Below are 55,084 nucleotides of genomic sequence, written 5' to 3'. Positions count from 1 at the left end.
GGGGCAGTCCCTGTAGCCGTCGCCGCAGCCCTGGTCGTCCCGGTACTGACGGGTGTCGAGCATGTGGAAGGTGGCCATGCGCCCCCAGCGGATCCGCCGGTAGAGCTGCATGTCGATGCCGCTGGGAATGGAGCTGCGGCGCAGCGGCATGTTCTCGTAGTACGCGCGGAAGGCGGCCTCGCGGCGCTGCAGGAAGTTCGGCTGCGGCACCTCGGGCTTCTCCGGCACCTCGTCGGCCCAGTTGTTGTCGACCTCGTGGTCGTCCCACACCACCAGCCACGGCGCGGCGGCGTGCGCGGCCTGCAGGTCGGGGTCGGCCTTGTACTGCGCGTGGCGCTGCCGGTAGTTGGCGAGGGTCTCGGTCTCGGGACCCTCATGGTCGCGGACGTTGCCGCCGGGGATGGTGTAGGTGTTCTTGGTGTACTCGTACTGGTAGTCGCCCAGGTGCAGGACCAGGTCCGGGTGCTCCTCGGCCAGGCGGCGGTAGCTGGTGAAGAACCCGTGCTCGTACTGCGCGCAGGAGACGAACGCCATGGACAGCGCTCCGCCGTACGCCAGGGGGTGCGGGGCGGTGAGGGCGCGGCCGACGGGCGAGACGTACGGGCCCACCCTGAAGCGGTACCAGTACTCCCTGCCGGAGGGCAGGTGGTCGACCTCGACGTGGACGCTGTGGCCCCATTCGGGGGCGGCCGTCGCGACACCGGCGCGGACGACGCGGCGGCAGCGCTCGTCGGCGTAGACCTGCCACAGGACGAGGAAGGGCCGCTGCGGCATGCCGCCCATGCCGTCCTCGGCGAGCGGCTGCTGGGCCAGGCGGGTCCAGATGACGAACCCGTCGTGGTCGGGGTCGCCCGAGGCGACGCCCAGCGTGAACGGGTCGGTCTTGAGGCCGCGCGAGGCGAGGGTCGCGGCGCTCTCCGCGGCGGGGTCGGCGGCGGGGCCCGGGTCGGCGGAGGCGGTGGCGGGGAGCGCGGCGGTGGCGCCTGCGGCTAACCCGGTGACGAGGAAGGAGCGGCGGTTGAGCTTGGACACGGGTGCTCCCAAGGCGATCAAGGGTGGGACGCCCGTAGCCTTGCCGAAGATCATGACTCACCGGTTAACACCATCTGTCACACAAATGGCGATTTTTACCAGCAGACTCGCTATTCACGGAAATTTCCTCCGCGCGCCGCCTGAACCCGCCCTGCAGCGGAAGAACGCCCAGATCCCCTGTCTCAGCCCCCACCGGGCGCGACTCCCGACAGGCGCGGCCAGGCGGGATCGGGTTCGGGCACGAAAAAAGCGGCACCCCCTCAGGGATGCCGCTTTCTTGCGAAGAAGACCTACCAGCCGCGCTCGGCCAGGCGGTGGGGCTGCGGGATCTCGTCGACGTTGATGCCGACCATCGCCTCGCCCAGACCGCGCGACACCTTCGCGACCACGTCGGGGTCGTCGTGGAAGGTGGTGGCCTTCACGATGGCCGCCGCCCGCTTGGCCGGGTCGCCCGACTTGAAGATGCCGGAGCCCACGAACACGCCCTCGGCGCCGAGCTGCATCATCATGGCCGCGTCCGCGGGGGTCGCGATGCCACCGGCGGTGAACAGCACCACGGGCAGCTTGCCGGTCTTGGCGACCTCGACGACCAGCTCGTACGGCGCCTGCAGCTCCTTGGCCGCGACGTACAGCTCGTCCTCGGGCAGCGAGGTGAGGCGCTTGAGCTCGCCCCTGATGGTCCGCATGTGGGTGACGGCGTTGGAGACGTCGCCCGTGCCCGCCTCGCCCTTGGAACGGATCATGGCGGCGCCCTCGGTGATGCGGCGCAGCGCCTCGCCGAGGTTCGTGGCGCCGCACACGAACGGCACGGTGAACTGGAACTTGTCGATGTGGTTGGCGTAGTCGGCCGGGGTCAGGACCTCCGACTCGTCGATGTAGTCGACGCCCAGCGACTGCAGGACCTGCGCCTCGACGAAGTGCCCGATACGGGCCTTGGCCATGACCGGGATGGAGACGGCGTTGATGATGCCGTCGATCATGTCGGGGTCGCTCATCCTGGAGACGCCGCCCTGCGCGCGGATGTCGGCGGGCACGCGCTCCAGGGCCATGACGGCGACCGCCCCGGCGTCCTCGGCGATCTTCGCCTGCTCGGGGGTGACGACGTCCATGATGACGCCGCCCTTGAGCATCTCGGCCATGCCGCGCTTGACGCGCGCGGTTCCGGTGACGGGGCTGGTAGACACGGTCTTCCTCACAACGGCAGGTCGGTAAGTTCTCAAGCCCATCGTAGGTCCTTAACACCCCACGCCCGGACACACCACCATGTCAGGGTCGCAGGCTGATTTTGTACGTTAAGGAATGACGGGCTTACGGCTGGCGAGCGCGACCCACACCTGACCAGGCGCGAAGTTCATCGGCTCGCCGCTCTCAGTGCTGAACGTCGTGCCTTCCTCCTCGGATTCCCTCGACCACTTGGCCTTGTAGGCCTTGCCGTCCCGCAGCACGATGGCCGAGCCCTTGCCGACGGAGTGGACCAGTGGGGTGTAGCTCTGGTTCTTGTCGTGGAACTGCGAGCGCTCGGTCTTGGTGTACTGGACGACGATCGTGGGCGCGCCGAGCTGGCCGCCCTCGGCCGCCATGTCCTTCTTGCCGTCCTGCCAGATCAGCCACTGCTTCTTGGCCTCCGACCAGGCGAAGGTGAAGCGGGCGGCGGGCCACTTGACCGTCCACGACTTCTTCGGCACGCCGCCGTCCGCGGGGGCGTCGCCGAAGGTGAAGCCTATGTCCTTCGCCTCGGACGCCTTGGGCGCCTTGGACAGCAGTTGCTTGGTGTTGGCGAACAGGTTGTAGGGGGCGAAGCGTCCCGGCTGGCGGAAGAACGCGCCGGGATTGCGCGTGTCGCCGACGTCGAACAGCGACGCCTCCGCCATGAACGGCAGCATCTTGGACTGCACGCCCGAGTAGGCGAAGGCGGGCTTGCCGAACTGCGGGGTGATGTGCAGGTCGGAGATGCGCGCGCTGCGGACGGGGCCGACCTTGGCGGGCACCTTCGAGGAGAAGACGGCCATGAGACGGGTCAGTCCCGCCTCGACCTGCTCGATGTAGACGATGTCCGCGCTCTTCAGCCCGAGCTGCGGCTTTCCTGCGGCGGTGTTCTCGATCTTCACGGCGAGGACGGGCTTGAGCTCCTCGTACGGCAGGCCGGTGAACGGATGCCCCTTCGCCTCAGGCGTCGGGGAGGCGCTCACCGGGGCCGCCTGCGGCTCCTTCGACGGCGACGCGGCGCCGCCTCCGCTCGAGCAGGCCGCGACTGGAGCGAGCACCGCCAGCGCCACCGCCATCATTCGGGGTACCCGCACCAGCTCAACTCCTCCGCTCGGCCACGAAAACGGAAGGAAGCTTACCGGGCTCCCCCAAATGGGGTCATTCGGTTGCCATGGTCTCCGGCGGATTGTCATCAATCTCAAAGAATTCAGGAAAGTCGGTGCGCCCTGCCAGACGGAGTGAGCGGGCGAGCCAGCGGCGCTGGGCCGTACGGGTGACGCCGACCGCGTTGTTGAAGAAGCGGCGGGCGTAGACGACCTTGGCGACGGCGGCGTCGAGCTCCTCCAGCAGTGCCCGGCCGCCATGCGACTCGCTGAGCCGCTCCCTGAACCTGTCCTGGTCGATGGCGGCGCGCAGCGCCCTGGACAGGTCGCTCTCCGCGTGCTCGCGCTCGTCGGGACCCGCCGTGCGGGCCTCGTGGGCGGCGGCGGCGAGGACCAGAGAGGTGGCGGGGTCGAGCAGGCGGGACCCGGCCAGTTCGAGGACGACGGCGGCCCGCCGCACCAGAGCGACGTCGAGGGCCTCCCTGGCCAGCTCCAGCCTGATGTGCAACCGGTCGAGACGGCCGGCCCGCCAGGAGACGTAGACGGCCGCGAGCACCATGACGATGCCCACGACCAGGACGACGATGGTGGTGCTCATGCGACCGTGTCTTCCTCGACCTGCCCCGCCGCGGCCGTGACGGTCTCGTAGACGCGCACGACGTCGCGGGCGACCGTGGACCAGTCGTACTTGCGCACCGCGAGCAGCGCCTCGTCGGCGAGCTTGGCCCTGCGCGCGGGGTCGGACAGGAGGGCGCGGGCCTCGCGGGCCAGCGCGGCGGCGTCGCCGTTGGGGAACAGCGCGCCCGCCTGTCCGTCGCCGAGCACCCTGCGGAAGGCGGGGATGTCGCTGGCCAGCACGGTGGCTCCGGCGGACATGGCCTCGGCCAGCACGATGCCGAAGCTCTCGCCGCCGGTGTTGGGCGCGACGAAGACGTCGACGGAGTGGTAGGCGCGGATCTTGTCCTGCTCGCTGACCATGCCGAGCAGGGTGACGCGATCGCGGATGGACTTGGGGATCTTCACCTCGCCGGGGCCGGCGACCAGCAGCTTGGCGTCGGGCACCTGCTCCAGCGCCTCGAGCAGGACGGGCAGGCCCTTGCGCGGCTCGTCCATCCTGCCGAGGAAGCCGAGCGTGCGCCCGTCGGGGCCCCAGCCGGGAAGCGGCTCCGCCTCGGTGTAGCGGCTGACGGTCACGCCGTTGGGGATCAGCACGCTGTCGCCGCCGAACTGCTCGACCAGGCTCTTGCGCGCCGCGTCGGAGACGGCGATGCGGCCGCTGAGCTTCTCCAGCGCGCTGCGCAGCATCGGCTCGGCGATCGCGATGGCGCGCGAGCGGTTGAAGGAGGCGTGGAAGGTGGCCACGATCGGGCCCTTCGCGGCCCAGCAGGCCAGCACGCCCAGGCTCGGCACCAGCGGCTCGTGGATGTGGAGCACGTCGAAGCCGCCCTCGCGGATCCACCGCCGCACCCTGGCCGCCGACAGGAAGCCGAACGACATCCGCGCCACCGAGCCGTTGTACGGCACGGGCACCGCCCTGCCCGTGCCCGTCACGTACGGCGGCAGATCGGCGTCCTCCTCGGCGGGCGCGATCACCGACACCTGGTGCCCCTGCGCCATGAGCGCCTGCGCCAGGTCGTCGATGTGCTGCTTGACGCCGCCCGGCACGTCCCACGAGTAGGGACAGACGATGCCGACGTTCACGTCAGGTCCTCCAGCCAGAGGCGCTGCAGCATGTGCCAGTCCTCGGGGTGCTCGGCGATGCCCTTCTCGAACACCGTCACCAGGTTCTGCGCCGCCGCGGCCGTGCGCTCCTGGAGGGTGCCCTCGGCGGGCACCTTGATCTCCTCGTGGATGCGCAGGCCCCAGTCGGCGCCCTCGAACCACATGGTGGCCGGCAGCAGCGCGGCGCCCGTCTTGACGGCCAGCAGCGCGGGCCCGACGGGCACCTTGGTGGTGGCGCCGAAGAACTCCACCTCGACGCCGTTCTTGGTCAGGTCGCGCTCGGCCGGCAGGCAGACGATGCCGCCCTTGCGCACGCGCTGGGCCAGGGTGCCGAAGTTGTGGCCGTCGCCGCCGGTGAGCGGCAGGACCTCCATGCCCAGACCCTCGCGGAAGGCGACGTAGCGGCGGAACAGCGACTCGGGCTTGAGCCGCTCGGCCACGGTGGTGAAGCGGTGTCCGCAACCGATCAGCCAGGCGCCCGACTGGTCCCAGTTGCCCATGTGCGGCAGCGCGAGGACGACGCCGCGGCCCGCGGCGACGGTGTCGAAGATGTGCTCGGCGCCCGTGACGTGGGTGCGCCGCACGATCTCCTGGCCGTCCATCTTCGGCAGCCTGAAGATCTCGTGGAAGTAGCGCAGGTAGGAACGCATGCCCGCGCGGCTGAGCGCGCGCAGCTCGGCGCTGTCCTCGGCCAGCCCCGTCACCCTGGCCAGGTTGTGCTCCAGACGGCGCACGCTCTTGCCTCTCCTGCGCCACGCCCTGTCGGCCACGAGGGTGAAGGCGGCCGCGGTCAGCCGCTCAGGCAGGTGCGGCAGCAGCGTCCACCCCGCCGCGAACCCCGCGGCCACGGCGCGTTCCTGAAGGGAGGTCATCGCGCTCCAATCTGGCGATGGACGTGAACGACCCGCTGCACGACGGTGATCGCGCTGGCCGCGGCCAGCAGCCACAGGCCGAGGGGCAGGATGTACGGCACGCCGAGTCCTGAGAAGCCCGCGGCCACGAGACCCACGACCAGCCGTTCGGGCCGCTCGGCCAGCCCGACGTCGCAGGTGAGGCCGAGCCCCTCGGCCCTGGCCTTGACGTAGGACACCAGGGCCCCCGCCACCAGGCAGAACAGCGCGACCGCCGCCATCAGCAGGTCTCGTCCGATGAGGAAGTGGATGATCAGGCCGGAGAAGATGGCCGCGTCGGCCACCCTGTCGAGCGTGGAGTCGAGGAAGGCGCCCCACGTGCTGCCGCCGTTCCCGCCCATCCTGGCCACGACGCCGTCGAGCAGGTCGAAGAGCACGAAGACGGTGATCGCCACCGATCCCCACCACAGCTGGCCGAGGGGGAAGAACACCAGGGCGCACACGACGGTGCCGGCCGTGCCGATCGCTGTGACGGCGTTCGGGCCTATCCCGCGGCGGACGAGTGCCCTGCCCAGCGGGGTGAGTATCCGGGTCATGGCCGGGCGCAGGAGTTTGAGCATCGCGCTTTGATCGTAGGCCATCGGGGCCGCCACCACTTCTTTGCCTCGCCCCCCTTGTGATATTCGCCACACGGGTATTTGGTGAACTAACCGCGTCCTTGCGGTGACTCCGCTGGGCGTGGCGCTGAACCGAACGACGAATTGGGCGGCGCGCGCCGTACCCCTGCGAGCTCCGTCCCAACGGAAGCGGAGGCGATGTGGCTGAGAAGCACCACGGCGCGGCCATAGGAGCCGCGGGCAGGGCACCAGCGGCCGACAGGGCGGACGCGATACGCAACGTCGTACTGGTCGGCCATTCGGGAGCGGGCAAGACCACCCTGGTCGAGCAGTTGCTCGCGACCACGGGCGCCATCCAGCGCGTGGGACGCGTGGAGGACGGCACCACGGTCAGCGACTTCGACGAGGTGGAGGTGCGCCAGCAGCGCTCGGTGAACCTGTCGGTCGCGCCCATGGTCCACAACGGAATCAAGATCAACCTTCTGGACACCCCCGGCTACGCCGACTTCGTCGGCGATCTGCGGGCGGGCCTGCGCGCCGCCGACGCCGCGCTGTTCGTGGTCTCGGCGACGGACGGCATCGACGGGCTGACCCAGATGCTGTGGGAGGAGTGCACACAGGTCGGCATGCCCCGGGCCGTCGTGATCACCAAGATCGACCACCAGCGGGCGGATTTCGACCAGGTTCTGGCCGGGTGCCAGGAGATCTTCGGAGACGGAGTCGCGCCGCTTTACCTTCCGGTCGTGACCAACGGTCATGTGGCCGGGCTGATCGGGCTGCTGTCGCAGAAGTTCTACAACTACGCGACAGGAGACCGTACGGAGAAGGATCCGGGCGCGGAGTACGAGTCGCGGATCGCGGAGTACCGCGGCAGCCTGATCGAGGGAATCATCCAGGAGAGCGAAGACGAGTCCCTCATGGACAGGTACCTGTCCGGCGAGGCGATCGACGTCAAGGTGCTCATCGACGACCTGGAGAAGGCGGTCGCGCGCGGCAACTTCTACCCCGTGCTCGCCAGCGGCATGGGCGTGGGCGCGCAGGAGTTGCTGGAGCTCATCACCCAGGGTTTCCCCTCGCCGCTCGAGCACCCGCTGCCCGAGATCACCACCCCCGACGGCAAGCCGGTGCGGGTCAAGGCGTGCGATCCCGACGGGCCGCTGGTGGCCGAGGTGGTCAAGACGACCAGCGACCCCTACGTGGGCCGGATCAGCCTCGTCCGCGTGTTCGCGGGCACGCTGCGCCCCGACATGACCGTGCACGTCTCGGGACACGGCCTGTCCGACCGCGGACACGAGGACCATGACGTCGACGAGCGCATCGGCACGCTGACCAGTCCGCTGGGCAAGCAGCAGCGCAGCATCGCCAAGGGCATGGCGGGCGACATCGTCGCGGTGGCCAAGCTGTCGAGGGCCGAGACCGGCGACACGCTGTCGGATCCCGAACAGCCGCTGCTCATGACCGCGTGGAGCATGCCCGACCCGCTGCTTCCCGTCGCGATCAGGGCCAAGTCGAAGGCCGACGAGGACAAGCTGTCGCAGGGCCTGGCCCGCCTGGTGGCGGAGGATCCGACGCTGCGCCTGGAGAACAACGCCGAGACGCGGCAGCTGGTGCTGTGGTGCATGGGCGAGGCGCACACCGACGTCCTGCTCGACCGGCTGGCCAAGCGCCACGGCGTCGAGGTCGAACGGGTCAACCTGAGGGTGCCGCTGCGCGAGACCTTCGGCGGCAGGTGCCAGGCGATGGGCCGCAACGTCAAGCAGACCGGCGGGCACGGCCAGTACGCCATCTGCCACCTCGAGATCGAGCCCCTGCCCTCCGGCGGGGGTTTCGAGTTCGTTGACAAGATCGTCGGCGGCGTGGTCCCCCGGCAGTTCATCCCGTCGGTGGAGAAGGGCGTGCGCACCCAGATGGAGCGGGGCGTGCTGGCCGGATACCCGATGGTGGACGTGCGGGTCACGCTCTATGACGGCAAGGCCCACTCCGTCGACTCCTCCGACATGGCCTTCCAGATCGCCGGCTCGCTGGCGCTGAAGGAGGCCGCGGCGAAGGTGGCCACCCTGCTGCTCGAACCGGTCGACGAGATCGCGGTGCTGGTCGCCGACGAGCACGTCGGCTCGGTCATGTCCGATCTGTCCTCGCGCAGGGGCCGCGTGCTCGGAACCGAGCCCGTGGGCACGGGACGGACGCTGGTGAAGGCGGAGGTGCCGCAACTGGAGATCACCCGCTACGCGATCGACCTGCGGTCCATGTCGCACGGGACGGGGACGTTCCAGCGCACGTTCCTGCGTTACGAACCTCTCCCGTCACACCTGACGGACAAGGTGACAGCCGAGGACTGACACCCCTCGTTGGGGGGAGGGTAACGTCCTCCCCCCGAGTCACACTACGATCACAAATCCATTTCGTTTTTTGGCCGAAGCACCCCAGTGGCGATGTCACACTGAGGGACTATGCGTACAGGACGACCTCTTCTTGCCGCCGCCGCTGTCGCGATCGCCGCCACTGCCGCCGCCTACACCTTCGGGGGCCCGGGCGCAGAGGCCGCGGCTCCTGAGACGAAGGCCAAGACCGCCGCCAAGCCGGCCGAGAAGTGCGTCGCCGACGCCAGATACCCCAAGCGCCAGCTGCGCGGCGTCTGGATCGCCACGGTCAAGAACATCGACTGGCCCTCGGCGACCGGCCTCACCGCCGCCAAGCAGCGGGCCGAGTACGTCAAGATCCTCGACAACGCCGTCAGGCGCAACCTCAACGCGGTCTTCGTGCAGGTGCGACCGGCCTCCGACGCGCTGTACAAGTCGCCGTACGAGCCGTGGTCGCAGTACCTCACCGGCACTCCTGGCAAGGACCCCGGCTGGGACCCGCTGCCGTTCCTGACCGCCGAGGCGCACAAGCGCGGCCTCGAGTTCCACGCGTGGTTCAACCCGTACAGGGCCGCCTACGACGCCAACGTGGGCAGGCTGCCCGCGGGCCACCCGGCCAGGCAGCATCCCGACTGGCTGGTGAAGTACGGCGACCAGGTCTACTACAACCCCGGCCTGCCCCAGGTGCGCGACCACGTGGTGAAGGTCGTCACCGACGTCGTCAAGCGCTACGACGTCGACGGCGTCCACTTCGACGACTACTTCTACCCCTACCCGGGCGGCGGGGGCACGTTCAACGACACCGCCGCGTTCAGGAAGTACGGCGACGGCGCCAAGCTCGCCGACTGGCGCCGCGACAACGTCAACAAGCTCGTCGCGCAGGTGCACAAGGCCGTCCACGACACCAAGAAGGACGTGAAGTTCGGCATCAGCCCCTTCGGCATCTGGCGCAACAAGGCGCAGGACCCGACGGGCTCGGCGACCACCGGGATGTCGGCCTACGACGCGATCTACGCCGACGCCAGGGCGTGGATCAAGGCGGGGACCGTCGACTACCTGATCCCGCAGCTCTACTGGCCGCGCGGCTTCAAGGCTGCCGACTACAAGGTGCTGGCACCGTGGTGGGCCAACGAGGTCAAGGGCACGGACGTGCGCCTGTACATCGGGCAGGGCCTCTACCGGGTCGGCGCGAGAGACGTGCCCACCTGGACGAAGCCCGGCGAGATCCCCGCGCACCTGACGCTGAACCGCAGGTTCGAGGAGATCGACGGTGACGTCTACTTCAGTGCCAAGCAGCTCGACACCAACCCGCTGAAGGTCATGGACCGCCTGGTCAAGGAGCACTACTCGCGTCCCGCGCTGCTCCCGCTGCCGCAGGGCGGCGACGCGCTCGCCAAGCCGTCGGGGCTGAAGTCCTCGGGCTCGGCGCTGACGTGGACGCCGGTGCCCGGCGCCCGCTCCTACGCCGTCTACAAGGTGCCCGCCTCCGGCAGGAGCTGCCAGGCGGCCGACGCCCGCAACCTGATCGCGGTCGTCAGCGGCTCCTCCTACACCGCCCAGGCGCCCGGCAGGTACCTGGTCACGTCACTGGACGCGCTCACGCGGGAGAGCAAGCCCGCCGAGGCGACCGTCTCCGCCACCTGATCCGAGCACGTACGGCACGCCGGGCCACGCGCCTCCGGGGTCACCGCATGCCGTCCCTCCGAGGGACGCTCCCCTGGCGCGCGTGGCGGGCCGCCGCGACGGCGCCCGCGAAGCGCGGAGCTGTGATACGGCTGGGCGTATGCCTGCCGTACCACGACGCCTGTCATGGGCCGTCGACACGCTCGACGTCGCGCCGGGCGACCGCCTGCTGGAGATCGGCTGCGGCCCCGGCGTGGCCGTGTCCCTGGTCTGCGACCGGCTGACCACGGGCACGATCACCGCTGTGGACCGCTCGGCCACCGCGGTCGCCAGGGCCCGCGCCCGCAACGCCGCACACGTGGCGTCGGGCAGGGCGACCGTCGTCCAGGCCTCGCTGGAGGAGATCCGTTTCGACGGCGAGCGGTTCGACAAGGTCTTCGCGGTCAACGTGAACCTCTTCTGGACCCGCGACCCCGCCGCCGAGCTGGCCCTCATCGCCGGCCTGCTGGCCCCCGGCGGCACGCTCTGGCTGTTCTACGAGCCGCCAGGCGCGGACCGCGCCGCCGGCCTGGCAGGCGACCTCACCCGTGTCCTGTCCTCGCACGGCTTCGCGCCCACGGCCATGCGAGGGGGCGGCACCCTGGTGTGCGTGCGCGCGAGCATAGGCTGAGATGCGTGAACGTCGAGAGTGTCGCATGGGACGACCCCGCCGCCGTGCGGCTGCGCGAGGCGATGTCCAAGGAGATGGGCGAGCGCTACGCGGACATGGGGGACTTCGACTTCCCCGAGGACTTCTCCGTCTCGCCGGAGAGCGTCGTCTACACCGGAGTGGCGATCACCGCCGGGGGCGTCCCCGTCGGACATGTGGCGCTGCGCAGGCTCGGCGCGGACCTGGAGATCAAACGTATGTTCGTCGCCCCGGAGCACCGCGGCAACGGGGTGGCCACTGCCCTGCTGGAGGCGGCGGAGGGCGCCGCGGCGCGTCTGGGGGCCGGGCGGGTGGTGCTGCAGACGGGTGACAGGCAGCCCGACGCGGTGCGCCTGTACGAGCGCGAAGGGTACACGCCCATCGCCGTCTATCCGCCCTACCACCTGGTGCCGAACTCGCTCTGCTACATGAAGCACGTCACCTGACAGCGACGAGCCGGTGTAGCGTGCCTCCGACGATTGTCAAGACTCGGGAGGTCGTGCGTGAGGCGGACCCTGCTGGTGCTGGCCGTACTGGTCAGCCAGATGCTGCTGGGCTGGGCCCCCGCGCACGCCTCGGAGAAGGAGCGGGTCGCTCTCATCGGCGTCTCCGGCCTGCACTGGACAGACCTGTCCAGGGCCGACACGCCCAACCTGTGGGAGCTGGCCGGCGGCAGCGCCATCGGTTCGATGTCGGTCCGCACGGTCGGCAACATCACCTGCCCCTATGACGGCTGGCTGACGGTCTCGGCCGGCATCCGATCGGCCTCCGGCTACCGCTGCGGGCCGCCTCCGATGCCCGAGCAGCAGGGACGCGGCGCGGTCATCCCCGACTACGACTACCTGCACGAGGTGGCCGGGCAGCGCTACGCGGGCCTGCTGGGCGACACGCTGGCCAAGGCCGGGGAGTGCGCGATCGCCATCGGGCCCGGTGCCGCGCTCGGGCTCGCCGACGGCAAGGGCGCGGTGACCACCTACTACGCCTCCCCCATCCAGATGAAGACCGAGGAGCTGGAGCGCTGCCGCCTGGTGGCCATGGACGTCGACGATCTCATCAGGCCGTACATCTCCGACGACGGCAAGCTTCCCCGGGTCGCGGAGAAGCTGTCGGCCCAGGACAGGCGGGCGGCACTGCGCCTGGCCGACGCCAAGGCGGGCGCGCTGCTGGCCGTGCTGCCCCAGGACACCACCGTCCTGCTGTCGGGCATGTCCGACCACGGCTCGGTGCCGCACCTGCGGGTGGCCGCGCTGCGGCAGCCCGGCGCGCAGGGGCACGCGCTCGGCGCGGCCTCGACCCGCCGCGACGACATCTCGATCCTGCCCGACCTGACCACGACCGTGCTGACCAAGCTGGGCGTCGCCGTGCCCGACAGCGTCGTCGGCCAGGTCATGCAGGTCAACGGGCCGGGCGCGACGTTCGATCAGATGGCGGAGGCCGACCAGACCGCCCAGACCATGCGCTCGGTGAAGGGCTACTACTTCATCGCCCTCGCCGTGCTGCAGGTGCTGTTCTACGTCGTCGCGTTCGTGCTGCTGCGCCGCCGCAAGGGCCTTTCCTGGGTACGGCCGGCGGCGGTGACGCTGGCGGCGATCCCCATCACCTCGATCCTGGTCAACCTGCTGCCGTGGTCGACGCACCTGGAGCTGTTCGGCGGCATGCTGGCCTGGCTGGCCGTGATCACCTTCGCCGCGTTCGCGGGACCGTGGCGGCGCAGCCCGCTCGGGCCGCTGGCGGTGGTCGCGGGCGTCACGGCGCTCACGCTCGCCGGAGACCTGCTGACCGGCACCACCCTGCAGCTCAACAGCTTCATGGGCTTCAGCGCCGAGCAGGGCGCCCGCTACTACGGCCTGGGCAACATCCCGTTCGCCCTGCTCGCCACGGGCACGCTGCTGAGCGCCACCGTGATCGCGCACCGGCTGTCGCGGCCCTGGGGCGCCGCGGTCGTGGCCGTCCTCGGCACGTTCGCGATGGTGCTGGGCGGCTCGGGCATGGGCAGCGACTTCGGCGGGGTGATCGCCTTCGTTCCCGGCATCGCCGTGACCGCCCTGCTGATCCTCGGCAAGCGGATCTCGCTGTGGAAGCTGGGCGCGTTCTGCGTGGCGGGCGGCGTCGTCGTGATGGGCTTCGCGATCGCCAACTACCTGCGGCCCGCGGCCGAGCAGTCGCATCTGGGAAGGTTCGTCGGCCAGGTGATCAGCGGAGAGGCGATCGACGTGATCGTCCGCAAGCTGGTGGCGATGCTCAGCACGCTGCTCAGCCCCACGCTGATGCCCGTGGTGATCGCCGCCGTCGCGTTCCTGGTCTACGCGGTCATGCGGCCCGACCAGGCGACGGCGGGCGTGCTGCCCGCCGCCTTCGAGTACTCCCCCTCGCTCAAGGCGGGCCTCATCGGCACGCTCATCAGCGGAGTGGTCGGCACCCTGGTCAACGACTCGGGCGCCGCCGTCCTCTCCATGGCCCTGGCCCTGGCGATCCCCCTGGTCCTGTCGGCGGGCATCGCGGCCCTCCCTGGACGGAGCGCCACGGAGGAACGCCCGCTCGCCAAGGTGTGAGCCCAATCAGGCGCCCGGCCAGGCCTCGGCCAGCATCCTCCTGGTGTCGCGCAGCAGCTGCGGCAGCACCTTGGTGCCGGCCACGACGGGCATGAAGTTCGTGTCGCCGCCCCACCGGGGCACGACGTGCTGGTGCAGGTGGGCGGCGATGCCGGCGCCCGCGACGTGACCGAGGTTCATGCCGACGTTGAAGCCCTGGGCGCCGCTGGCCTGGCGCAGCGCCCGTAGCGCCCGCCTGGTGAAGTCGCCGAGCTCGGTCATCTCGTCGTCCTTCAGCTCGTCGTAGTCGGAGACGTGCCGGTAGGGGCAGACCATCAGGTGACCCGAGTTGTACGGGTAGAGGTTGAGCACCGCGAACACCGTCTCACCCCTGGCGACGATCAGGCCCTCCTCGTCGCTCATCTTCGGGATCTCGCAGAACGGGCAGCCGTCGCCCGCTCCTTCGCCGCTCGGCTTGTTCTCCCCCTTGATGTAGGCCATCCGGTGCGGTGTCCACAGCCGCTGGAAGTTGTCGGGCGACCCCGCCCCAGCCTGCTCCATCGGTTCGCTCTCCTGCATGTTCTGCAGCATATGACCATGGGTCTCCGGACAAACCAGGAGTCCTTCCGGCACAATCCCAAACAGCCGCAAAGGAGGCACGATGAGTGAAGCCTTGGCCGAGGAGACCGAGTCCTCCGCCCCAGCCCCGCGAGCCACCGAGACGACCTCAGCCGTACCGCCGGGCCCGGCCTGGCGTCCCGCCCCCTCCCCCCGCGCCGACGCCGCCCCTCCGGGCTCCGAGACCTCGCAGAACGCCGAGGAGAGCGGCGAAGAGGACACCGAAGGCGACCTCGGCGAGGATGCGGGAGAGGACTCCTCTCCCGACGCGATCGCCACGAGCGACGGCACCGGCGCGGCCGCCGTCGTGAAAGGCCGCATCACGGTGGCCGACGAGGTCGTCGAGAAGGTGGCGGCGCTCGCCGCCCTGGAGGTGCGAGGGGTGGCCGACCTCGGCGGCGACCTGGCCCGCGCCCTCGAGTCGGTCCGCGACCGCATCGGCATCGGCTCCCGCCGCGCCAACCAGGGCGTCGGCGCCCGCATCCAGGACCGCCAGGTCGCCGTCGACGTGACGATCGTCATCGAGTACGGGCACGTGGTCATGCAGGTGGCCGCCGAGGTCAAGACCAACGTCGCCACGACCGTGAGCAGGATGATGGGCCTGCGGGTGACCGAGGTGAACGTCGCCGTGGACGACGTCCGGCTGCCCGGAGAGCCGCGGCCCGCACGCGAAGGCCCTGACGACGCGGGCGCGTGACCCGCGATCGCTACGCTGGCCGTCCCCGACAGCGACACGGAGGACCCTGATGATCGAACCGCTCCCACCCATGCCCGAGGACTGGCGGCGCGCCCTGGCGATCGTCGCGCATCCCGACGACCTGGAGTACGGCTGCGCCTCAGCCGTCGCCAGGTGGACCGCCGAGGGCCGGGAGGTGGCCTACCTGCTCGTGACGCGCGGCGAGGCGGGCATAGACACCGTCGAGCCGGCCAAGGCGGGGCCGCTGCGCGAGCGGGAGCAGCGGGCCTCGGCGGCCGTGGTCGGAGTGAGCGAGGTGGAGTTCCTCGACCATGAGGACGGGATCATCGAGTACGGCGTCAGGTTGCGGCGTGATCTGGCCGCGGCGATCCGCCGGCACAGGCCCGAACTGGTGATCACTCTGCACTTCGGCGACACGTGGGGCGGGAGGTACTGGAACACCCCCGACCACAAGGCCGTCGGCAGGGCGGTGCTCGACGCGGCTGCCGACGCCGGCAACCGATGGATCTTCCCCGGCGACGGCCCGGAGCCGTGGAACGGGGTGCGCTGGGTGGCCGTGGCGGGCGCCGACGAGCCCACCCACGCGGTGGACGTCGGCGACACCCTGGAGCAGGGCGTGCGGTCGTTGCTCGAGCATCGCGCCTACATCGAGGCGCTGACCGACGAGGATCCCGAGGCGTACTGCAGGAGTTTCCTCGAAGGGGTCACGCGGCAGGCCGCCGAGCGGTTCGACGGGCGTCCCGCGGTCACCTTCCGGCTGTTCGAGCGCTGAGCGGGAAGACCCCCTGCCGCGCGGCGGCAGGGGGTCTGCTCTGACGCGTGTCAGTCACACGGGATGTAGACCAGCGCGGTCGCGTTGTCCTCGTCGTCCTCGAGGTTGACCTTCTCCCCGTCCTCGACCGAGACGATCTCCTCGGCGAGCGAGTTCGGGCCCCCGTTCGCGTGGAACACGGTGAACAGCGTCACGGTCGTCCCCGTCCGGTTCCTGACCGAGCTGGCCCTGCCGAGGAATCCCGTGCCGAGGCCGTGCACGCCGCACTCGCTCTCCTGCCAGAACAGCGCCGCCCCGTTGGGCTTGTCGTACAGGCAGACGTCCCCGTTCGAGCACTTCCACTTGGGCGCGGCCGTGCTCGACGCCTGCGCGGCGCCGGTCACCGCGGTGAGGACGGCCAGGCCGAGGCCGCCCGCCACCAGTAAGCGCGTGAGTCGCATGGATGTTCCTCCCCTGGAATCGCTTCCTGAGGAGGGTCTCCCGGCGGGCGCGCGCGTGCATGAGTAGGCCCCTACTCAGACCTGGACGCGACGCTCCACGGCGTTGACGATCTCGGCGACGGCCTCCTCGACGGGGACGCCGTTCTTCTGCTCGCCGCTGCGGTAGCGGAAGGACACCGCGCCGTTGGCGATGTCGTCGTCACCGGCCAGCAGCATGAAGGGCACCTTCGACTTCTGCGCGTTGCGGATCTTCTTCTGCATGCGGTCGTCGGCGGTGTCGACCTCGACCCTGATGCCGCGCTCGCGCAGCTTCTTGGCCACGTCGAGCAGGTACGGCGCGTGCGCGTCGGCGATCGGGATGCCGATGACCTGCACGGGCGCCAGCCACGGAGGGAAGGCGCCCGCGTAGTGCTCGACCAGGACACCGAAGAAGCGCTCGATCGACCCGAACAGCGCCCGGTGGATCATGACGGGCCGCTGACGGGAGCCGTCGGCAGCCTGGTACTCCAGCTCGAAGCGCTCGGGCAGGTTGAAGTCGAGCTGGATCGTCGACATCTGCCAGGAGCGGCCGATCGCGTCGCGGGCCTGCACGGAGATCTTCGGACCGTAGAAGGCGGCGCCGCCCGGGTCCAGGACCAGCTCGAGGTTCTCGGCCTCGGCCACCTCACGCAGCGTGCGGGTGGCCTCGTCCCAGACCTCGTCGGAGCCGACGGACTTCTCCGGGTCCTTGGTGGACAGCTCCAGGTAGAAGTCCTCCAGGCCGTAGTCGCGCAGCAGGCTGAGCGTGAAGCGCAACGCCCCCGCCAGCTCGTCCTTCATCTGCTCGCGGGTGCAGTAGATGTGGGCGTCGTCCTGGGTGAGCCCGCGGACCCTGGTCAGGCCGTGGACCACGCCCGACTTCTCGTAGCGGTAGACGGTGCCGAACTCGAACAGCCGCAGCGGCAGCTCGCGGTAGGACCTTCCGCGCGCGCCGAAGATCAGGTTGTGCATCGGGCAGTTCATCGGCTTGAGGTAGTAGTCGGCTCCCTCGACCTCCATGGCGGGGAACATGCCGTCCTTGTACCAGTCGAGGTGGCCCGACACCTCGTACAGGTGCCCCTTGGTGATGTGGGGCGTGTTGACGAAGGAGTAGCCGCCCTCCTCGTGCCTGCGCCTGGAGTAGTTCTCCAGCTCCCTGCGGATGATGCCGCCCTTGGGGTGGAAGACCGGCAGGCCCGAGCCCAGCTCGTCGGGGAAGGAGAACAGGTCGAGCTCGGCGCCCAGCTTGCGGTGGTCGCGCTTCTCGGCCTCCTCCAGCAGGTGGAGGTACTCCTCCTGCTTCTCACGGCTCTCCCACGCGGTGCCGTAGATGCGCTGCAGCTGCGGGTTCTTCTCGCTGCCCCGCCAATAGGCGCCGCCGGTGCGCATGAGCTTGAAGGCCGGGATGACCCTGGTCGAGGGCAGGTGCGGGCCCCTGCACAGGTCCTTCCAGCACAGCTCGCCGCTCTTGGGGTCGAGGTTGTCGTAGATGGTCAGCTGGCCCTCGCCGACCTCGACGCCGGCGCCGTCCTCGGCGGCCGAGGCGCCGCCCTTGAGGCCGATCAGCTCCAGCTTGTACGGCTCGCCCGCCAGCTCGGCGCGCGCGTCGTCGTCGGACACCTCGCGCCGCGCGAACAGCTGGCCCTGCTTGACGATCTCGCGCATCCGCTTCTCGATGCGCTTGATGTCGTCGGGGTGGAAGGCCGTCTCGACGTCGAAGTCGTAGTAGAAGCCGTTGTCGACGGGCGGGCCGATGCCCAGCTTGGCCTCGGGGAACAGCTCCTGCACCGCCTGGGCCATGACGTGGGCGGTGGAGTGGCGCAGGATGGCGCGGCCGTCCTCGCTGCTGATCTGGACCGGCTCGACCACGTCGCCTTCGCGGACGGGGGAGGCCAGGTCGCGGAGCTCACCGCCGACGCGGGCGGCGACGACGGTGCGGCCGTCGGCCTCGAGCGCCTCGCCGTACGTCGTGCCGGCCGCGACCACACGCTCGGCTCCGGCGAGGGTGATATGCAGCTCGGCTGACACGGTGACTCCTTGGATAGCAGTGTTTCGATGATGAACACCGATGCTATCGCGGGTCGTAACCCAGCCTGGTCAGGTCCTCGCGGCTGCCGTGGAAGACGTTGCGGTCGAGAGGGCTGTTGGCGTACTGGTGGATGGTCCAGTCGCGCCACGGCCTGGGCACGATCGGGTTGCCCTTCGCCTTCTCCGGCGAGGCGATCCAGAGCGGGTATTCGCCGAGGCCCGCGCAGTTGCCCTCGTTGGCGAACCACTGGAAGGTGTAGATGAAGGGCCGCATGCCCGCGTGCTTCTCGATCTGCCTGCACCAGCGGCGGGCGAACCTGGCCACCTGGTCGGGCGGCAGCCCGTCGTCGGACTCCAGGTCGAGCGCCACCAGGTCGCCCCTGCGCAGGCCGCCCGCGTTCCTGATGGTGCGGAGGAAGTGACGGGCCTGCTCGCCGGGGTCGCCCTTGGGCCTGGCGAAGTGGTAGGCGCCACAGACCAGCCAGTGCTCGCGCATGAGCTGCCAGTTGCGGTCGAACCACTTGTCGACCCACGTGCCACCCTCTGACGCCTTGGCGAATCCGAAGGCGACCCCGTCCTCGGCGTGACCGGCCCAGTCGACCGTTCCCTGCCAGTTGGACACGTCTATGCCGTGTAGCACGCGCTTCACCCTGCCGGAGTTTACGAAAGGGACCTGCGATCGGCCCCTCGCCTCGCCGTCTGCAGGTCATTGAACAGTTCCAGCCACATCGGGGCAACCACCCCCTTCGAATAGGCCCGTACGGTCCGCACGGCCTGCGCCCCGAGCCGCCTGCGCCGCGGCTCGTCGTCGATCAGCTCGGCGATCGCCCTGGCCAGCGCCTCGACGTCCTGCGGCGGCACCAGCACGCCGTCGACGTCGTGCGTGATGACCTCGCCCGGTCCCGTCGGGCAGTCGAAGGCGACGACGGGCAGCCCGTGGGCCATGGCCTCGATCATGACCATGGGCAGGCCCTCGAACCTGGAGCTGAGCACGTACAGGGAGGAGGCGGCCAGTTCCTGGTGGAATGCGCCGGTGCGGCCCATCAGCGCGACCCTGGAGGCGGCCGGCTCGGCAAGCGTGACGAGCTCGGCCTGCTTGGGGCCGGTGCCGTAGAGGCGCAGCCGCCAGTCGGGACGGTTCTCCGTGGCCTTGACGAAGGCGGGGATGAGCAGGTCGAAGCCCTTCTGGGGGACCAGCCTGCCCGCCGCGATCACGCTGGTGGCGGCGTGGTCGGCGGGCTCGCGCTCCATGGGGTGGACGGCGTTGGGGATGCGGATGATCCTGGCGCCGGGCATGACCGTCTCGTAGTGGGATCTGTCGGTCTCCGTGAGCACGGTGACGGCGTCGAACCTGCGATAGCCGCGCCTGATGGCCTTCTGCACGGCCGGGCGGTGGGAGGCGAGGTTCATGTGCTCCTGGGCGATCATGCGGACCAGGCCCGAGGCGTGCCTGGCGGCCAGCAGGTTGAGCGCGGGCCTGGTGGTGACGAGGATCCCGCCGGTCAGCCCGCGCAGCCAGGCGGCGACGGCGGCCTCCACCTCGGGGGTGAAGTAGCCGGCCGCCGGCTCGCCGCGCGGCACGACGTGGCCGCGTAGCCTGCGCAGGACCCTGGCCTGCAGTTGCGGAGGACGCACGCCCGCACGCTGGTCGACCAGGGTGCGCACCTTCACCCCCTCGGGGAAGGCGAAACCCGGCCTGGTACGCCGCCTGACGGCGGTGACGATCTCGACCTCGTGGCCGGCCGCCGCCATCCAGCCCGCCTGGGTCAGGACGGTGCGGATGGTGCCGCCCGTGCCGTAGGCGTGCAGGAGCAGGTAGTGGATCTTCATGGGTAGCCCCAGCGGCCGGTCAGCTCCCTCAGCGGGGCGGGCACCTCCTCCGCCGTGGGCAGCGGGCGGCCGGACTGGACGGCGCCGGTGCGGATCTTGTCCTTCCAGTCGCCGAGGCCCTTGACCCAGGGGGCGTCGCCGTACTCCAGCATGGCCGGCTCGAAGTCGACGCCCAGGAAGGAGCAGATCTCACCGGCCTTGCCCGCGGGATCGGCGGTGAAGTCCTCGTAGCGCACGGTCAGGCCGGGCAGCGCCTTCCGCGCGCGGTCGACGGCCTTCATGTAGCGCAGCGCGTCGGCGACCGCGTCGTCGGCGGAGCGGCCCGTGCTCTCCTGCCACGAGCGGGCGATGGAGGCGGGGTGGCGGAGCAGGAACACGTACCTGGCGTCGGGCCAGCAGGTGGCGATGCGCTGGAAAACGAACGCGTTGGCCGGCGTCTTGTCGACGATGATCTGCTTGCCGCTCCTGTGCAGTTCCCTGTGCAGCACGCGGTCCCACAGCAGGTGCTCCAGGTCGGCTCTGTTGTGGCCGAGAGCGTCCATGGCCCGCTCGGCCAGCGGCGTGCCGTAGCCGACCGTCAGCCTGCGCACGTGCAGCTCGTGCGGGGCATGGATCTTGGAGTGGGCGTTGAGCACGGCGCGCAGCAGCGTGGACCCCGACCTGACGGGGCACAGGAGGAAGACCGGTTCGCGCAGCAGCCTGTCAGAGGCCGGGTCGGCCGGCGGCCTGACGTCCGCCTCGGCCCCGGGCACGGCGGCGGGCACGGCGGCGGGCAGCCTGGTGAGCTGGAAACCCGTCATCTTGCCGAAGGTCGTGTTCACCCTCCGTATCCAGTTCATGCGGTTGGACGTTAACAAGCGGACCTGAGGATTGCCTGGGCTTCCGCTCACCGGAAGGACACAGTGGTGTTGTCGGCGTCGGCTGGAACGGTGAGCGCCATGAAGGTCGGGAAGTTGGTCGGGTCGGCGGCGGAGGCGGTCGCCGGCATCGGTGAGGGGTCGTCGCTGGCCGTGGGCGGTTTCGGGCTGTGCGGCGTGCCGTCGGTGCTGATCGCCGCGCTGCACCGGCAGGGCACGGGCGGGCTCCACGTGGTGTCGAACAACTGCGGTGTCGACGAGCGAGGGCTGGGGCTGTTGCTGGCGGCGGGAAGGATCGCGCGGGCGACGGGCTCCTACATCGGCGAGAACAAGGAGCTGGCCAAGCGCTACCTGAGCGGCGAGATCGAGGTGGAGCTGGTACCGCAGGGCACGCTGGCCGAGCGGCTCAGGGCTGGTGGCAGCGGGATCCCCGCCTTCTACACGCCCGCCGGGGTCGGGACGCTGGTGGCCGAGGGCGGGCTGCCGTGGCGCTACGCCGCCGACGGGAGCGTGGCCGTGGCCTCGCCCGCCAAGGAGGTGCGGGAGTTCGGCGGCGTGCCGTACGTGCTGGAGGAGTCGATCAGAACGGACTTCGCGCTGGTCAGAGCGGCCAAGGGCGACGTCCACGGCAACCTGGTCTTCGACAGGAGCGCGCGCAACTTCAACCCGCTGGCGGCGATGGCGGGCAGGGTGACGATCGCGGAGGTGGAGGAGCTGTGCGAGCTCCAACCCGACGAGGTGCACCTGCCCGGCGTGTTCGTGCAGAAGGTGGTCGCGCTGACGCCCGAGCAGGCGGCAGACAAGCACGTGGAGAAGAGGACGGTGCGCGCCTGATGGCCTGGTCCAGAGAGCAGATCGCGGCCAGGGCGGCGGCCGAGCTCACCGACGGCGCCTACGTCAACCTCGGCATCGGGCTGCCGACGCTGATTCCCGCCTTCATCCCGCCCGACGTGCACGTGGTCGTCCATTCGGAGAACGGGGTGCTGGGCGTGGGCCCCTACCCGCTCGAGGACGAGGTGGACCCCGACCTGATCAACGCGGGCAAGGAGACGGTCACCGTCCTGCCGGGGGCCTCGTTCTTCGACTCCTCGCTGTCGTTCGGGATGATCCGCGGCGGCCACATCGACGTCGCGGTGCTCGGCGGGATGCAGGTCTCGGCCCGTGGCGATCTGGCCAACTGGTCGGTGCCCGGCAAGCTGATCAAGGGGATGGGCGGCGCGATGGACCTGGTCCACGGTGCGCGCAGGGTGATCGTGGTCATGGAGCATCTCGCCCGCGACGGCTCGCCGAAGATCGTCAAGGAGTGCTCGCTACCTCTGACGGGGGCGGCGTGCGTGCACCGGATCATCACCGATCTGGCCGTGCTGGACGTGACCCCGGACGGGCTCAGGCTGGTGGAGACCGCGCCCGGCGTGAGCGTGGAGGAGGTGCGCGCGGCCACCGAGCCCGAGGTGCTGACTGAGGGTTAATATCCGGACATGCCGCCCGTTAGCGTCGCAGGAAAAGTGATGGCGATCCTGGACGCCTTCTCCCAGGGCGAGGTACGGCTCACGCTGACCGAGATCTGCCGCAGGGCGGACCTGCCCCTGGCGACGGGGCACCGGCTGGTGGGAGAGCTGAGCAGGGGCGGCTTCGTCGAGCGGCTGCCCGACGGCGCCTACCGGGTCGGCATCAGGCTGTGGCGGATCGGCGCCCAGGCGGCGGCCGCGGCGGACCTGCGCGAGCTGGCGCTGCCGTACATGGAGGACCTGTACGAGGTCACGCGCGCCAACGTGCAGCTGGCCGTGCGGCGCGGGCTGAAGGCGCTGTATCTCGAACGGCTGCGGGGACCCGCCTCGGTGCCCACCGTCAGCAGGGTCGGCGGTGAGCTTCCCCTGCACGCCACCGGGGTGGGCAGGGTGCTGCTGGCCTTCGCGCCCGAGCAGGTGACGGACGAGGTGGTCTCCGCCGGTCTGAGCGCACTGACCAGGCACACGGTGACCGATCCCGACCGGCTGCGCGCCGCCCTCGCCGAGGTGCGCAGGACGGGTGTGGCGGTGACGCGCGAGGAGATGACGCTGGGCACCTGCTCGGTGGCGGCCCCGGTGCGCGGCGCCGACGGGCAGGTGGTCGCCGCGCTGTCGATCGTCACCAGGCCGCGCGCCGACCTGCGGGCGGTGGTGCCCACGCTGGTGACCAGCGCGCGGGCGCTGTCGCGGGATGTCAGCGGCCACTACTGATGGAATGGTTCCGCTGACCGGAAGACCGGCGGCCGAGCCTCGGGGGCCGACCATGAGGATCAGGGCATGCGTACCCAGGTAGCGATCATCGGCGCGGGACCCGCGGGTCTCCTGCTCTCCCATCTGCTCGAACGGCGCGGCATCGACGCGGTGGTGCTGGAGAGCCGTGACCGCGCCCACTGCGAGCGGCGCCAGCGGGCGGGGATGCTGGAACAGGGCACGGTGGACGTGCTGCGGGCCGCCGGCGCGGGCGAGCGGCTGGACCGCGAGGGGCTCACCCACCACGGTCTGGAGCTGCGCTTCGGCGGGGCCGGCCACCGGATCGCGCTGAGCGAGCTGACCGGTGGCAGGACGGTCACGATCTACGCGCAGACCGAGATCGTGAAGGATCTCATCGCGCTGTCGCCCGAGGGCAGGATCAGGTTCGAGGCGGAGGTCCTCGAGGTCGATCCCGCCTCGCCGCGCGTCACCTACCGCGAGAACGGCGTGCTGAGGACGCTCGACTGCGACCTGGTCGCCGGCTGCGACGGCTTCCACGGGGTCTCGCGCGCCGCCGTGCCCCGGGCGAAGGTGTTCGAGCGCGACTACCCGTTCGCGTGGCTCGGGGTGCTGGCCGACGTGCCGCCCTCGACCGAGGAGCTCGTCTACTGCCACCACGACCGCGGCTTCGCCCTGCACAGCCTGCGTTCGCCCGAGGTCAGCCGTCTCTACCTCCAGGTCTCGCCCGACGAGGAACTGGCCGCGTGGCCCGACGAGCGCATCTGGAGCGAGCTGCGCACCAGGTTCGCCACCCGCGACGGGTGGACGCTGAAGGACGGCCCGATCAGGGAGAAGGCGATCACGCCGATGCGCAGCTTCGTCACCGAGCCGATGCGGCACGACAACCTGTTCCTGGCCGGTGACGCCGCGCACATCGTGCCGCCGACCGGCGCCAAGGGGCTCAACCTCGCGGTCTCCGACGTGACCGCGCTCGCCTCCGCGATCGCCGCCCGCTACGAGGAGGGCTCCTCGGCGCTGCTCGACGGCTACTCCTCCGCCAGGCTCAGGCGCGTGTGGCGGGCCGAGCACTTCTCCTACTGGATGACCACGCTCCTGCACACCGACCACTCAGCCGACGCCTTCGCCAGGAGGTTGCAGCTGTCCCACCTGGAGTACGTCGTCTCGTCGAAGGCGGCGGCGACCACGCTGGCGGAGAACTACGTAGGCTTCGCCCATGACGGCCCCTGACCTGCTTCCTCACCTGCGGCGCGCCCGCGACCTGGCCGACCGCCACTACGCCGAGCCGCTCGACCTCGAGGCCCTGGCCGGCGCCGCGGGCTGCTCGCGCTATCACTTCGCCCGCTCCTTCAAACACGTGTACGGCGAGACGCCCGCGCGCTACCTGACCTCGCGCCGCATCGAACGGGCCAAGGACCTGCTGCGCGCCACGAACCTCAACGTCACCGAGATCTGCGTCCTGGTCGGCTTCTCCAGTCTGGGGTCCTTCAGCTCCCGCTTCACCGCCATGGTCGGCATGTCGCCGAGCGCCTTCAGGGAGGAGTCCGTACGGCAGGGCGGCCCTCCCCCGATCCCCGGCTGCTTCGTGCTGATGTGCACCCGTCCGCCGTTCGAGCAATCTGGGAGAAGCGGTCCTTCGAGCCGTTCTCCTACGGTCGGAGGAGACGGACGAGGAGGAGGAACATCATGATCACTGGACTGTCGCACACCTGCGTCTACGTCCTCGACCAGGATGAGGCGAAGGCGTTCTACACCGAGAAGCTGGGTTTCGAGGTGCGCGAGGATGTCAGCCTCGGCGACTACCGCTGGCTGGTGGTGGCTCCGAAGGACCATCCGGAAGCGACGATCATCCTGTCGGCCATCGGCGCGCCGCACTTCGACGAGGAGACGGCGGGACAACTGCGGTCGGTGATCGCCAAGGGGGCGCTGGGCCCCGGGGTCATGGCCACTGACGACTGCCACAAGAGCTACGAGGAGCTGTCGGCCAAGGGCGTGGAGTTCGTCCAGCCGCCGGCCGACCGCCCCTACGGGATCGAGGCGGTCTTCCGCGACAACTCAGGCAACTGGTTCAGCCTGACCCAGCGCAAGCGCTGACCCGCGGCCCCGATCGCCACAGGGCGGGGCGGGTCCTGCCGTAGGCCCGGGGGGCGTGTCGTGCAGGACGGGCCTCAGAGAAGGGTCTTGAGGAGGTTTCTGGTGCGCTCCCACGAGGAGAACTCGGCCGCCACGAAGTCGGTGACCCCGATCCCGTCCAGCGCCTCGATCTGGGCGCGCACCGCGGCCTCGTCGCCGACGATCGCCACGTCGCCGGGGTCGGCCGCGCCCTCCTTGTCGAGCATCGCCCGGTAGGACGGCAGCCGGCCGTACGCCGAGAAGACCTCGGCGGCGCGCGCCCTGGCCCCTTCGGGGTCGTCGGTGACGCAGACGGGCAGCGCGCACACCACGCGGGGGGCGGGCCTGCCCGCCCGCTCGGCGGCCCGCGTGATGGCGGGCACGACGTGCTCCTCGACGGTCCTGGGCCCGGTCATCCAGAGCACGGTGCCGTCGGCCATCGAGCCCGCCAGTTCGAGCATGCGGGGCGCGAGGGCGGCGATCAGCACCGGCATGCCCGCGCCGGGGATGTTCAGCCTGATGTCGGCCTGCAGGGTCTCGCCCTTGACCTTCGCCTTCTCGCCGCGCGCCAGCGGCAGCAGGATGTCCAGATACTCCTTCATGTGCCTGGCCGGCCGCTCGAAGCTGTAGCCGAACATGTGCTCGATGACGACCTGGTGCGACACGCCGATGCCGAGGGCGAGCCTGCCGCCGAGGGCGAGGTTGGCGGTCAGCGCCTGCTGGGCCAGTGCCGCGGGGTGACGCGGATAGGTCGGGACGACCGCGGTGCCGAGCTCGATGCCGGGCACCTGGCCGCCCGCCACGGCCAGCGTGGTGATCGCGTCGAGGCCGAAGATGTTGGACAGCCAGGCGGAGGCGAATCCGTCGCCGGCGGCTCGGGCGATCGACTCCCGCAGCTCGGCGATGGGGTCAGCACCCTTGGGGTCGTTGAGGAACAGTCCGACTCGCATCGCAACCGAACTCCGTTCTCATCAGGATGCGGCGAGTCTAGCCCCACTAGATCCTGATCACCGCGTCCGCCACGGTGATCTTCCTGTCGATCAGGCCGGCGGCGTGGAACAGGTCGGCGGCGCGCTGCTGCTCGGCGACGAACTCGGGAGTGACCTCCTCCACGCCGAAGGGGCGTCTGCGCAGAGCGTTCTCCCAGTCGTCGACGCTGCCGCCGTCGTCGGCCGCGAACAGCTCGGCGGCCTCGCGGGGGTGCTCGGCGATCCAGGCGTCGGACTCCTTGAGCGCGGCGACGATGGCCCTGACCGCGTCGGGGCGCTCGGTGGCGAAGTCGCGGCGGGTGAACCAGAGCGAGCGGTGGCTGAACAGGCCGTCGGTCTCCACGAGCGTCCTGGTCCTGTCCTCGACCTTGCTCAGCGAGGGGTAGGAGCCGACCCACGCGTCCACCTCGCCGTCGAGCAGGAGCCGCGCGGCGTCGACTCCCGCGTCGACGGGGACGATGTCGCTCCAGGCGAGCCCCGCGTCGTCGAGGGCGAACAGCAGCAGGGTCGTCTGCCATGAGCCGTGCCCGAGCGCCACCTTCCTGCCCTTGAGGTCGGCGACCGTCCTGACGTCGGAGTCGGCCCTGGTCACCAGGCGGCCGTTCTCGTGACGGGAGCCCGAGACGCCGACGTAGACGATGTCGTGGCCTTTGCCCTGGGCGGTGACCGGCGGCGTCGATCCCGTGCCGATGAAGTCGTAGCCGCCGTCGAACAGGTGGTCGCCGTGGAGTGAGGGCAGCCCCTCGGTGGGCGAGGGGCGTTCACCCGCGGGCAGGTCCCTGAGGTCGACCCACTCGACCTCAGGCAGGCTCTTCTCCAGGATGCCGCGGTGGCGCAGCACCCAGAGGGAGTTGTTGGAGGGGAAGTATCCGACGCGGACGGTCATCAGGAGAGTCCTTTCATGAGGGGGAGCACGTTCTCGCCGACGCGGTAGGCCTCTTCCAGGTGAGGCACGCCGGCCAGGATGAAGGAGTCGACGCCGAGCGCGGTCAGCTCGTCGAGCCGCTCGGCGACCTGCGCGTAGCTGCCGACCAGCCCGAAGGCGGGCCCGCCGCGCAGCAGGTGGAAGCCGCCCCACACGTTGGGGGTGACCTCCAGGTCACGGTGGCCGGTGACGGGCCCGGTGACGAACGACTGGCTGCGCTGCCAGCCGATCGAGTCGCCCGTGGCGCCGCGCAGCACCGAGGGGTCGATGTTGTCCCAGCCCTGCGCGATCTCGGCCCATGCCTCCTGCTCGGTCTCGCGGGCCAGCACGTCGATGCGGACCGCGAACTTCGGCGGGGTGAGGCTGCGCTCGCGCACCCGCTCGAACTTCTCCTCGAGGGCGTGGAACGGCTCCAGCCAGGACAGGTAGTAGTCTGCGTGCCGTCCCGCGGCCTCGATGGCGGCGGGCGAGGAGCCGGAGAAGTAGATCTCGGGAAAGGGCTGGCCGAGCAGCGGCGCAGGCAGCCGCCCGCCCTCGACCCGGTAGAAGCGCCCGTGGAAGGAGTACGGCCGCTCGCCCCACACGCCCCTCAGCACGTCGAGGAACTCCGAGGTGCGCGCGTAGCGGTCGTCGTGGTCCACCTTGTCGCCCCACCACAGCTGGTCGGGCCCGCCACCCCCGGAGATCACGTTGTAGACGACCCGCCCGCCGGTGGCGCGCTGCAGCGTCGCGGTCATCCGCGCCGCCTGCACCGGGTGCAGGAACCCCGGCTGAAAAGCGATCATGAACCGGTAGGTGGAGGTCTCGCGGCCCAGCGTGGCGGCCGTCGCCCACGGGTCGTCGGTATTGGGGAAGGACGGCAGCAGCCCGCCCGCGAACCCCGCGCCCTCGGAGGCCCTCGCCACGTCCGCCATGTGCTCGACGTAGCTGTAGTCGTCGCGCGTCCCCGGGGCGAGGTTGCCGGGCGCGAGCGGCGCCCAGTCTCCCCTGGTGGGCGTACGGCGGCGCAGCGACGGCTGGTCGCCGTGGGTGCCGATGCGCCAGTAGATGTCAACCGGCATGAGCGATCTCCCTCGCCAGCAGCGGAAGCAGGTGCTCGCCCAGGCGGTAGGTCTCCTCCAGGTACGGCGTGGCCTCCAGGTAGAAGACCTCGACGCCCTGGTCGATGTAGTCCCGGATGTGGCGGGCGATCCGCTCGTAGGACCCGGCGAGGCCGGGGAAGCCGTCGCGCGCCGCCTCCTCGTCGGTCTCCCTGGCGTGGACCGCCAGCCGCACGCCGTAGGTGAGACCCGGCAACTCGGCCGTGAGCGACAGGTCGTCGCCGTGGTCGAAGACGTGGACGTCGGCGTGCCGTACCGACAGGGCGAGGGCCTCGGGCGAGGTGCCCGACAGGTGGACGCGCGGGAAGGCCCGCCCCGACAGCGGCGGTGCGAAGCCGCCGGACAGCACCTGGTAGAAGCGGCCCTCGTGGGTGTACTCGCGCTGGTGCCAGACTCCCTTGGCGATCGTCAGGAACTCCTCCGCCCGCGCGTAGCGGTCGGCGCCCTCGGTGAAGTCGCCGTGCGCCCTGGCGACCGCAGGGTCGAGGTCGACGTCGATCCGCCAGTCGAGCCGGTCGCCGGAGAAGCGCTGCAGGGAGGCGGCGACCTTGGCGGCGTAGACCGGGGTGGCGATGCCGGGGTGGAACCCGGCCAGCAGCCGCAGGTACCTGGACTGCCTGAGCAGCCCCGCCGCGATGACCAGCGACTCCTCCCCCTCGGGATCGAAGGGGGCGTAGGCGCCGGTGTAGCCGGTCAGCTCCGCCGCCCTGCCCACCTGCAGGAGGTGGTCGCCGCCGCGCCGCTGGCCCTGGCTGGGCAGCGTGATGAAGAACTCGGCCATCACGCGCCCGCCAGGATCTCGCGCGCGGCGGCCAGCGGCCCGTGGGCGGCCCAGGCGTCGATGTCGACGTCGGCGGCCAGGAAGCCGTGCAGGCGCAGGAACTCCTTCTGCACGCGCAGCAGGTCGAGGCGCTCGGCCGACAGGTCAGGGTGCAGCGAGGTATGGAAGTCGTCACGGTAGGCGGTGGCCACGCCCTGCGCGCCCGAGCGGGTCTCCCTGCCGAGGATGGTGCGCACCTCCTCCAGGCTGGTGGCCGCCCAGTCGGCGGCGCGCAGTGTCTGGACGAGGAACCCCGTGACGGCCTCGGGGCGTTCGGCGAGCAGGTCCTCGTGCACCGTGATGGGCCTGGGGGTGCCGTTGTTCACCCGGGTGCGCGGGTCCGGGTGGGCGTCGAGGTCCACCGCCACGACCGCGCCGACCTGGGCGGCCTGCTCGGCGGCACGGGCGCCCTTGACGTAGACGGCGTCCACCTCGCCCCTGGCCAGTTCCTCGATACCGGGCCACGACCACGGCCCGTTCCTCGCTCCGCGCCCCACGTCGGGCCCTGCGATTCCCACGTCCACGAAGCTCACGTCGTCGAGCGTGAGCCCCGCCTGCGACAGCGCGCCCTTCGCGCCGTGCAGCGCCATCGCGCGGGGGAAGCTCTCCGCCCTGGTCGCGGCCCACGCGGGAAGGGCGAACCTGGCGCCGCGCAGGCCGGCCGCGTCCTTGATCCCCGACTCCGGCCTGACCAGGACGGACTGCCACTCCTCGATCCACGTGAGGCCGATCAGCCTGGTGCGCGCCCCCTCGGAGCGGGCGGCCAGCGCGGGGACGTTGCCGCCCTCGCGGAACAGGCCGAGCAGGTCGTGGTCGAAGTGGTGCCTGGCGATCTCGGGCGGCGCGTCCTGCAGGATGCCGACCTCGCCGAGCTCCTGCTCCAGCCAACCCAGGTTGTGCGCCAGCCCGGAGGCCGTCGGCACCGGGCAGCGGGTGTACCAGATCTTCATACGTGCACTCCAAGGTGGGAGAGGAACAGTGCGCGGTGCGCGAGGAAGGCGGGGTCGTCGCGCTGTCTCGGATGGGGAAGGTCGATGCGGCGGTCCACGGCCAGCTCGCCCTCGCGCAGCACGGCGACGCGGTCGGCCAGGCGTACCGCCTCGTCCACGTCGTGGGTGACGAGCACGACGGCGGGGCGGTGGCGGGCGCACAGCTCGGCGACGAGGTCCTGCATCTGCAGCCTGGTCAGCGCGTCGAGGGCGGCGAAGGGCTCGTCCAGCAGGAGCAGCTCGGGCTCCCTGACCAGGGCTCTGGCCAGGGCGACGCGCTGCGCCTCCCCGCCGGACAGCGTGGCGGGCCACGCGTCGCCGCACCCGTCGAGGCCCACCTCGGCCAGCGCCGCGAGCCCCGCTTCGCGGGCCGAGCGCGGCAGGCCGAGCGTCACGTTGGCCAGCACCCTGCGGGCCTGCACCAGCCTGGGCTCCTGATAGACCGTGGTACGGCGGCGCGGCGCGAGCACCGTGCCCGTGTCGGGCCGTTCCAGTCCCGCGAGGATGCGCAGCAGCGTCGTCTTGCCCGTGCCGCTGGGGCCCAGCAGGGCGAAGAACTCGCCACGGGCGAGGTCGAGGCCGACGTCCTTCAGGACGGTCTTGCGGCCGAAGGCCTTGCCGAGCCCCTGGACGATCACCGCCGCCACGGCATGCTCACCCTCTCGACACCGCGAACGGCCAGGTCGATCGCCAGGCCGAGCACGGCGTAGATCACGACGCAGAGGATCATGTAGTCGTTGCGGTAGTACTGCTGCGAGAGCGTGACCAGGTAGCCGATGCCCTCGGTGGCGCCGATCTGCTCGGCGGCGATGAGGCCCGTGAGGGCGACCGACAGGGAGACGCGCAGGGCCATGAGGATGCTCGGCAGCGCGGTCGGGACGATCACGCCGAGCGCCAGTCCAGGGCCCTTCAGCCCGAAGCCCCTGGCCGCCTCGACCACCTTGCGGTCGACCCCGCGCACCCCGAGATAGGTGTAGGCGTACATCGGGCCGGCCGTCGCCACGGCGACGAGCACGACCTTGAACGTCTCCTCCACCCCGAACCACGAGATGAACAGGGGCACCAGCGCCAGGAAGGGGACGGCGCGCTTCATCTGCATGGTCGGGTCGACCAGCTCCTCGCCGAGCGCGGACAGGCCCGCGACCACGCCGAGGAGCAGGCCGAGCCCGCCGCCGAGCAGGACCCCGAGACCTGCTCGGTGGGCTGAGGCGAGCAGGTAGTCGGCCAGCTGTCCCGTCCGGGTCAGCTCGCCGAGCGCGGCCGCCACCTGGGCGGGGGCGGCCAGCACGTCGGAGGGGATGGCGCCGCGGGCCGCGCCGTACCACCAGGCGGCCAGCAGGACCAGCGGCACCGACGCCCTCACGGCGGCGCCGAGGACGGGCGGGCGCCGTCTGGTGCCGAGGAAGCGCGGCTCCTCCAGCCCCTCCACGGGCTCGGCCCTGGTGAGGGTCGTCATCGGGCCGCCTTCTGCTCGAAGACGACGTCGGCGGGGTTCACCGAGGCGGGCAGCACGCCGTACTTCTGGAAGACGCCTGCCACGTCCTTGACGTAGGACAGGTCGGCGGCGGTGGCCGGGCGCGGCGGGAGGGCGTACCTGGCCTTGGCCAGCTCCTCCTGCAGCCGCGCGCCCGACAGCGCGGTGGGCCCCTGGGTGAGGAAGACGTTCTGGAACTTCTCCGGCTCCTTCTTGGCCTGGGCCGTGAGCTCGCCGAGCACGTCGAGGTAGACCCGCACCGCCTCGGGGTGGCTCTGGAGCAGCTCCACGCGTGCGGCCTGGATGTTGAGGTCCTGGTCGGGCAGGTCGTTGCTGTGCGCGAGGACCCTGGCGCCCTTGGCCACGACCTCCGGGTAGGCGCGCACGATCGCCCACCAGGCGTCGACCTTGCCGGTGGCGAAGGCGGAGGCGGCCTGGTCCGGGTTGAGGTAGACCCGGGTCACCTGGTCGGGCCGCAGACCGGCCTTCTCCAGCGCGAGCAGCAGCAGGTACTCCCCCCGCCCGCCCTTGTTGACCGCGATCTTCTTGCCGGCGAGCTCCTTGACGTCCTTGACCGGGCTGTCGGCCGGCACCACGAGCCCGTCGGTCCTGGGCGCGGCGGGGTCGGTGACCCTGTCGGTGATCGAGAAGATCTTGATGTCCCTGCCGTTGGCCAGGTAGCCGAGCGCGGGCGAGATCGCGCCCTCCAGCACGTTCACCGAACCCGAGCGGACGGCGTCGACGGTGGCGGTGAAGGAGGCGTAGGTGCCGCCCCACTCGACCGACGCGCCGACGGCGGCCAGCCGCTTCTCCAGGATCCCGTTCTTCTTGGCGTACGCCAGCGGGCCTGCGTTGCCCGGATCCTTCAGCTTGAGTACGGCTCCCTGCTGCGCTTTCGCGGCGGGGGACGCACAGGCGGACAGAGCGCAGAGCGTCGCGACCGCGAGGCTCGCAAGACGAGGACTCATATTCCCTATAATTCAGGTAGGTTTAGTCTGCGTCAAGTCGGCTCTGTACGCTGGATCTCATGACGCATGAGCGCGCCGGACAGCCCGCCCAGCCATCCGACCTGATCGACGTGGCCCGCCTGGTGACCGCCTACTACGCGCTGCACCCGGACCCTTCCGAGGTCTCGCAGCGCGTCGCCTTCGGCACCTCGGGACACCGCGGATCGTCCCTCGACACGGCCTTCAACGAGGACCACATCCTCGCCACGAGCCAGGCGATCGTGGAGTACCGCGCCGCACAGGGGATCACGGGGCCGCTGTTCCTCGGCTCGGACACGCACGCGCTGTCCGAGCCCGCCAAGGTGTCGGCACTGGAGGTGTTCGCCGCCAACGACGTGACCGTGCTCGTCGACAGCCGCGACGGCTACACGCCCACCCCCGCCGTCTCCCACGCGATCCTGACGCATCCGGGCTCCGACGGCGTCGTGGTCACCCCCTCGCACAACCCGCCGCGCGACGGCGGCTTCAAGTACAACCCGCCCAACGGCGGGCCCGCCGACACCGACGCCACCTCGTGGATCCAGGACCGCGCCAACGCGCTCATCGCGGGCGGCCTGAAGGAGGTGCGGCGGGTGCCCTACAGGCCCTCGCTCGGCGAGCGCTACGACTTCCTCGGCTCCTACGTCGACGACCTGCCCAGCGTGATCGATCTCGACGCGATCAGGTCGGCGGGCGTGCGTATCGGCGCCGACCCGCTCGGCGGGGCGAGCGTGGCCTACTGGGGCGAGATCGCCACCAGGCACGACCTCGACCTCACGGTCGTCAACCCGCTCGTCGACCCGACGTGGCGGTTCATGACGCTCGACTGGGACGGCAAGATCCGCATGGACTGCTCGTCGCCCTACGCCATGGCGTCGCTGATCGCCAACCGGTCGACGTACGACATCGCCACCGGCAACGACGCCGACGCCGACAGGCACGGCATCGTCACTCCCGACGCCGGACTGCTCAACCCCAACCACTACCTGGCCGTGGCCATCTCCTACCTGTACGGTCACCGTCCCGCGTGGCCGGCAGGGGCGGGCGTCGGCAAGACGCTCGTCAGCAGCAGCATGATCGACAGGGTGGCGGCCTCCATCGGGCGGGAACTGTACGAGGTGCCCGTCGGGTTCAAGTGGTTCGTCTCAGGGCTGCTGGACGGGTCGCTCGGGTTCGGCGGCGAGGAGAGCGCGGGGGCCTCGTTCCTGCGGCGCGACGGCTCGCCGTGGAGCACCGACAAGGACGGGATCATCCTGGCGCTGCTCGCCTCGGAGATCCAGGCGGTGACGGGGTCGTCGCCCGGCGCCCACTACGCCTCGCTGACCTCGCGGTTCGGCTCGCCCGCCTACGCCCGGGTGGACGCTCCCGCGACCAGGGAGCAGAAGGCGGTGCTGGCGAAGCTGTCGGCGTCGCAGATCACCGCCGACACACTGGCGGGCGAGCCGATCACCGCTGTGCTGACCAGCGCGCCGGGCAACGGGGCGCCGCTGGGCGGGGTGAAGGTGTGCACGGAGAACGCGTGGTTCGCGGCCAGACCCTCGGGCACGGAGGACGTGTACAAGATCTACGGGGAGTCCTTCAAGGGCCCCGACCACCTCGCCCAGGTCCAGGAGGAGGCCAGGGCGGTCGTCTCGTCCGCGCTCGGCTGACACTCACCGGCCCGCCTCCACGTACCCGGCCTCCCGCGGGAGGCCGGGCTCAGCCGTCCAGCGCGAGCCCGGCGTCGGGGCGGACGGCCGTGCGGGCCAGGTCGGCGCGGCGCCCGGCGGCCACCCCGTCGCGATAGCCCGTGCCGCTCATCCGCGGCACGCTGCGCCTGATGCGCGGGTACAGCTCGGCCACCGCCCGCTCCACCTCCGCCTTCCTGTCGGCCAGCACCAGCTCGGTCCCCGGCGCCCCCGCCGCGGCCGCCCGTGACTCCGCCGCCACCAGAAGCCGGTACACCTCGTCGGTGAAGCCCAGCATCCACGACCGCCGATAGGCCCGCACCCGGTCAGCGGGCACCGGCACCCTCGCCACCCCCGACGCCATCTGCAGCAGCAGCGAGGTCGCCAGCAGGTCCGCCCGCTCCAGGTCCGACGCGAACCCGAACACGTGCACGCGCTGCCCGCCGTCCCCCTTGCCGATCAGGACGGGACGGCAGCGCACCGCCTCCGACACCAGGTACACCAGCCTGGCCTTCTCCCGAGCCCACGGGTCGCCGAGCGTGACCACCCTGTTCGCGGGAGTGCTGCGGGCCGCCGAGGGCGCGGCCCGCTCGATGCCGTACTTGGCCATGAGCGCCGTCGCCGCCGCCATGAACGTCTCGCGCTCGTGCTCGTTGTCGGTGCCCTCGGCCTTGGCCAGCAGCTTCCGCACCCGGTCGAGGGTGCGGCTCATCCCTGGGTCGGTCACCCGGTGAGGATACGGTCGCCGTCCGCGATGATGGGGAAGGTGCCGGTGTCCACGATCCCGTGTTCCTGGTAGAGCGCCTCGATGAGCGCGTGGGCCTGCGGCTCGAGCTTCCACAGCGCCCGGTACTCCCGTGCGGTCGCCAGCGAGATGCCGATCTCCTGCGCGATGTCGACCGTGCGGGGCACGATCCGCTTGGCGATCTGCCGGTCCCAGTACTCCCTGGCGGCCCGCATCAGCGCGGCGCGCTGGGCGGTGTCCATGACCTGCGGGGTGGTGTCGAGCACCTGGACGTCCTCGTCCTCGTCCTCCACCAGGCGGGCCAGCGCCGGCGGCAGGGCGGGCCTGGCGGGCACCGGCTGGTGGTCGGTCTCGGCGGCCCACGGCACACGGGGGTCGGCGTCGATGAGCTTGGCGGTGTTGTAGAGGGCGGCGATCTGCTGCAGCAGCGCCTCCTGGCGCGCGGGGTCGACGGCCAGCCCTGTGTGCTCGACCGCCTGGTCCATCGCCCTGTCGAGGCGGGCCATGGCCACGCGCAGCTTGCGGTCGGATGCGCCCTGCTCGCGCAGGGAGCGGGCCTTCTTGGCGGCCAGCGCCACGCGGGTGAGCCTGCGGTGCGCGTCGACCTCGCTCGCCGTACGGTCCGACACCTCGGCGATGCCCATCCGCACCAGCACCCGCTCGGGCGTGAAGCGCCAGTTGATGCGGCCGGTGCCGCGGATGCGGTGCCGTTCGATCGCCATGCCGCGCTCCCACAGCCACGCGGCGACCAGCGGCGCGGCCAGTCGGAAGACCGCCTCGGCGAGGCTGCGCGCGTCCAGGCTGGACAGCACCGCCGTCAGGCAGGTGAGCGCCCACACGGCGATGCCGTCGATGCCGGCGGAGTAATTCTCCCGCATGTTGCGCCGCGCCCGCACGGCCGAGGTGACGATCGCGACCTCGATGAACGCGAACAGCAGCAGTCTGAGCGGCCCGTCGAGGCCGAGCACGTCACCGGAGAAGCGCCACATGCCCTGCGCGGACACTCCCGTGGCGATCGAGGCGGCGACGACGGTGAGGATGTCCTCGATCGGGCGGGGGGCTATCACCTGCAGGTAGAAGCGCGTGCCTGCGCGGATGGCGACGCGGAGGGCCAGGATGGCGAGCGCCAGGGCGATCAGGGCCAGCAGGCAGATGAAGACCGCGCTGACCGGGTGCTCCGACGCGAAAGTGGCGGCTTGCTCGAAGAGAGGCATCAGTCACTTTCCGTCAGTCTCGATGTCCGACTGTATATCGACGAGATCATCGCAGAATGTCGGCTTCCTGTATGCCAAACCGCGGTGTTGACAGCCGCAGGCTGACCATTTCGCAACCATCTCACAGGACGAACCGGACTTCGCGCCCTCGCCTGCGGACTCCGCCCCTGGATGGCGGGCCGGCCGATCTTCCCCCCTCGGAATGAGGTGCATTTCATCCCAGGGGATCACATAACCGGCGACACCCACCCCTACGCTGTGAGTCGTGTCTGATAACGAGTTCCCGCTCGTGCAGTTCATGCGCGAGGGTTTCGATCCGGTCGCCGAGCTTGCCCGTATCCGCACGGAGCAGCCGGTCTTCCCCATGCAGATCCCTGGCGGGCAGACCGTGTGGCTGGTCACCCGCTACGAGGACGTGCGGGCCGTCCTCGGCGACGCGGGACGCTTCAGCAACGACTTCGGCAACGTGATCGGCCTGGGGGCCACACAGGAGGACCCCGGCGGCCTCGGCTTCCGCGACCCGCCCGAGCACACCAGGCTGCGGCGCTACCTGACGCCCGAGTTCACGATGCGGCGGCTGCGCAGGCTGGAGCCCCGGATCGAGGCGATCGTGAACGACTGCCTGGACACCATGGAGCGCAAGGGCTCGCCGGTCGACCTGGTGGAGGAGTTCGCGCTGCCGATCCCCTCACTGGTGGTGTGCGAGCTCCTCGGCGTGCCGTACGAGGAGCGATCCGACTTCCTGCGTCTGAGCACCGACAGGTTCGACTTCTCCGCGGGCCCCGAGGCGTCGCTGGCGGCGGTCAACGAGTCGATGGCCTTCCTCACCGAGCTGGCGGTCAGAGAACGCAAGAATCCGGGTGAGGGCCTGCTGGGCCAGCTGGTGCGCGACCACGGCGACGAGATCTCCGACAAGGAGCTGGCGGGATTCGCCGACGGGCTGCTGACCGGGGGCCACGACACCAGCACCAGCATGCTCGCGCTGGGCACGCTGTGGCTGCTGGAGAACCCCGGCGAGCTGGCGAGGGTCCGCGAGGGCGGCGAGCACGTCACCAGGGTGGTGGAGGAGCTCCTCCGGTACATGACCGTCGTGCAGGTGGCCTTCCCCCGTTTCGCGCGCGAGGACCTGGAGCTGGCGGGACAGCCGATCGCCAAGGGCGAGATGGTGCTGTGCTCGCTCGCCGCGGCCAACCGCGACCCGGCGCTCGGCTCCGACATGGACACCGTCAGGCCGATGCGGGAGGCTCCCTCCCACCTGGCCTTCGGGCACGGCATCCACCGCTGCATCGGCGCTCCCCTGGCGCAGATGGAGATGCGCATCGCCTACCCCGCGCTGCTGCGGCGCTTCCCCGGACTGCGGCTCGCGGTGCCGTACGAGGAGGTCCCGTTCAGGGAGCTGGCCATCGTGTACGGCCTGAAGCAGCTGCCCGTCGCGTTCTAGCCGGCTAGAAAAGGATCACCAGCGCGACGACGGCGACGCCGACCACGCCGAGCGTCATCACCACGACCGTGGCCAGCAGCACTCTCACGTTCAAGACATGGCTCTCCCCCGACAGCGTGTCAAGGCGTAGCGTCGCAGATGTGGCAGCGATCGATCTGACCGGGATCAGGGCCGTGGTGTTCGACACCGATGGTGTGGTCACCGACACGGCAAGGGTGCACGCCGCGGCGTGGAAGAGTGTCTTCGACCCCTACCTGCGGGGGCGCTCGGAGCCTTTCGACGTCCGCGAGGACTACCTGCGCCACGTCGACGGCCGCACACGCCTCGACGGGGTCCGCACGTTCCTCGGCTCGCGCGGGCTCGCCCCCTCGGAGGAGGACGTGGCGGCTCTCGGCGCGGCCAAGGACCGGATCTTCGTGGAGCAGATCGAGCGGTACGGCGTGGCCGCCTTCCCCTCGGCCGTCGTGCTGCTGCGCGAGCTACGCCGTCGCGGCAGCCGTACGGGAGCGGTCTCGGCGAGCGTGCACTGCCGCAAGGTGGTGACCGCGGCGGGGCTGATGCACCTGTTCGACGTCGTCGTCGACGGGCGGCACGACCAGCCGGGCCCCGCCTCGTTCGACGAGGCGGCCAAGCTCCTGGACCTCAGGCCCGACGAGGTCGCCGTGGTCGGCGACACCCTGCCGGGTATCGCGGCGGCGGGCAGGGGCGGGTTCGGGCTGATCGTCGCGGTCGACAGGGCCGGGCTCTCGTTCAAGGAACTGGGCGCCGACATGGTGATCGCGGATCTCGCGGAGCTGGACGTCACCGGTCGTGTTCGTCTATAACGTGCGGACTATGACGGACAACCTCGACCTGGCCGCCCGCGCCCAGGAACTCGCCGACAGCGCACCCGTCGGGTCGCTCAGCCGTACCGCCGCCCACTCGGTCGCGATCACGCTCGCGACCACCAGGGACGCCGAGCACGCCAGAAGCGTGCTCGACGGCCTCGACCCCGCCGAGGTACGGCAGGCGGCGCTGGAGCTCTTCGGCGAGCTCACGGTGGACGAACCGGAGGCGACGGCCTGACGGTGCCTTCCTCCCCTGCCGCCTGACGGCCTTCGGCCTGGCCCCGCCGGTCAGCCGGAAGCCGCATTTCGGACAGGGTGGGGGGAGGCACCGAGGGACCGGCGTCATATCCTGGACTGACCCTAGTCCGCCGACCCAAACGGTGATCTGTATGTTCGAGGTCTTCTCGGCACTCGCGCCGCCCGCGATCGTGGCCACCGCCTTCCTGCTGGGCGTCCGCGCCCTGCTCAAGCACGAGAAGGCCGCCAAGGCGCAGGAACGCCGCGAGGCCCTGGCCGAGAGGCGGGCCGCCGCGGGCGGCCAGTAGACCCCCGCGAGCGGCTGGTAGGGGCTCTCAGGCGGCCTTGGCCTGCGGTTCGAGGCCGGCCAGGAGGTTGAACGCCCCTGTCATGAAGTTGAGTGTGACCAGGCCGACGACGTCCGCGATCACACGGTCGCTCCATCCGAGGTCGCGCAGCTCGGCCACGTCCGCGTCGGTGATCGACGCGGGCTCGGCCAGCAGCCTCACCGCCACCGCGATCAGCGCCCCTTCGCGCGGGTCGGTCGAGGCCCCCTGACGCGCGAGCGTGATGTCCAGCTCGCTGAGGCCCGCCGCGCGCGCCGCGTCGGCGTGCGCCTGCCGGCACAAGGCGCAACCGATCCACTCCTGTACGGCCAGCGACAGCTTCTCGCTGAGCGCCCGGGGGAGCGTGACGCGCTTCGTCGCCCTGTTGAGGTCGAGATATCCCTGCAGCAGCGCGGGCGAGTGGGCCATCGTCGAGACCATGTCCCCGGCGCCGCCGTGTCGCCCCACGATGCCTTCGAGCAGTTCCTTCGACTTCTCCGGCGCCTGTTCGGGTGCCAGACGGTCAAGACGTCTCATGTCTCCTCCTTCTGAACCCCGCCTAGAACCCTACCCCCGTACCCTTTATTCCCCTGGGCGGGTGAGCCACCTCCCCTGCACAGGGGAGGCGATCAGGGCGCGCGGCGATCGCGTGGACCTGCCTGTACGTGGCGTCCAAAATCCACTTCGCGCTCGAGGGGCGGCTCGGAATCACCGGCGGGCCGCACGTCCCCCCCGAAAGCTACCGATCGTTCGGGCCGGGCGAGGTGGCGGCGGCGCAGTGGGCCAACGCGGCCGCCGGGCTGGTCGTCGTGGGCATCCTGCTCGCCGGGCGGCTCCCCCTTCGCGGGCGGAGGTCACGCCTTGTGCTGCTGGTGCTGCCCCACTGGGCGTGCACGGCGGTCGCGGTGGTCGGCGCGGTGGGCATGCTCGGCGGCGCGCTCCTCACCGACCGGGGCGGCGCGCTCTTCGGCGGCTACTGCGCGGTCTGGGCGGCCCTCCTCTTCCTGGCCACCCGCGACCTGCGGCACCGAGCCCCGCAACCGTCACGCCCAGACGTCCCTGTGGGGAGGCGGACCAGCCGGCATTGCCCCGCCCCGCGAGATCTCTGACGATCTCCACATGGACCAGAAGGAACGGATGCCGCGGCCCGTCGACGTCGCCTGCCTGCTCGTGACGATCCAGGCGGCGCTGGCGGTGGTCGGCGCGGTGCTCATGGGTTCGCTGGCCCTGGCAGGAGGCGGCGCACCGTGGATCGCGTGGGTGCTGATCGCCGTCGCGCTGGTGGCGGGGATCTCCGGCTGGAGACTGGCGAACAAGGCCTCCACCCGCGGGCGGCGCGTCCTCGTCCTGCTCGTCGCGCTGGAGGCCGTGGCGTTCGCCGCCGCGGGGCTGAGGACGCACTCGGAACCGGACTTCGGGATGCTGTCTCTGGCCAACCCGCATCTGATCATGCCCGTCGTGGTGGTGGGCCTCCTCCTGCTTCCCTCGTCCGCGAGGACCTGGTTCGACCGCTGACCCCGGCCGTCCGCCGACCTGGGCCACCGGTCGACGGGCCCTGTCCGCAGACCGGGGCGACCGGTCCGCAGACCGGGGCGACCGGTCGACAGGCCCTGTCCGCCCGCGGGCCGGGGCCACCCGTAGACCGAGGCCGCCCGTAGACCGGGGGACCCGCTCCCCCGCTCAGGCCGCGGCGACGACCTCGATCTCCACCAGCCACTCGCTGAACAGCGTCTGGGCCACGATCGCGGTCGTCGGCACGGCACGACCACCGAGCGCCGCCACCCTGGCCTTGGCGTTGGCCTCCGCGTAGGCGGGGTCGCGCAGGTAGCTGGTGAGCCGGACGATGTTGTCGACGGTCATGTCGGCCGAGGCGAGGATCGCCCGGATGTTCGACCAGACCAGCTCCAGCTGGTCTTCGAGCGTGGCCCCCGGCACTCCCTGGGGGTCGAGACCCATGGTGCCCGAGACGTACAGCAACCGCTGCGCGCCCCGGACCTCCATGGCGTGAACGTAGTCGTCGGTCGCCGGGTAGACACCCTCGACAGGATTGCGCGGCGTGATCTCCATAACGCCGCAATCTACCGCTTCCGGGCGGACCGGGGTTCGCCTCCCGAACACCACCGGACGCTCCGCGGCACACGCCTCCCGAACGCCACCGGACGGCGGGGCACGCCTCCCGAACACCACCGGGCGTAGGGGTGAAGGCCTGTCCTGGACGACCTGCCCCCGGCGTAGGCCCATGCCGGCACGGGTGGACGTGCCTTCGGCAGCGGGTGTGGGGTGATCAACCAGAGGCGCCCACAAATCCTGACTTATCCCGCTAAGGTGCTGGGGTTGATCTCGTCCGCCTCAGGAGTCACTCCTCATGCCGCACGTCGCGCCACTGCGTCAAGGTGACCCTGCCGCGATAGGCGCCTACCTGGTCATCGGTCTGCTGGGAGAGGGCGGGCAGGGCGTCGTCTACCTCGGCCGGGCCCCCGACGGCAGGCCCGTGGCCATCAAGGTCCTGCGCGAGGGGGTCGCCCCCGACGACCGCTTCGCCAAGGAGATCGCCGCGGCCCGCAGGGTGGAACCGTTCTGCGTCGCCCAGGTGCTCGACGCGTCGCTGAGCGGCCGGCCGTACATCGTGACCGAGTACATCGACGGCCCCACCCTGCAGCAGGCGGGCCGCCACGGCGGCGCGGAGCTCCAGCGGCTGGCCGTCGCCACGGCGACCGCGCTGGCGGCGATCCATCAGGCGGGCGTCGTCCACCGCGACTTCAAGCCGGCGAACGTGCTGCTGGGCCCCGGCGGGCCGCGCGTCATCGACTTCGGGATCGCCCGCGCCGCCGACGCCGGGGCCACCGTGACGAGCGGCATCGTGGGCACTCCCGCCTACATGGCTCCCGAGCAGCTCGCCGGGGCGAACGTCGGTCCCCCCGCGGACGTGTTCGCCTGGGCGTCGGTGATGGTGTGGGCGGCCACGGGCGCTCCGCCGTTCGGCGAGGACACGCTGCCCGCGATCATCAACCGCATCCTGAACAACGAGCCCCAGCTGGGCGACCTTCCGCATCCGCTGCGCTCGATCGTCTACGCGTGCCTGGCCAAGGATCCCGCACGGCGCCCGGCGATGCGGGACGTGCTCCTGCGGCTGCTCGGCGGCGCCGCGCCGGACGAGCCGACCGCGCCCGCGCGCGGCACGCCTCACAGCCGTCGCGGCCGCGTCATCGTCGCCGCGGTCGCGGGCACCGCCGTCGTCGTGTCCGCGGCCCTGGCCGCCGCCGTCCTCTGGCGCCCACCCGCGGCGGACGGGTCGGGCGCTCCCGCGCTCGCCGCCGTCACCACGGGAACCCGCACGGCGGCCGACGCCTCGGGCACGCCGTCCAAGCGCGTCACCCCTCGCGCGAAGAAGACCCGCAGGGCCACCCCGTCACCCGAGCCGTCGCCCGAACCCACCCCGACCCCCAAGCCGACGACCGCCAGGCCGACGTCCACCGCCACGCCCTCGCCTACCGCCACGCGCAAGACCGCCGCCACGAGCGCGAGGTTCGACGTCCTGCCCATCGAGCTGTTCGGAGGTCCAGGGCAGAGCGGGGCGGACGGCTGCTACATGCCTCCGGTGCACTTCCAGACCACGGTGGAGTCGAGCAGGAAGGCGTTGTGGTTCACCTACCAGTGGATCGTGGACGGGAAGCGGGTCGCCGCCGGCAAGACCTGGGTCCCCGAGGACGACTACACCTCGTTCGTCACCGCAGGGCAGTACATGCTGAAGGAAGGCCGGCACACGATCACCCTCCAGGTCACCTCACCCGGCACGGCCGCCAGAAGCGTCTCGATCGACGTCTGCTCGCTGGACTACTGATGGCCTCGCTCTCGATCGGTCCCTACCGGGTCGTCAGGCAGCTCGGCGAGGGCGGCCAGGGCGTGGTCTATCTCGCCACCGCGCCTGACGGGCGGCCCGTGGCGGTCAAGACCCTGCGTGAGGGGTTCGCCGGCGACGACCGCTTCGCCAAGGAGATCGCCGCGGCCCGCAGGGTTGAGCCGTTCTGCATCGCGCAGGTTCTCGACGCGTCGCTGGGCGGCCGGCCGTACATCGTGACCGAGTACGTCGAAGGCCCGTCCCTGCACGAGGCCGGCCGCCACCTCGGCGCCGACCTGCAGCGGCTGGCCATCAGCACGGCCACGGCGCTGGCCGCCATCCACCGGGCCGGTGTCGTGCACAGGGACTTCAAACCCGCCAACGTGCTGCTCGGGCGCGACGGGCCGCGCGTCATCGACTTCGGCATCGCGCGAGCCACCGGCTCCGCCCTCACGGTCACCAGCAGCATCGTCGGCACCCCCTCCTACATGGCCCCCGAGCAGCTGGCGGGTATGGAGGTCGGGCCCTCGGCGGACGTGTTCGCCTGGGCCGGGGTGATGGTGTTCGCCGCCACGGGCACGCCGCCCTTCGGCAGGGGGTCGCTCCCCGAGCTGATCAGAAGGATCCAGTACGGCGAGCCGCACCTGGCGGACGTCCCCGACGCGCTGCGCCCGATCGTGGCCGACTGCCTGGCCAAGGATCCGGCCCTCCGCCCCACCATGCAGGACGTGCTCTTCCGGCTCATCGGAGACCGGCCGTCGGGAGGCGAGCCCACCCGCAGCCGCCACCGGCCCGCGCTCGTGGCGGGCGGGGCGGCGCTCGCGGTGGTCTGCGTGGCCGCCGCCGCCTGGGGTGCCGTCTCGTTCTGGCCGGACATCACCGGCACCGTCGCGGCGCTTCCCACGAGTCCCTCGAGCCCTTCCGCCACCACGACGGGCACCGAGGGCCCCGCGGGCACGACCTCTCACGCCAAGCCCACCGACACGCACCCCGCGCGCCGTACCCCTCACCCCACCGCCGAGTCCGCAGGCAAGCGCACCGCGAAACCGGCCGCCACGACCCCCGGGCCCACCACGCGTCCCCGCTCCCCGCGCCCCAGCTCCACACCCACGGCCCCGCCCGCCGCACGCACGAGCGAACCGACCGCCGCCAGTGGCGGCGTGACCTCGGTACGGCTGCGCTACGAGGGCTTCCAGCTCGGAGACTGCTGGCGCTCGGACACCAACATCTTCGCCGACGTGAAGGGGACGGGCACGATCAGCTACCGATGGACGGTCAACGGGCAGAGCATGGGCAGGCACGACGGCAGCCCCTCGGACAAGATCTTCCTGGGCTCCCCCACCTGGAAGCAGCCGGGCACATACCGGGTGATCTTCCAGGTGATCACTCCCGTGAGCCGGCGGCAGAGCCTCACGGTGAACATCTGCGACTTCGACAAGGGCTGGTAGTGGACGCCCGAATGAGGGCCGCAACCCCAGTGACATAAGTAGATTTATGGGACTATTGGGGCCCTGGATCCCTGCCCTGGCGCATGCTCCCGCCGTCCGCCCCCACCACACGAGCCCGACGGTTACAGCGAGTCGCGCGGCGACTGACGGCTCGAGGGCGCACCAAGACATCCTGCTCCGGCTCGCGCGGACCCCGCCGACCCCCACGGGCTCCATTGCGCGGATACGGCGAATGCATGCCCAACCAGGTCAAACCGGGGCTGCCATGTCCGGATCACCCCGGAGATCGCGAACGCCCCGAGGAGGACGCGAAAGTCACAAGGTGTTGGCTCCCAAAATCGGCTCCCTGCGGCTCCTTCCCGACGGGAGGGAGGTCATCACGCCTGCAAGATCAATGAACGCGCCAGCTCCCAAGACATGACCGGGTACCGCGTCACGCTCTGATCGACAAGTCGGCGCTCCGGCATGGAAAGCAGCGGTCCCCCGGCCTACCCAAGCCGGGGGACCTCGAATGTTGCCGCCACATGTGAGTGCCAGCGGCGTTTAAGAGGGCAGGTCAGTCCTGACGATGTGCGCCCTGCCATTGAGCCACCGGGGCGCGGAGAACCCCGGGCCGGATTCGAACCGGCATCTCAACAATCATCGCCCGCCCTCGGTTGATCTGGCACTCGACGGTCAATGCTGAGTCTCGAGCGAGAATCTGAACTTGATCGGCCGCCTCTTCCACTTGGGCTACCCGGGCCCGTTTGTGCCCGGGGAAGGTTTCGAACCTCCACTTGAGCCGTTCGTCAGCTTCAGCCTGAGCTTCAGCTTTGCGCTTTCGCGCACCCCGCGCTCAACGGGGAGTCTTCAGGTTAGGCGAAAAGGTACGTGAACACGGCGTCGCCGACCTGCCGGTCCTCGACAGCCGCGCCGTTCGCCTCTTCGCGGGCGAACTTCACAGCATCTTGCAGCTTCTGCACCCGGGCGAGCAGTTCGTTGACGCGGCGGGCAGGCAGCGCACCGGAGAACGCCGTCTTGGTCCAGTAGCCGACCACGATGTCCTCGGTGAACACCTGAACCTGTGCCGGATGCTTGTCGGTTGCCTCCGCAAGGACGTGGTTGCGGGGCACCTTCTTCGTGCGGGTCGTCTTGACCGGCTCGGTACGCCACGTCTCGGCGTTGTCGTCGAACGTCCACGTCTCTGCCGGGTCGAGCGTCGGCAGCTTCGAGATGAACGTGTGCAGGTCGACGAGTTGCTTCTCCAGGAACAGCAGGTAGGTGACCGGGGCGCCTTCAATCAGGGCCTGGCCGTCCACCACCACGTCCGCCTTGGCGACCGTGTTCGTCCAGTCCTTCGTCGCGGTCACATCGAACAACCGAATCATCGCCTTCGCCACGTCGGCAAGGACCTGCTCGGCCTTCACCTGCACCCTGGTCGACTCGGGCGGTAGTTGCTCGCCTTCGTCGTCGATTGGCTGGTAGGTGCGCGACAGGCCCGACAGCAGCGGAGCCTTCTGAATGACGTGGTAGGCGTCAGTAACCGCACGCTGGCTGCCGGCCTTGACGCCTTTCTCCACGGCGAGGATCTGATTGAGCTTGGTCACACGCAAAACCCTAGAGGCAGGCATGACGTGTCACACCCGATTATTGATCAGGTCAGGAAATGTCAGTTCATGTCCATGAGCGATGCGCTGACGCGCTACCTGCGGGCCCTCTGCGCCGCCGCGTCCCGGCACGGCTTCGAGCAAGAGGCCGCGTCCGCTCTTGGGTGCCCTCGGCCGCGGGCATCGTCCTGCAGACGAACTCCCGCCCACGATCAGGCACAGCCGGCGCACGAGCTCGGCGAGTTGGTCGTGAGCGTCCGACGGCGAGGCGAGCTCGGGCGAGGAGGGTGGTGGGCGAGAAACTGGCGGGACGAGGCGGCTCTCCGTGTGTAGCGGAGAGCCGTTGTCGCGTCTCAGACCAGACGATCTGGAAGGCGCAGAGAGCGGACGTACGTCCGTACGCCGTCAGCCCAAATGGCGGCGTGCATCACCTGGTGACTTCCACCGTTTTGGTGGCGCTGCAGCTTCGACTGTCTGGAGTGTTGTCGTAGTCGACCTTGTAGGTCCACGTGGTCTCGACCCTGGGGACGTCGGTGAAGGTGAAGGTGCCGTCGGCGTCCGTGGAGGCGTCGGGCAGCGGCGCGAAATCGTTTTCGCCCCAGGCGCGGCGGGAAACCGTGAGCGTCTGCACGCCGGGAGCGGTGCCGTCAGGCCGGGTGAGCTTGCCGGTGAAGGTGGCGGGCTTGAACCGCGTTTGCCGTAGGAGCGGGCCTTGGTGAGGGTGGTCAGGTCCCAGGCGTCGAAGTCGTTCGCAGATCCAGGTGTCGTGTAAGCCGTCAACCCGTCCGGGGCGAGGGTGACCTGACCCCATCCGTTCCACAGCTGATGGTCGTAGGAGTTGATGGTGCCGCGCAGCGTTGGCGTGCCGTTTTGGATGTCGTACACCCGCAGATCCCAGAAGTCCGCCACCACCAGCGTGCCCCCCGCAGAGGCGATCTTCGGCGCATCGACGAGGGGGTTGGTCGGGACAGGGTCCGGTATGGACGCGGACAGGTCGACGCCGACGGCGCCGCCCGAACTGTCTGCCGGGCAGCCGTAGGAAACCCAGAGCTGGTGCTCCGCCAGTGCGAGCCGGCTGGGGCACTGGTACGGGGCGAGGGGGATCCTCCGGATGATGCCGAGGTCGGCGGTGTTGATTTCGGCCACCTCGTGTGAGCCTCCGAGGGCTGCGTACAGGCGGGTGCCATCAGGTGTGGTGACCAGGTCTCTCACGTCGGATAGGCCGGTGATGGCACCGGTGAGCCTGCCTTCGGTGTCTGCGACGATGATGCGGTCGTCCATGGAGGTGAAGACTTTGCCGCCGCCAACGGCGATGTCGCCTGCGATGTCGAATGACCCTGTGGCGTTGTCCAGAGGGGTCAGGGAGTCGGCCGCGGTGGCGGTGGTGGCCTGGGAGACGGCGAGACCGGCCATCAGGGCGATGGGATGCCAAGAGTGGCCAGTCTGCGGGGGAACTGGGACGGTCTGCTCGTGTACGGCACGCAACCGGGAGCGGACGACCCTGTCGACGGCTTCCGGCTCGGGGTGTCACACGGCCGCCCGGAGCGGGCGGGCGGGGATGGTGTGGGAGAGGCCGTAGGTCTCGCCGCCCTGGCCGTCGTCCTCGCCGGGGATGGGCGTGCCGTTGGAGAGCATCTGCCGGCTGGGCGGCCCCTTCGACACGACCGTCACGGAGACCGTGTACCGCAGGCAGCTCAGACCGGTGATGTTGGAAGGCGCACAGGCGATGGACCTGATCTTGCCCTCGGATGGATGGTCCTCGGGAGATCGAAAAGGCCGCTCCGCGTGTTGCGGAGCGGCCTTCGAGATGGTGGGCGATACTGGGATCGAACCAGTGACCTCTTCGGTGTGAACGAAGCGCTCTCCCGCTGAGCTAATCGCCCGCCCTGTCCGGCCCCTCGCGGCGCCGACGTGGAAAACCATACCGCACTTCCCGACCACTCGCGAAGCGACGCGTGCCGGAGGGGGATTCGAGCCAAAGGCGGCGGTTGCCCGTCAGCATGGTGGCTCGTTGGCATACCATCGAGCTGTTCCGGAAGGCCCAGATCGCCCGAAAGGTCGTGCAGGGCACGCCGGAACGACGCCAGCAACGCGCAAAACCCTCGCAAACATCATCCAAGTTAATGATGTTTAGCCAGGTAGATGCCCAAATGTCCAGCTGTGAGTTGCGTTACAGAAGGGCCTGGAGGCGGAATCTTTCCTACAGGTTTCTTCGTTCCGCGTCATAGCTCCGGACGAAGTCCGTCAGAGCAGTGAAAGCCCCGAAGAGGGGACCGTACGACGAAAAGGTTTGGCTGACGATGAACAGCACCACCGTCTCCGCCGAGCTTGGCCTTCGGCTTGTGGTCCCCGACCGTACCACCGTCCCCCTGCTCGCCGGACTGAGCTATACAGCCGACGACCCGTATGCCATCCGCATGGCCTTCCACGTAGGGAACGACGAACCGGTCGAGTGGATCTTCGCCCGTGAACTGCTGACTGTAGGCATCGTGAGGCGTGTAGGCGACGGCGACGTGCAGGTGTGGCCCGCACGCGCCGACGGCGAACGCACGCTTCACATCAGCCTGACGTCACCGTTCGGACAGGCGCTCTTCGAAGTCCCGCTGGCACCTCTCACCGAGTTCCTGCACCGCACGTACGACCTCGTGCCCGCAGGCCGGGAGACCGATTTCATGGATCTGGACGCCGAGCTCACCAACATGCTCTGGCCGTCCTGACCGATCCCCGTCCCCGTCAGAGACGTCGCCGCGCGGTCCTGGCACGACCGGCGAACCCCTAGAAGCCAGCGCCTCCCGTGATGCCCGTACCGGGGCCGTTCATCGGCCCGGGTGCGGGCATTCTGCTGGGTCCGCGCAGAGTCCGTCGAGGATCTCCCTCATGCGCGCCACCTCGATGCCCTGGCCGGAGTAGACGTCCCTCGCCATGAGCCGCATGCGCTGGTCCCTGCCGCCGGACAGCTCCTCCCCTGCCATGCGCATCGCGCCCTCGTGATGCCTGATCATCAGCTGGAGGAACAGCCGGTCGAAGGCGGAGCCGCGCGCCGCGCGCAGCATGGTCATGTCCGCCGGCGAGGCCATGCCGTAGGCGCCGGGGGCGTGCGAGCCGTGATCGGGTAAGGCCGCTCTGCCGAGCGCGTCGAGCCAGTCCCGCATGACGGCGATCTCCGGCTTCTGGGTGAGGGCGATCTGCCGCGCCATGAGACGCACGCCCCTGGCCGCCGTCCGCGGCTCGACCAGCCCCGCCATCTCCAGCGCCTGCCGGTGGTGGGGGACCATGGCCTCGGCGAACCGCACGTCGGCCGCCACGGCCGACCAGTCGCGGGCGGGAAGCCGCTCCCCCGGCTCGGCCGTACGGCCGGGCCCTCCCGGCATGTCCGGGACGATCACGGGAGCGCCGGGGCCGACGGCGGAGGGCCCCTCTGGCGCCGCGGCGCACCCCGTCAACGTCAACAGCACCATAACGGTGCCGACAAGTCCGCCCGTTCGGAACCAGCCTGACATAGCTTCCATACTGGGTCACGATTCCGAAGGGGGCGCACGTGAAGTTTTCCAGGCTGGGTGGCGTGGGGGCACTGATCCTGGTGTTGTCGGCGTGCGCGTCGGCTCCACCGCCCTCGCAGACCCAGCGGGCGGCCCCCTCGGCGTCCGCCTCCTCCTCGCCGACGGCTTCGGCCGCCACGACCCCGGTGAGCGACGGAGGAGAGGTGATGACGAGCGACAACGTCAAGCTGGTCGCCAACATGCCGCGTGAGGCTCCGCTCGACGGCGGCATGAACTGGAACTCCGACCTCGCCTTCCAGGGCGACTACGCCTTCGTCGGCAACTTCGGCGGCTTCACCGTCTACGACATCAGCGACCCCACCAAACCGAAGACGGTCAGCAAGGTGGCGTGCGCGTCGCAGCAGAACGACGTGTCCGTCCACGGGAACCTGCTGTTCCTGTCGGTGGACGAGGTCCGCACCGACGAGACGTGCGCCTCCAAGGCGGCGGGCATGGGCGGCTCCGAGGGCGGCACGCCGTGGGAGGGCATCCGGATCTTCGACATCACCGACAAGGCGGCGCCGAAGTACGTGAGCTCGGTGGCGACCGAATGCGGCTCGCACACCCACACCATGGTGCCCGGCAAGGACCCCGACACCCTCTACATCTACGTCTCCTCGCCAGGTCCCGAGCCGGACTCCGCGACCTGCCCCGCGCCGCACCAGCTGATCCAGATCGTCGAGGTGCCGGTGAAGAACCCCAAGGCGGCCAAGATCGTGGGCTCGCCCGACATCTTCCCCAACGGACAGGGCGCGGACTCGTTCATGTCGGGCTGCCACGACATCACCGCCTACCCGGAGAAGAACCTGGCCGCGGCCGCGTGCTTCGGTGACGGGGTGCTGCTCGACATCACCGACAGGGTGAAGCCGAAGGTGCTGCAGCAGGTCGAGGACAAGGAGAACTTCCAGATCTGGCACTCGGCGACGTTCAACAACGACGCGACGAAGGTCATCTTCGGCGACGAGCTCGGCGGCGGCGGAATGGCCACCTGCGACACCAAGACGCCCGCCACGAAGGGCGCCAACGCGATCTACGACATCGTGGGCGGCAAGCTGGAGCGCCGCGCGTACTACAAGATGCCCAGGGAGCAGACGGACAAGGAGAACTGCGTCGCGCACAACGGGTCGCTGATCCCGGTCAAGGGCAAGGACATCATGGTCCAGGCGTGGTACCAGGGCGGGGTGTCCATCTGGGACTTCACGGACTCGAACGCGCCGAAGGAGATCGGGTTCTTCGAGCGCGGCCCTGAGCGCGGGGACGCGATGATCGCGGGCTCGTGGTCGGCGTACTACTACAACGGCTACATCTACTCGAGCGACATACTGCGCGGCCTGGACGTCATCGAGATCAACGACCCCCTGACGGATCCGGCCAAGTCGGTGCGGATGACCGACTTCAACGTGCAGACGCAGAAGACGTTCTGACGGACGGACCCGGCGGGAGCCGGGTCAGGAGTGACGGTGGCGGCGCGGGCCGTCCGCCGTCACCTCGCCCGTCGAGCGAGAGACCTCCTCGCGTGAGGGGCGACGTGACGGCGGGGACCGGAGTCCTGCCGGAGCACGCGTGATGAACGGACGGTCACCGGTGACCGCGGTGGCCCGAGGCCGGCGGGAGCCGTACCGGATCGGCCTGGTGCGGCCCAGCGCCGGAGCGGGGAGATCAGCGCGGGTCGGGGTCGGCGGCCGCGCGGACGGCGAAGATCTCCTGAGCCTTGGCCGTGACGGGCCCGGGCGCGGACGGCAGCACGGTCCCGTCGACCAGCCTGATCGGCTGGATGTCGCGGGTGGTCGAGGTCAGGAACGCCTCGTCCGCCTCGTACACCGCCGACAGCGGCACGTCGACCTCCTCGCCGCCGCACCACTCCAGCGTCAGCGCGCGGGTGACGCCCGCCAGGCAGCCGGAGGCCAGCGTCGGGGTGATCAGGCGCCCGCCCTGCACGAGGAAGATGTTCGAGCCCGTGCCCTCGCACAGGTCGCCGACCAGGTTGCCGAAGATGGCCTCGCCGCCGCCGCGAGCCTTGGCGTAGGCCAGCGCCTTGGCGTTGTCGCCGTAGGAGGTCGACTTCACCCCGGCCAGCGCGCCACGCTCGTTGCGCGGCCACGGGACCACGGTCACGTCAGCGGTCAGCGGGAAGGCCGCCTGCTCGCCGACGATGACGATGGCGGTCGTGCCCTGGTCGCCACGGTCGGAGCCGAGGGGTCCAGGACCGCTGGTGTAGGTGATGCGGATGCGGCCGAGCGGCCATGCGGGCGCCGCGGCCAGGCAGCGGCGCACACCGGCGGCGATGGCGTCGACGTCCGGCTCGGGCAGGTCCATGCGCTGGGCCGACAGTTTGAGCCGGTCGAGGTGCCTGGTGAGCGCGAACGACTCGCCGTTGACGCACTTGACGGTCTCGAAGACGCCGTCGCCGACCATCAGCCCGTGGTCGAACACCGAGACGGTGGCCTGCGCCGGGTCCAGCAGTTCCCCGTTGACCCAGACGGGAACGTTCATCGATTTCCTCCTGAGGATGCCAGATGGATGAGCCGCGACGCCTTCAGCTCGGTTTCGCGCCATTCTCCGCGAGGGTCGCTGCCCCAGGTGATGCCGGCGCCCGTGCCGAAGCGGATCTCCCCTGAGGTGATCCAGAACGTGCGGATGCCGACCGCCAGCGCGGCCGTGCGCCGGTCGGCGTCGACCCAGCCCACGGCCCCACAGTAAGGCCCTCGCGGCTCGGGTTCGAGCTCATTGATGATGCGCAGGGCCGAAGATTTGGGCGCACCCGTCACCGAGCCGGGCGGGAAGGTCGCGGCGAACAGCTCGGCCCATCCGGTTCCCTCGGCCAGCGTGGCCCGTACGGTCGACACGAGGTGGACCAGGCCGGGGTGCTCCTCGACCGCGCACAGCGACGGAACGGTCACCGAGCCGACCTCGGCGACCCTGCCGAGATCGTTGCGGACCAGGTCGACGATCATGACGTTCTCGGCGTAGTCCTTGTCCAGCAGGTCGGCGGCGGTGACGCCGGTTCCCTTGATGGGCCTGGACTCCACGGTGGAGCCGTCGCGCGAGAGGTACAGCTCGGGCGAGGCCGAGACCACGCTCAGCCCTGGCACGCTGACCACGGCGGAGTAGGGGGCGGGGTTGCCCTCCTGGAGCCTGGCCGCCAGCGCGAGGGGGTCGGCCGCCGGGGCGAGCGGCGCGGACAGGACGCGGCAGAGGTTGGCCTGGTAGACCTCGCCCTGCTCGATGTAGTCGCGGATGCGCTGCACACCGCGTTCGTAGGCGGCCTGGTCGAGCGAGGTGCGCCATTCCTCCGGCGCGGGCCCGTGCCATGCCCCCGACGAGGGGAGCGGCGCCCGTCGTACGTCGTCGAAGCGGGCGCAGGTGACCTTGCCCTCGTAGTCGACCACGACGGCCCACCAACCGGCGCTGTCGAGGGCGGCCAGGTCGGTGGTGAGATCCCTGAGCCTGGTCGCCAGAAGGCCACCGACGTGGGCGAAACTGTCGTGCACGACCCTATTGTCCCAGTATTCCGACCAGCGCCAGCGCGGACGGCAGCGGCACCTCCGGCAGCGCCGCGTAGACCTTCCTGCGCGGCCCCTCCTCGGAGATCGGCCGGACCACCAGGTCGCAGGGTACGGCGCCCGCCGCCAGCTCGGGCACCAGCGTGACGCCGAGCCCGGCGGCGACGTAGCCGAACTTGCCGGTCCATTCGGCCACGCGCAGCCCGCCACGCGGCGTGAACCCCGCCCTGGCGCAGGCTGCGGTCAGGATCGTCGGCTGGCCGCGGGGCGCCGCCTCGATCCAGGTCTCCTCCGCCAGGTCCCGCAGGTCGATCACCTCGCGGCCGGCGAGCCTGTGCCCGGAGGGCAACGCCACCAGCAGCCTCTCCTCCAGCAGCAGCACCGTCTGGGCCGCCGACGGCAGGCCCGCCGGGTAGTCGCTGACCACGGCCACGTCGAGGGCGCCGGCGTCGAGCCGGTCGAGCAGCCGCCCCGACAGCCCCTCGGTCAGGCGCACCTCGACGCCGGGGTGGCGCTCGCCGAACGTCTTGAGCGCCTGCGGGACCATCGAGACGTTCGCGGTGGCGAAGGCGCCGACGCGCAGCGTGCCGCCGCTGCCCCGGTGGATCGCGGCCAGCTCCTCCTGCGCCCTGTCCAGGCGGTCGAGGACGGCGACGGCGTGCCTGCGCAGCGCCTCACCCGCGGGGGTGAGCCTGACGCCCCTGGCCAGCCGTACGAACAGCGGGCCGCCCGCGGCGCGCTCCAGGGCGGCGACGCGGCGGGACACGGCCGACTGGGTGTAGCCGAGCAGCTCGGCCGCGGCGGTGAAGGAGCCTTCGCGGGCGACCTCGTCGAACAGGCGCAAGTCATTCGTCTCAAGCATGGCTGGCATGCAGCCTAGTCGGTGGTGGAATGACTCGCATCACGCTTGAATCTGGACGTGATTGCATTTCTCGGACAGGGACGCATGGGCGTCCCCATGGCCCGCCGCCTCGTCGAGGCCGGGCGCCAGGTGACGGTGTGGAAGCGCGGGCTCGGCCCGGTGCGCGCGGCGGTGGAGGGCGCCGACCTGGTCATCACCATGTTGCGCGACGGCCCCGCCGTCGAGGAGGTGCTGACCCAGGCGCTCGACGGGCTGCGGCCCGGGGCGACGGTGGTGGAGATGTCCACGATCGGGCCCGCGGCGGTCCGTCGGCTGCGCGACCTGCTCCCCCCGTCCGTGGCTCTGGTGGACGCCCCCGTGCTGGGCAGCGTCGGCCCCGCCGCCGACGGCACGCTGAAGGTGCTGGCGGGCGGCGACGTGTCGGCCTGCAGGTCGGTGCTGTCCGTCTTCGGTGACGTCCTCGAGCTCGGCCCGCTCGGGGCGGGCGCGGCGCTGAAGGTGGCCGTCATGGGTGCGCTGGTGCCGGCGCAGGTGCTGCTGGCCGAGACGTTCGCGTACGGCGAGGCGCACGGGGTCTCGCGGGAGGCGCTGGCCGGAGTGCTGGCCGGGACGCCGCTGGGCGCTCTGGCTTCGCGGATCGCGGCTCCGGCGGACGAGACCAGGTACGCGCTGGAGTTGGCCGCCAAGGATGTGCGGCTGGGAGCGTGGGAGGGGGCGACGATGGCGGGCGCGGCGCAGGCTCGGCTGGAGGCGGCGGTGAGGGCGGGCTTCGGTGAGCGGGACCTGACGTCGATCGCCGGACACGTCGCCGCGCAACCCGCGCACGCGGGGCCCCGCGCGGTGCCGGTGAACCCGGGGAGCGTGCCCGCCACCAACGGGTTCTACTCGCACGCCGTCCGCGTGGGCGACATGCTCTACGTCTCCGGCCAGGCCGCCTTCGACGAGCGGGGCGACCTGGTCGGCGAGGGCGACATGGCCGCGCAGGCCGAGGCGGTCTTCCAGAACATCGGCAAGATCCTCGCCGACCAGGGGGCGGGTTTCGAGGACATCGCCTTCATCAGGACCTACCTGACGGACATGGACCAGCGCTTCGCGTACGGGCAGGTGCGCAGGAAGTACATCACCGGCACCCCGCCGGCGAGCACGACCGTGGAGGTGTCGAAGCTGTTCATGCCGGGGCTGCTGCTGGAGATCGACCTGATCGTCGCCCTGCCCTGACCTCGGGAGCGGGGGGGGGGGGGGAAAGC

At 70.6% G+C, this 55,084-nt stretch carries 57 protein-coding genes and 1 tRNA gene (1 of these 58 cut by a window edge); 25 read left to right on the top strand and 33 right to left on the bottom strand.

The genetic code is table 11. The features are described from left to right. From AC3EO4_RS43960 to pgsA, 7 genes are all read right to left on the bottom strand, one after another. Positions 1 to 1,032: the 5' portion of an alkaline phosphatase D family protein gene (locus AC3EO4_RS43960; protein WP_379571655.1), read on the bottom strand. The gene continues 660 nt to the left of window position 1, outside the view; 1,032 of the gene's 1,692 nt are visible here — the first part of the coding sequence; its start codon is at positions 1,030 to 1,032; its stop codon lies off the left edge, out of view. A 290-nt stretch (positions 1,033 to 1,322) separates the two neighbouring features. Next, positions 1,323 to 2,258 (bottom strand): pyridoxal 5'-phosphate synthase lyase subunit PdxS, encoded by a 936-nt coding sequence (gene pdxS / locus AC3EO4_RS43955; RefSeq protein ID WP_379571657.1) that lies wholly within the window; start codon positions 2,256 to 2,258, stop codon positions 1,323 to 1,325. Between the two features lie 66 nt (positions 2,259 to 2,324). Beyond that, entirely contained in the window at positions 2,325 to 3,332 is a 1,008-nt protein-coding gene (locus tag AC3EO4_RS43950; protein WP_431901687.1) for a DUF3048 domain-containing protein, read from the bottom strand. A 64-nt stretch (positions 3,333 to 3,396) separates the two neighbouring features. After that, on the bottom strand, positions 3,397 to 3,939 hold the full coding sequence (locus tag AC3EO4_RS43945) for a hypothetical protein (protein ID WP_379571660.1): 543 nt from the start codon (positions 3,937 to 3,939) through the stop codon (positions 3,397 to 3,399). Then, complete coding sequence (locus AC3EO4_RS43940; RefSeq protein WP_379571662.1) at positions 3,936 to 5,042, bottom strand: glycosyltransferase family 4 protein; 1,107 nt, start codon at positions 5,040 to 5,042, stop codon at positions 3,936 to 3,938. Before AC3EO4_RS43940 ends, AC3EO4_RS43945 begins: the two co-directional genes overlap by 4 nt. Beyond that, a complete protein-coding gene (locus AC3EO4_RS43935; RefSeq protein WP_379571664.1) occupies positions 5,039 to 5,935 on the bottom strand; it encodes a phosphatidylinositol mannoside acyltransferase in 897 nt (298 codons plus the stop codon). The genes AC3EO4_RS43940 and AC3EO4_RS43935 overlap by 4 nt, the downstream gene beginning before the upstream one ends. Further along, positions 5,932 to 6,555 (bottom strand): phosphatidylinositol phosphate synthase, encoded by a 624-nt coding sequence (gene pgsA / locus AC3EO4_RS43930; RefSeq protein WP_379571666.1) that lies wholly within the window; start codon positions 6,553 to 6,555, stop codon positions 5,932 to 5,934. The genes AC3EO4_RS43935 and pgsA overlap by 4 nt, the downstream gene beginning before the upstream one ends. A 176-nt stretch (positions 6,556 to 6,731) precedes the next feature. Here pgsA and AC3EO4_RS43925 point away from each other — a divergent pair, with 176 nt between their 5' ends. The 5 genes from AC3EO4_RS43925 (at position 6,732) to AC3EO4_RS43905 (ending at position 13,754) form a co-directional block, all read left to right on the top strand. After that, positions 6,732 to 8,870, top strand: coding sequence for an elongation factor G-like protein EF-G2 (locus AC3EO4_RS43925; RefSeq protein WP_431901685.1), 2,139 nt, complete (start codon positions 6,732 to 6,734; stop codon positions 8,868 to 8,870). Positions 8,871 to 8,981: 111 nt separating this feature from the next. Further along, positions 8,982 to 10,535, top strand: coding sequence for a glycoside hydrolase family 10-like protein (locus AC3EO4_RS43920; RefSeq protein WP_379571670.1), 1,554 nt, complete (start codon positions 8,982 to 8,984; stop codon positions 10,533 to 10,535). A gap of 139 nt (positions 10,536 to 10,674) precedes the next feature. Further along, positions 10,675 to 11,184, top strand: a complete 510-nt coding sequence (locus AC3EO4_RS43915) for a class I SAM-dependent methyltransferase (RefSeq protein ID WP_431901683.1) — start codon at positions 10,675 to 10,677, stop codon at positions 11,182 to 11,184. Positions 11,185 to 11,189: 5 nt separating this feature from the next. Further along, positions 11,190 to 11,648, top strand: coding sequence for a GNAT family N-acetyltransferase (locus AC3EO4_RS43910; protein ID WP_379571674.1), 459 nt, complete (start codon positions 11,190 to 11,192; stop codon positions 11,646 to 11,648). A gap of 57 nt (positions 11,649 to 11,705) precedes the next feature. Further along, on the top strand, positions 11,706 to 13,754 hold the full coding sequence (locus AC3EO4_RS43905) for a hypothetical protein (RefSeq protein WP_379571676.1): 2,049 nt from the start codon (positions 11,706 to 11,708) through the stop codon (positions 13,752 to 13,754). Between the two features lie 6 nt (positions 13,755 to 13,760). Here AC3EO4_RS43905 and AC3EO4_RS43900 read toward each other — a convergent pair whose 3' ends face one another. Beyond that, positions 13,761 to 14,312 (bottom strand): HIT family protein, encoded by a 552-nt coding sequence (locus tag AC3EO4_RS43900; protein ID WP_379571678.1) that lies wholly within the window; start codon positions 14,310 to 14,312, stop codon positions 13,761 to 13,763. Between the two features lie 82 nt (positions 14,313 to 14,394). Between AC3EO4_RS43900 and AC3EO4_RS43895 the strand changes: the two genes are divergently transcribed. Together AC3EO4_RS43895 and AC3EO4_RS43890 are read left to right on the top strand one after the other, a co-directional pair. Next, positions 14,395 to 15,048 (top strand): Asp23/Gls24 family envelope stress response protein, encoded by a 654-nt coding sequence (locus AC3EO4_RS43895; RefSeq protein WP_431901679.1) that lies wholly within the window; start codon positions 14,395 to 14,397, stop codon positions 15,046 to 15,048. Between the two features lie 49 nt (positions 15,049 to 15,097). Then, positions 15,098 to 15,820 carry a PIG-L deacetylase family protein gene (locus tag AC3EO4_RS43890; RefSeq protein ID WP_431901677.1) on the top strand — a complete coding sequence of 241 codons (723 nt, stop codon included), beginning with the start codon at positions 15,098 to 15,100 and terminating at the stop codon, positions 15,818 to 15,820. 50 nt (positions 15,821 to 15,870) lie between these two features. Here AC3EO4_RS43890 and AC3EO4_RS43885 read toward each other — a convergent pair whose 3' ends face one another. From AC3EO4_RS43885 to AC3EO4_RS43865, 5 genes are all read right to left on the bottom strand, one after another. Beyond that, entirely contained in the window at positions 15,871 to 16,260 is a 390-nt protein-coding gene (locus tag AC3EO4_RS43885) for a peptidase inhibitor family I36 protein (protein ID WP_379571684.1), read from the bottom strand. Between the two features lie 75 nt (positions 16,261 to 16,335). Further along, on the bottom strand, positions 16,336 to 18,306 hold the full coding sequence (gene thrS, locus AC3EO4_RS43880) for a threonine--tRNA ligase (protein WP_379571686.1): 1,971 nt from the start codon (positions 18,304 to 18,306) through the stop codon (positions 16,336 to 16,338). A gap of 43 nt (positions 18,307 to 18,349) precedes the next feature. Further along, entirely contained in the window at positions 18,350 to 18,955 is a 606-nt protein-coding gene (locus tag AC3EO4_RS43875) for a glycoside hydrolase family 25 protein (RefSeq protein WP_431901675.1), read from the bottom strand. An 11-nt stretch (positions 18,956 to 18,966) separates the two neighbouring features. Beyond that, complete coding sequence (locus AC3EO4_RS43870; RefSeq protein ID WP_431901673.1) at positions 18,967 to 20,136, bottom strand: glycosyltransferase family 4 protein; 1,170 nt, start codon at positions 20,134 to 20,136, stop codon at positions 18,967 to 18,969. Further along, positions 20,133 to 20,975 (bottom strand): sulfotransferase family protein, encoded by an 843-nt coding sequence (locus AC3EO4_RS43865; RefSeq protein ID WP_431901670.1) that lies wholly within the window; start codon positions 20,973 to 20,975, stop codon positions 20,133 to 20,135. The genes AC3EO4_RS43870 and AC3EO4_RS43865 overlap by 4 nt, the downstream gene beginning before the upstream one ends. A 99-nt stretch (positions 20,976 to 21,074) precedes the next feature. Here AC3EO4_RS43865 and AC3EO4_RS43860 point away from each other — a divergent pair, with 99 nt between their 5' ends. The 6 genes from AC3EO4_RS43860 (at position 21,075) to AC3EO4_RS43835 (ending at position 25,303) form a co-directional block, all read left to right on the top strand. Continuing rightward, positions 21,075 to 21,827, top strand: coding sequence for a CoA transferase subunit A (locus tag AC3EO4_RS43860; RefSeq protein WP_379571694.1), 753 nt, complete (start codon positions 21,075 to 21,077; stop codon positions 21,825 to 21,827). After that, entirely contained in the window at positions 21,827 to 22,462 is a 636-nt protein-coding gene (locus tag AC3EO4_RS43855; protein WP_379571696.1) for a CoA transferase subunit B, read from the top strand. Before AC3EO4_RS43860 ends, AC3EO4_RS43855 begins: the two co-directional genes overlap by 1 nt. Before the next feature lie 9 nt (positions 22,463 to 22,471). After that, a complete protein-coding gene (locus AC3EO4_RS43850; RefSeq protein WP_379571698.1) occupies positions 22,472 to 23,212 on the top strand; it encodes an IclR family transcriptional regulator in 741 nt (246 codons plus the stop codon). 66 nt (positions 23,213 to 23,278) lie between these two features. Further along, positions 23,279 to 24,439 (top strand): 4-hydroxybenzoate 3-monooxygenase, encoded by a 1,161-nt coding sequence (locus AC3EO4_RS43845; RefSeq protein ID WP_431901667.1) that lies wholly within the window; start codon positions 23,279 to 23,281, stop codon positions 24,437 to 24,439. Continuing rightward, the gene (locus tag AC3EO4_RS43840) at positions 24,426 to 24,899 is read left to right on the top strand and encodes a helix-turn-helix transcriptional regulator (protein ID WP_431901664.1); all 474 of its coding nucleotides are present in this window, start codon (positions 24,426 to 24,428) and stop codon (positions 24,897 to 24,899) included. Before AC3EO4_RS43845 ends, AC3EO4_RS43840 begins: the two co-directional genes overlap by 14 nt. Next, on the top strand, positions 24,896 to 25,303 hold the full coding sequence (locus AC3EO4_RS43835) for a VOC family protein (protein WP_379571704.1): 408 nt from the start codon (positions 24,896 to 24,898) through the stop codon (positions 25,301 to 25,303). Before AC3EO4_RS43840 ends, AC3EO4_RS43835 begins: the two co-directional genes overlap by 4 nt. A 74-nt stretch (positions 25,304 to 25,377) precedes the next feature. On the opposite strand, the gene AC3EO4_RS43830 is transcribed toward AC3EO4_RS43835, so the two are convergent. From AC3EO4_RS43830 to AC3EO4_RS43795, 8 genes are read right to left on the bottom strand one after another with little or no spacing between them, the layout of a single operon-like run. Then, entirely contained in the window at positions 25,378 to 26,271 is an 894-nt protein-coding gene (locus tag AC3EO4_RS43830) for a TIGR03564 family F420-dependent LLM class oxidoreductase (RefSeq protein WP_379571706.1), read from the bottom strand. A gap of 46 nt (positions 26,272 to 26,317) precedes the next feature. Then, complete coding sequence (locus tag AC3EO4_RS43825; RefSeq protein WP_431901660.1) at positions 26,318 to 27,196, bottom strand: ABC transporter substrate-binding protein; 879 nt, start codon at positions 27,194 to 27,196, stop codon at positions 26,318 to 26,320. Next, complete coding sequence (locus AC3EO4_RS43820; RefSeq protein ID WP_379571710.1) at positions 27,196 to 28,296, bottom strand: LLM class flavin-dependent oxidoreductase; 1,101 nt, start codon at positions 28,294 to 28,296, stop codon at positions 27,196 to 27,198. The genes AC3EO4_RS43825 and AC3EO4_RS43820 overlap by 1 nt, the downstream gene beginning before the upstream one ends. Then, positions 28,286 to 29,116: an LLM class flavin-dependent oxidoreductase gene (locus tag AC3EO4_RS43815; protein ID WP_379572099.1), complete on the bottom strand. Its 831-nt coding sequence runs from the start codon at positions 29,114 to 29,116 to the stop codon at positions 28,286 to 28,288. Before AC3EO4_RS43815 ends, AC3EO4_RS43820 begins: the two co-directional genes overlap by 11 nt. After that, entirely contained in the window at positions 29,116 to 30,105 is a 990-nt protein-coding gene (locus tag AC3EO4_RS43810; RefSeq protein ID WP_431901656.1) for an ABC transporter substrate-binding protein, read from the bottom strand. Before AC3EO4_RS43810 ends, AC3EO4_RS43815 begins: the two co-directional genes overlap by 1 nt. Beyond that, on the bottom strand, positions 30,102 to 30,791 hold the full coding sequence (locus AC3EO4_RS43805) for an ABC transporter ATP-binding protein (RefSeq protein WP_431901653.1): 690 nt from the start codon (positions 30,789 to 30,791) through the stop codon (positions 30,102 to 30,104). The genes AC3EO4_RS43810 and AC3EO4_RS43805 overlap by 4 nt, the downstream gene beginning before the upstream one ends. Further along, positions 30,779 to 31,600 carry an ABC transporter permease gene (locus tag AC3EO4_RS43800; protein ID WP_431901652.1) on the bottom strand — a complete coding sequence of 274 codons (822 nt, stop codon included), beginning with the start codon at positions 31,598 to 31,600 and terminating at the stop codon, positions 30,779 to 30,781. The genes AC3EO4_RS43805 and AC3EO4_RS43800 overlap by 13 nt, the downstream gene beginning before the upstream one ends. After that, positions 31,597 to 32,586: an ABC transporter substrate-binding protein gene (locus AC3EO4_RS43795; RefSeq protein WP_431901649.1), complete on the bottom strand. Its 990-nt coding sequence runs from the start codon at positions 32,584 to 32,586 to the stop codon at positions 31,597 to 31,599. Before AC3EO4_RS43795 ends, AC3EO4_RS43800 begins: the two co-directional genes overlap by 4 nt. Positions 32,587 to 32,645: 59 nt before the next feature. On the opposite strand from AC3EO4_RS43795, the gene pgm reads away from it, so the two are divergent. Then, on the top strand, positions 32,646 to 34,253 hold the full coding sequence (gene pgm / locus AC3EO4_RS43790; protein ID WP_431901647.1) for a phosphoglucomutase (alpha-D-glucose-1,6-bisphosphate-dependent): 1,608 nt from the start codon (positions 32,646 to 32,648) through the stop codon (positions 34,251 to 34,253). Positions 34,254 to 34,302: 49 nt separating this feature from the next. Here pgm and AC3EO4_RS43785 read toward each other — a convergent pair whose 3' ends face one another. Together AC3EO4_RS43785 and AC3EO4_RS43780 are read right to left on the bottom strand one after the other, a co-directional pair. Next, positions 34,303 to 34,998 (bottom strand): DUF2786 domain-containing protein, encoded by a 696-nt coding sequence (locus AC3EO4_RS43785; RefSeq protein ID WP_431901646.1) that lies wholly within the window; start codon positions 34,996 to 34,998, stop codon positions 34,303 to 34,305. Next, a complete protein-coding gene (locus tag AC3EO4_RS43780; protein ID WP_379571723.1) occupies positions 34,995 to 36,230 on the bottom strand; it encodes a hypothetical protein in 1,236 nt (411 codons plus the stop codon). Before AC3EO4_RS43780 ends, AC3EO4_RS43785 begins: the two co-directional genes overlap by 4 nt. Positions 36,231 to 36,495: 265 nt before the next feature. Between AC3EO4_RS43780 and AC3EO4_RS43775 the strand changes: the two genes are divergently transcribed. The 4 genes from AC3EO4_RS43775 to AC3EO4_RS43760 all read left to right on the top strand — a co-directional run bounded on the left by AC3EO4_RS43775 (position 36,496) and on the right by AC3EO4_RS43760 (position 39,043). Beyond that, complete coding sequence (locus AC3EO4_RS43775) at positions 36,496 to 37,671, top strand: cytochrome P450 (protein ID WP_379571725.1); 1,176 nt, start codon at positions 36,496 to 36,498, stop codon at positions 37,669 to 37,671. Between the two features lie 140 nt (positions 37,672 to 37,811). Beyond that, entirely contained in the window at positions 37,812 to 38,495 is a 684-nt protein-coding gene (locus AC3EO4_RS43770; RefSeq protein ID WP_379571727.1) for an HAD family hydrolase, read from the top strand. 10 nt (positions 38,496 to 38,505) lie between these two features. Next, the gene (locus AC3EO4_RS43765; RefSeq protein ID WP_379571729.1) at positions 38,506 to 38,736 is read left to right on the top strand and encodes a hypothetical protein; all 231 of its coding nucleotides are present in this window, start codon (positions 38,506 to 38,508) and stop codon (positions 38,734 to 38,736) included. 151 nt (positions 38,737 to 38,887) lie between these two features. Beyond that, positions 38,888 to 39,043, top strand: a complete 156-nt coding sequence (locus tag AC3EO4_RS43760) for a hypothetical protein (protein WP_379571731.1) — start codon at positions 38,888 to 38,890, stop codon at positions 39,041 to 39,043. Positions 39,044 to 39,070: 27 nt separating this feature from the next. On the opposite strand, the gene AC3EO4_RS43755 is transcribed toward AC3EO4_RS43760, so the two are convergent. Then, positions 39,071 to 39,598: a carboxymuconolactone decarboxylase family protein gene (locus tag AC3EO4_RS43755; RefSeq protein WP_431901642.1), complete on the bottom strand. Its 528-nt coding sequence runs from the start codon at positions 39,596 to 39,598 to the stop codon at positions 39,071 to 39,073. Positions 39,599 to 39,726: 128 nt separating this feature from the next. On the opposite strand from AC3EO4_RS43755, the gene AC3EO4_RS43750 reads away from it, so the two are divergent. Both AC3EO4_RS43750 and AC3EO4_RS43745 read left to right on the top strand, forming a co-directional pair. Further along, complete coding sequence (locus AC3EO4_RS43750; RefSeq protein WP_431901639.1) at positions 39,727 to 40,170, top strand: hypothetical protein; 444 nt, start codon at positions 39,727 to 39,729, stop codon at positions 40,168 to 40,170. A gap of 10 nt (positions 40,171 to 40,180) precedes the next feature. Continuing rightward, on the top strand, positions 40,181 to 40,576 hold the full coding sequence (locus AC3EO4_RS43745) for a hypothetical protein (protein WP_431901638.1): 396 nt from the start codon (positions 40,181 to 40,183) through the stop codon (positions 40,574 to 40,576). Positions 40,577 to 40,741: 165 nt separating this feature from the next. On the opposite strand, the gene AC3EO4_RS43740 is transcribed toward AC3EO4_RS43745, so the two are convergent. Further along, complete coding sequence (locus AC3EO4_RS43740) at positions 40,742 to 41,128, bottom strand: RidA family protein (protein WP_379571739.1); 387 nt, start codon at positions 41,126 to 41,128, stop codon at positions 40,742 to 40,744. A gap of 298 nt (positions 41,129 to 41,426) precedes the next feature. Here AC3EO4_RS43740 and AC3EO4_RS43735 point away from each other — a divergent pair, with 298 nt between their 5' ends. Then, entirely contained in the window at positions 41,427 to 42,902 is a 1,476-nt protein-coding gene (locus AC3EO4_RS43735; protein ID WP_431901635.1) for a serine/threonine-protein kinase, read from the top strand. Further along, on the top strand, positions 42,902 to 44,347 hold the full coding sequence (locus AC3EO4_RS43730) for a serine/threonine protein kinase (RefSeq protein WP_431901632.1): 1,446 nt from the start codon (positions 42,902 to 42,904) through the stop codon (positions 44,345 to 44,347). Before AC3EO4_RS43735 ends, AC3EO4_RS43730 begins: the two co-directional genes overlap by 1 nt. 854 nt (positions 44,348 to 45,201) lie before the next feature. Here the strand turns inward: AC3EO4_RS43730 and AC3EO4_RS43725 are convergent. The 4 genes from AC3EO4_RS43725 to AC3EO4_RS43710 form a co-directional block, all read right to left on the bottom strand. Next, entirely contained in the window at positions 45,202 to 45,933 is a 732-nt protein-coding gene (locus AC3EO4_RS43725; protein ID WP_379571745.1) for a DUF7873 family protein, read from the bottom strand. 405 nt (positions 45,934 to 46,338) lie between these two features. Continuing rightward, positions 46,339 to 47,346 (bottom strand): YncE family protein, encoded by a 1,008-nt coding sequence (locus AC3EO4_RS43720; RefSeq protein ID WP_431901631.1) that lies wholly within the window; start codon positions 47,344 to 47,346, stop codon positions 46,339 to 46,341. Positions 47,347 to 47,460: 114 nt separating this feature from the next. Then, positions 47,461 to 47,604: a hypothetical protein gene (locus AC3EO4_RS43715; protein WP_431901628.1), complete on the bottom strand. Its 144-nt coding sequence runs from the start codon at positions 47,602 to 47,604 to the stop codon at positions 47,461 to 47,463. Positions 47,605 to 47,741: 137 nt separating this feature from the next. After that, positions 47,742 to 47,816, bottom strand: a tRNA-Val gene (locus tag AC3EO4_RS43710). Between the two features lie 417 nt (positions 47,817 to 48,233). On the opposite strand from AC3EO4_RS43710, the gene AC3EO4_RS43705 reads away from it, so the two are divergent. Further along, positions 48,234 to 48,650 carry an SsgA family sporulation/cell division regulator gene (locus AC3EO4_RS43705; protein ID WP_183659751.1) on the top strand — a complete coding sequence of 139 codons (417 nt, stop codon included), beginning with the start codon at positions 48,234 to 48,236 and terminating at the stop codon, positions 48,648 to 48,650. Between the two features lie 99 nt (positions 48,651 to 48,749). On the opposite strand, the gene AC3EO4_RS43700 is transcribed toward AC3EO4_RS43705, so the two are convergent. Then, complete coding sequence (locus AC3EO4_RS43700; RefSeq protein WP_431901625.1) at positions 48,750 to 49,304, bottom strand: DUF305 domain-containing protein; 555 nt, start codon at positions 49,302 to 49,304, stop codon at positions 48,750 to 48,752. A 167-nt stretch (positions 49,305 to 49,471) separates the two neighbouring features. Between AC3EO4_RS43700 and AC3EO4_RS43695 the strand changes: the two genes are divergently transcribed. After that, entirely contained in the window at positions 49,472 to 50,896 is a 1,425-nt protein-coding gene (locus tag AC3EO4_RS43695) for an LVIVD repeat-containing protein (protein WP_379571759.1), read from the top strand. Between the two features lie 235 nt (positions 50,897 to 51,131). Here the strand turns inward: AC3EO4_RS43695 and AC3EO4_RS43690 are convergent, their stop codons facing one another. Genes AC3EO4_RS43690 through AC3EO4_RS43680 form a run of 3 tightly spaced genes read right to left on the bottom strand, consistent with a single transcriptional unit; the run spans position 51,132 to position 53,837 of the window. Next, on the bottom strand, positions 51,132 to 51,965 hold the full coding sequence (locus tag AC3EO4_RS43690) for an aminotransferase class IV (protein WP_431901623.1): 834 nt from the start codon (positions 51,963 to 51,965) through the stop codon (positions 51,132 to 51,134). Next, positions 51,962 to 52,963: a chorismate-binding protein gene (locus AC3EO4_RS43685; RefSeq protein ID WP_379571763.1), complete on the bottom strand. Its 1,002-nt coding sequence runs from the start codon at positions 52,961 to 52,963 to the stop codon at positions 51,962 to 51,964. The genes AC3EO4_RS43690 and AC3EO4_RS43685 overlap by 4 nt, the downstream gene beginning before the upstream one ends. A 4-nt stretch (positions 52,964 to 52,967) precedes the next feature. Next, positions 52,968 to 53,837 (bottom strand): LysR family transcriptional regulator, encoded by an 870-nt coding sequence (locus AC3EO4_RS43680; protein WP_431901621.1) that lies wholly within the window; start codon positions 53,835 to 53,837, stop codon positions 52,968 to 52,970. Between the two features lie 57 nt (positions 53,838 to 53,894). On the opposite strand from AC3EO4_RS43680, the gene AC3EO4_RS43675 reads away from it, so the two are divergent. After that, the gene (locus AC3EO4_RS43675; RefSeq protein ID WP_431901619.1) at positions 53,895 to 55,055 is read left to right on the top strand and encodes a Rid family hydrolase; all 1,161 of its coding nucleotides are present in this window, start codon (positions 53,895 to 53,897) and stop codon (positions 55,053 to 55,055) included. Positions 55,056 to 55,084 lie beyond the last annotated feature (29 nt).

Source organism: Nonomuraea sp. bgisy101 (assembly GCF_057708945.1).
Note: the sequence above shows the minus strand (reverse complement) of the source record. Positions and strands in the feature narration are given on the sequence as shown.

Coding starts and splice junctions, on each gene's coding strand:
- pdxS (WP_379571657.1), bottom strand. CDS start 2,258: ATGGGCTTGAGAACTTACCGACCTGCCGTTGTGAGGAAGACCGTGTCT.
- AC3EO4_RS43945 (WP_379571660.1), bottom strand. CDS start 3,939: ATGAGCACCACCATCGTCGTCCTGGTCGTGGGCATCGTCATGGTGCTC.
- AC3EO4_RS43935 (WP_379571664.1), bottom strand. CDS start 5,935: ATGACCTCCCTTCAGGAACGCGCCGTGGCCGCGGGGTTCGCGGCGGGG.
- pgsA (WP_379571666.1), bottom strand. CDS start 6,555: ATGGCCTACGATCAAAGCGCGATGCTCAAACTCCTGCGCCCGGCCATG.
- AC3EO4_RS43920 (WP_379571670.1), top strand. CDS start 8,982: ATGCGTACAGGACGACCTCTTCTTGCCGCCGCCGCTGTCGCGATCGCC.
- AC3EO4_RS43915 (WP_431901683.1), top strand. CDS start 10,675: ATGCCTGCCGTACCACGACGCCTGTCATGGGCCGTCGACACGCTCGAC.
- AC3EO4_RS43900 (WP_379571678.1), bottom strand. CDS start 14,312: ATGCAGGAGAGCGAACCGATGGAGCAGGCTGGGGCGGGGTCGCCCGAC.
- AC3EO4_RS43895 (WP_431901679.1), top strand. CDS start 14,395: ATGAGTGAAGCCTTGGCCGAGGAGACCGAGTCCTCCGCCCCAGCCCCG.
- AC3EO4_RS43890 (WP_431901677.1), top strand. CDS start 15,098: ATGATCGAACCGCTCCCACCCATGCCCGAGGACTGGCGGCGCGCCCTG.
- AC3EO4_RS43885 (WP_379571684.1), bottom strand. CDS start 16,260: ATGCGACTCACGCGCTTACTGGTGGCGGGCGGCCTCGGCCTGGCCGTC.
- AC3EO4_RS43870 (WP_431901673.1), bottom strand. CDS start 20,136: ATGAAGATCCACTACCTGCTCCTGCACGCCTACGGCACGGGCGGCACC.
- AC3EO4_RS43865 (WP_431901670.1), bottom strand. CDS start 20,975: ATGAACTGGATACGGAGGGTGAACACGACCTTCGGCAAGATGACGGGT.
- AC3EO4_RS43860 (WP_379571694.1), top strand. CDS start 21,075: ATGAAGGTCGGGAAGTTGGTCGGGTCGGCGGCGGAGGCGGTCGCCGGC.
- AC3EO4_RS43855 (WP_379571696.1), top strand. CDS start 21,827: ATGGCCTGGTCCAGAGAGCAGATCGCGGCCAGGGCGGCGGCCGAGCTC.
- AC3EO4_RS43850 (WP_379571698.1), top strand. CDS start 22,472: ATGCCGCCCGTTAGCGTCGCAGGAAAAGTGATGGCGATCCTGGACGCC.
- AC3EO4_RS43845 (WP_431901667.1), top strand. CDS start 23,279: ATGCGTACCCAGGTAGCGATCATCGGCGCGGGACCCGCGGGTCTCCTG.
- AC3EO4_RS43840 (WP_431901664.1), top strand. CDS start 24,426: ATGACGGCCCCTGACCTGCTTCCTCACCTGCGGCGCGCCCGCGACCTG.
- AC3EO4_RS43835 (WP_379571704.1), top strand. CDS start 24,896: ATGATCACTGGACTGTCGCACACCTGCGTCTACGTCCTCGACCAGGAT.
- AC3EO4_RS43830 (WP_379571706.1), bottom strand. CDS start 26,271: ATGCGAGTCGGACTGTTCCTCAACGACCCCAAGGGTGCTGACCCCATC.
- AC3EO4_RS43825 (WP_431901660.1), bottom strand. CDS start 27,196: ATGACCGTCCGCGTCGGATACTTCCCCTCCAACAACTCCCTCTGGGTG.
- AC3EO4_RS43820 (WP_379571710.1), bottom strand. CDS start 28,296: ATGCCGGTTGACATCTACTGGCGCATCGGCACCCACGGCGACCAGCCG.
- AC3EO4_RS43815 (WP_379572099.1), bottom strand. CDS start 29,116: ATGGCCGAGTTCTTCATCACGCTGCCCAGCCAGGGCCAGCGGCGCGGC.
- AC3EO4_RS43810 (WP_431901656.1), bottom strand. CDS start 30,105: ATGAAGATCTGGTACACCCGCTGCCCGGTGCCGACGGCCTCCGGGCTG.
- AC3EO4_RS43800 (WP_431901652.1), bottom strand. CDS start 31,600: ATGACGACCCTCACCAGGGCCGAGCCCGTGGAGGGGCTGGAGGAGCCG.
- AC3EO4_RS43795 (WP_431901649.1), bottom strand. CDS start 32,586: ATGAGTCCTCGTCTTGCGAGCCTCGCGGTCGCGACGCTCTGCGCTCTG.
- pgm (WP_431901647.1), top strand. CDS start 32,646: ATGACGCATGAGCGCGCCGGACAGCCCGCCCAGCCATCCGACCTGATC.
- AC3EO4_RS43780 (WP_379571723.1), bottom strand. CDS start 36,230: ATGCCTCTCTTCGAGCAAGCCGCCACTTTCGCGTCGGAGCACCCGGTC.
- AC3EO4_RS43765 (WP_379571729.1), top strand. CDS start 38,506: ATGACGGACAACCTCGACCTGGCCGCCCGCGCCCAGGAACTCGCCGAC.
- AC3EO4_RS43760 (WP_379571731.1), top strand. CDS start 38,888: ATGTTCGAGGTCTTCTCGGCACTCGCGCCGCCCGCGATCGTGGCCACC.
- AC3EO4_RS43755 (WP_431901642.1), bottom strand. CDS start 39,598: ATGAGACGTCTTGACCGTCTGGCACCCGAACAGGCGCCGGAGAAGTCG.
- AC3EO4_RS43745 (WP_431901638.1), top strand. CDS start 40,181: ATGGACCAGAAGGAACGGATGCCGCGGCCCGTCGACGTCGCCTGCCTG.
- AC3EO4_RS43740 (WP_379571739.1), bottom strand. CDS start 41,128: ATGGAGATCACGCCGCGCAATCCTGTCGAGGGTGTCTACCCGGCGACC.
- AC3EO4_RS43735 (WP_431901635.1), top strand. CDS start 41,427: ATGCCGCACGTCGCGCCACTGCGTCAAGGTGACCCTGCCGCGATAGGC.
- AC3EO4_RS43730 (WP_431901632.1), top strand. CDS start 42,902: ATGGCCTCGCTCTCGATCGGTCCCTACCGGGTCGTCAGGCAGCTCGGC.
- AC3EO4_RS43720 (WP_431901631.1), bottom strand. CDS start 47,346: ATGGCCGGTCTCGCCGTCTCCCAGGCCACCACCGCCACCGCGGCCGAC.
- AC3EO4_RS43705 (WP_183659751.1), top strand. CDS start 48,234: ATGAACAGCACCACCGTCTCCGCCGAGCTTGGCCTTCGGCTTGTGGTC.
- AC3EO4_RS43700 (WP_431901625.1), bottom strand. CDS start 49,304: ATGCCGGGAGGGCCCGGCCGTACGGCCGAGCCGGGGGAGCGGCTTCCC.
- AC3EO4_RS43690 (WP_431901623.1), bottom strand. CDS start 51,965: ATGAACGTTCCCGTCTGGGTCAACGGGGAACTGCTGGACCCGGCGCAG.
- AC3EO4_RS43680 (WP_431901621.1), bottom strand. CDS start 53,837: ATGCTTGAGACGAATGACTTGCGCCTGTTCGACGAGGTCGCCCGCGAA.